This is a genomic window from Actinoplanes subtropicus (assembly GCF_000721705.1).
Classification (GTDB): domain Bacteria; phylum Actinomycetota; class Actinomycetes; order Mycobacteriales; family Micromonosporaceae; genus Actinoplanes; species Actinoplanes subtropicus.
Genome location: NZ_JOJL01000034.1, coordinates 1 through 56,558, shown reverse-complemented (window position 1 = coordinate 56,558; position 56,558 = coordinate 1). Strand labels below are relative to the sequence as shown.

Annotated in this window: 54 protein-coding genes and 4 pseudogenes (1 of these 58 running past the window's edge); 33 read left to right on the top strand and 25 right to left on the bottom strand. The window is 68.2% G+C overall.

The window, feature by feature from the left end:
- The 5 genes in view from IH26_RS0139405 to IH26_RS0139385 are tightly spaced (at most 1 nt apart) and all read right to left on the bottom strand, a layout consistent with a single transcriptional unit that may run on beyond the window.
- Positions 1-1,114, bottom strand: partial view of a sensor histidine kinase gene (locus IH26_RS0139405; protein ID WP_030441397.1) — the 5' portion only. 218 nt of this gene lie to the left of the window's left edge; only the first 1,114 of its 1,332 coding nucleotides appear in the window; the start codon lies at positions 1,112-1,114; the stop codon falls past the left edge of the window.
- A complete protein-coding gene (locus IH26_RS0139400; RefSeq protein WP_030441396.1) occupies positions 1,111-2,124 on the bottom strand; it encodes an ATP-binding protein in 1,014 nt (337 codons plus the stop codon). The genes IH26_RS0139405 and IH26_RS0139400 overlap by 4 nt, the downstream gene beginning before the upstream one ends.
- Entirely contained in the window at positions 2,121-2,522 is a 402-nt protein-coding gene (locus IH26_RS0139395) for an ATP-binding protein (protein ID WP_030441395.1), read from the bottom strand. Before IH26_RS0139395 ends, IH26_RS0139400 begins: the two co-directional genes overlap by 4 nt.
- A complete protein-coding gene (locus IH26_RS0139390; RefSeq protein WP_030441394.1) occupies positions 2,519-2,929 on the bottom strand; it encodes an STAS domain-containing protein in 411 nt (136 codons plus the stop codon). Before IH26_RS0139390 ends, IH26_RS0139395 begins: the two co-directional genes overlap by 4 nt.
- A gap of 1 nt (position 2,930) precedes the next feature.
- On the bottom strand, positions 2,931-3,755 hold the full coding sequence (locus tag IH26_RS0139385) for an STAS domain-containing protein (RefSeq protein WP_030441393.1): 825 nt from the start codon (positions 3,753-3,755) through the stop codon (positions 2,931-2,933).
- Between the two features lie 168 nt (positions 3,756-3,923).
- Here IH26_RS0139385 and IH26_RS0139380 point away from each other — a divergent pair, with 168 nt between their 5' ends.
- The 3 genes from IH26_RS0139380 (at position 3,924) to IH26_RS0139370 (ending at position 5,074) form a co-directional block, all read left to right on the top strand.
- The gene (locus tag IH26_RS0139380) at positions 3,924-4,277 is read left to right on the top strand and encodes an STAS domain-containing protein (RefSeq protein ID WP_030441392.1); all 354 of its coding nucleotides are present in this window, start codon (positions 3,924-3,926) and stop codon (positions 4,275-4,277) included.
- 73 nt (positions 4,278-4,350) lie between these two features.
- Positions 4,351-4,776: a large conductance mechanosensitive channel protein MscL gene (gene mscL / locus IH26_RS0139375; RefSeq protein ID WP_034216943.1), complete on the top strand. Its 426-nt coding sequence runs from the start codon at positions 4,351-4,353 to the stop codon at positions 4,774-4,776.
- 64 nt (positions 4,777-4,840) lie between these two features.
- Positions 4,841-5,074: a hypothetical protein gene (locus IH26_RS0139370; protein WP_030441390.1), complete on the top strand. Its 234-nt coding sequence runs from the start codon at positions 4,841-4,843 to the stop codon at positions 5,072-5,074.
- A gap of 120 nt (positions 5,075-5,194) precedes the next feature.
- Here the strand turns inward: IH26_RS0139370 and IH26_RS0139365 are convergent, their stop codons facing one another.
- From IH26_RS0139365 to IH26_RS0139355, 3 genes are all read right to left on the bottom strand, one after another.
- On the bottom strand, positions 5,195-5,596 hold the full coding sequence (locus IH26_RS0139365; RefSeq protein ID WP_030441389.1) for a YkvA family protein: 402 nt from the start codon (positions 5,594-5,596) through the stop codon (positions 5,195-5,197).
- 61 nt (positions 5,597-5,657) lie between these two features.
- On the bottom strand, positions 5,658-6,431 hold the full coding sequence (locus tag IH26_RS0139360) for a zf-HC2 domain-containing protein (protein WP_084599466.1): 774 nt from the start codon (positions 6,429-6,431) through the stop codon (positions 5,658-5,660).
- Positions 6,432-6,521: 90 nt separating this feature from the next.
- Positions 6,522-7,196: a CGNR zinc finger domain-containing protein gene (locus IH26_RS0139355; RefSeq protein ID WP_051809308.1), complete on the bottom strand. Its 675-nt coding sequence runs from the start codon at positions 7,194-7,196 to the stop codon at positions 6,522-6,524.
- Between the two features lie 170 nt (positions 7,197-7,366).
- On the opposite strand from IH26_RS0139355, the gene IH26_RS0139350 reads away from it, so the two are divergent.
- Positions 7,367-8,200, top strand: coding sequence for a L,D-transpeptidase family protein (locus tag IH26_RS0139350; RefSeq protein ID WP_030441386.1), 834 nt, complete (start codon positions 7,367-7,369; stop codon positions 8,198-8,200).
- Here the strand turns inward: IH26_RS0139350 and sthA are convergent.
- Positions 8,197-9,600 (bottom strand): Si-specific NAD(P)(+) transhydrogenase, encoded by a 1,404-nt coding sequence (gene sthA / locus IH26_RS0139345; protein WP_030441385.1) that lies wholly within the window; start codon positions 9,598-9,600, stop codon positions 8,197-8,199. The two genes, IH26_RS0139350 and sthA, sit on opposite strands and share 4 nt — an antisense overlap.
- Before the next feature lie 191 nt (positions 9,601-9,791).
- Between sthA and IH26_RS0139340 the strand changes: the two genes are divergently transcribed.
- From IH26_RS0139340 to IH26_RS0139325, 4 genes are all read left to right on the top strand, one after another.
- Positions 9,792-10,709, top strand: a complete 918-nt coding sequence (locus IH26_RS0139340) for an acyl-CoA desaturase (RefSeq protein WP_030441384.1) — start codon at positions 9,792-9,794, stop codon at positions 10,707-10,709.
- A gap of 7 nt (positions 10,710-10,716) precedes the next feature.
- Positions 10,717-11,391, top strand: a complete 675-nt coding sequence (locus IH26_RS0139335; protein WP_030441383.1) for an MBL fold metallo-hydrolase — start codon at positions 10,717-10,719, stop codon at positions 11,389-11,391.
- 176 nt (positions 11,392-11,567) lie between these two features.
- A complete protein-coding gene (locus IH26_RS0139330) occupies positions 11,568-12,701 on the top strand; it encodes a glycosyltransferase family 4 protein (protein ID WP_030441382.1) in 1,134 nt (377 codons plus the stop codon).
- Complete coding sequence (locus IH26_RS0139325) at positions 12,668-13,825, top strand: glycosyltransferase (protein WP_169789880.1); 1,158 nt, start codon at positions 12,668-12,670, stop codon at positions 13,823-13,825. The genes IH26_RS0139330 and IH26_RS0139325 overlap by 34 nt, the downstream gene beginning before the upstream one ends.
- Positions 13,826-13,927: 102 nt before the next feature.
- Here the strand turns inward: IH26_RS0139325 and IH26_RS0139320 are convergent, their stop codons facing one another.
- Positions 13,928-15,466, bottom strand: coding sequence for a hypothetical protein (locus IH26_RS0139320; protein WP_030441380.1), 1,539 nt, complete (start codon positions 15,464-15,466; stop codon positions 13,928-13,930).
- A gap of 243 nt (positions 15,467-15,709) precedes the next feature.
- Here IH26_RS0139320 and IH26_RS0139315 point away from each other — a divergent pair, with 243 nt between their 5' ends.
- Entirely contained in the window at positions 15,710-16,120 is a 411-nt protein-coding gene (locus IH26_RS0139315; protein ID WP_030441379.1) for a hypothetical protein, read from the top strand.
- 45 nt (positions 16,121-16,165) lie between these two features.
- Here IH26_RS0139315 and IH26_RS0139310 read toward each other — a convergent pair whose 3' ends face one another.
- Genes IH26_RS0139310 through IH26_RS0139300 form a run of 3 tightly spaced genes read right to left on the bottom strand, consistent with a single transcriptional unit; the run spans position 16,166 to position 19,169 of the window.
- Positions 16,166-16,831 (bottom strand): ABC transporter permease, encoded by a 666-nt coding sequence (locus tag IH26_RS0139310; protein WP_030441378.1) that lies wholly within the window; start codon positions 16,829-16,831, stop codon positions 16,166-16,168.
- On the bottom strand, positions 16,828-18,240 hold the full coding sequence (locus IH26_RS0139305; protein ID WP_030441377.1) for a DUF1349 domain-containing protein: 1,413 nt from the start codon (positions 18,238-18,240) through the stop codon (positions 16,828-16,830). The genes IH26_RS0139310 and IH26_RS0139305 overlap by 4 nt, the downstream gene beginning before the upstream one ends.
- Positions 18,237-19,169 (bottom strand): ATP-binding cassette domain-containing protein, encoded by a 933-nt coding sequence (locus IH26_RS0139300; RefSeq protein ID WP_030441376.1) that lies wholly within the window; start codon positions 19,167-19,169, stop codon positions 18,237-18,239. Before IH26_RS0139300 ends, IH26_RS0139305 begins: the two co-directional genes overlap by 4 nt.
- An 88-nt stretch (positions 19,170-19,257) precedes the next feature.
- Here IH26_RS0139300 and IH26_RS0139295 point away from each other — a divergent pair, with 88 nt between their 5' ends.
- Genes IH26_RS0139295 through IH26_RS0139280 form a run of 4 tightly spaced genes read left to right on the top strand, consistent with a single transcriptional unit; the run spans position 19,258 to position 22,151 of the window.
- Positions 19,258-19,920, top strand: coding sequence for a response regulator transcription factor (locus IH26_RS0139295; RefSeq protein WP_030441375.1), 663 nt, complete (start codon positions 19,258-19,260; stop codon positions 19,918-19,920).
- The gene (locus tag IH26_RS0139290) at positions 19,917-20,951 is read left to right on the top strand and encodes a sensor histidine kinase (protein WP_030441374.1); all 1,035 of its coding nucleotides are present in this window, start codon (positions 19,917-19,919) and stop codon (positions 20,949-20,951) included. The genes IH26_RS0139295 and IH26_RS0139290 overlap by 4 nt, the downstream gene beginning before the upstream one ends.
- Before the next feature lie 49 nt (positions 20,952-21,000).
- Entirely contained in the window at positions 21,001-21,477 is a 477-nt protein-coding gene (locus IH26_RS0139285; protein WP_030441373.1) for a methylated-DNA--[protein]-cysteine S-methyltransferase, read from the top strand.
- 8 nt (positions 21,478-21,485) lie between these two features.
- On the top strand, positions 21,486-22,151 hold the full coding sequence (locus IH26_RS0139280; RefSeq protein WP_245665892.1) for a 2OG-Fe(II) oxygenase: 666 nt from the start codon (positions 21,486-21,488) through the stop codon (positions 22,149-22,151).
- Here the strand turns inward: IH26_RS0139280 and IH26_RS0139275 are convergent.
- The 4 genes from IH26_RS0139275 to IH26_RS0139260 form a co-directional block, all read right to left on the bottom strand.
- The gene (locus IH26_RS0139275) at positions 22,146-23,213 is read right to left on the bottom strand and encodes an AMP-binding protein (protein WP_245665891.1); all 1,068 of its coding nucleotides are present in this window, start codon (positions 23,211-23,213) and stop codon (positions 22,146-22,148) included. The two genes, IH26_RS0139280 and IH26_RS0139275, sit on opposite strands and share 6 nt — an antisense overlap.
- Positions 23,195-23,713 carry a DUF5938 domain-containing protein gene (locus tag IH26_RS54545; protein WP_211268837.1) on the bottom strand — a complete coding sequence of 173 codons (519 nt, stop codon included), beginning with the start codon at positions 23,711-23,713 and terminating at the stop codon, positions 23,195-23,197. The genes IH26_RS0139275 and IH26_RS54545 overlap by 19 nt, the downstream gene beginning before the upstream one ends.
- Positions 23,714-23,952: 239 nt before the next feature.
- Positions 23,953-24,423, bottom strand: a complete 471-nt coding sequence (locus IH26_RS0139265; protein ID WP_245665890.1) for an SDR family NAD(P)-dependent oxidoreductase — start codon at positions 24,421-24,423, stop codon at positions 23,953-23,955.
- A gap of 132 nt (positions 24,424-24,555) precedes the next feature.
- A complete protein-coding gene (locus IH26_RS0139260; protein ID WP_084599464.1) occupies positions 24,556-25,560 on the bottom strand; it encodes an AraC family transcriptional regulator in 1,005 nt (334 codons plus the stop codon).
- 81 nt (positions 25,561-25,641) lie between these two features.
- On the opposite strand from IH26_RS0139260, the gene IH26_RS0139255 reads away from it, so the two are divergent.
- Complete coding sequence (locus tag IH26_RS0139255; RefSeq protein ID WP_034216925.1) at positions 25,642-26,103, top strand: anthrone oxygenase family protein; 462 nt, start codon at positions 25,642-25,644, stop codon at positions 26,101-26,103.
- Positions 26,104-26,278: 175 nt separating this feature from the next.
- Positions 26,279-27,223, top strand: a complete 945-nt coding sequence (locus IH26_RS0139250) for an acyltransferase domain-containing protein (RefSeq protein ID WP_030441367.1) — start codon at positions 26,279-26,281, stop codon at positions 27,221-27,223.
- Positions 27,224-27,289: 66 nt separating this feature from the next.
- Here IH26_RS0139250 and IH26_RS64905 read toward each other — a convergent pair.
- Positions 27,290-27,691: pseudogene (locus IH26_RS64905) on the bottom strand (aldo/keto reductase); the annotation flags it as partial.
- A gap of 71 nt (positions 27,692-27,762) precedes the next feature.
- Positions 27,763-27,885, bottom strand: a pseudogene (locus IH26_RS64900) (aldo/keto reductase); the annotation flags it as partial.
- On the opposite strand from IH26_RS64900, the gene IH26_RS63465 reads away from it, so the two are divergent.
- Entirely contained in the window at positions 27,826-28,551 is a 726-nt protein-coding gene (locus tag IH26_RS63465; protein ID WP_425394439.1) for a type IV toxin-antitoxin system AbiEi family antitoxin domain-containing protein, read from the top strand. The pseudogene IH26_RS64900 and the gene IH26_RS63465 sit on opposite strands and share 60 nt — an antisense overlap.
- A gap of 311 nt (positions 28,552-28,862) precedes the next feature.
- Complete coding sequence (locus IH26_RS0139235; protein WP_157437601.1) at positions 28,863-29,909, top strand: SEC-C domain-containing protein; 1,047 nt, start codon at positions 28,863-28,865, stop codon at positions 29,907-29,909.
- Positions 29,910-30,095: 186 nt separating this feature from the next.
- On the opposite strand, the gene IH26_RS0139230 is transcribed toward IH26_RS0139235, so the two are convergent.
- From IH26_RS0139230 to IH26_RS61615, 3 genes are all read right to left on the bottom strand, one after another.
- Entirely contained in the window at positions 30,096-30,569 is a 474-nt protein-coding gene (locus IH26_RS0139230) for a UPF0158 family protein (RefSeq protein ID WP_030441363.1), read from the bottom strand.
- Between the two features lie 112 nt (positions 30,570-30,681).
- A complete protein-coding gene (locus IH26_RS0139225; protein WP_030441362.1) occupies positions 30,682-31,680 on the bottom strand; it encodes an ERCC4 domain-containing protein in 999 nt (332 codons plus the stop codon).
- A gap of 155 nt (positions 31,681-31,835) precedes the next feature.
- Complete coding sequence (locus tag IH26_RS61615) at positions 31,836-32,090, bottom strand: hypothetical protein (RefSeq protein WP_051809303.1); 255 nt, start codon at positions 32,088-32,090, stop codon at positions 31,836-31,838.
- Between IH26_RS61615 and IH26_RS64315 the strand changes: the two are divergent.
- The 10 genes and pseudogenes from IH26_RS64315 to brxL all read left to right on the top strand — a co-directional run bounded on the left by IH26_RS64315 (position 32,028) and on the right by brxL (position 47,333).
- Positions 32,028-32,902 (top strand): annotated as a pseudogene (locus IH26_RS64315) (phosphorothioated DNA-binding restriction endonuclease). The gene IH26_RS61615 and the pseudogene IH26_RS64315 sit on opposite strands and share 63 nt — an antisense overlap.
- A 423-nt stretch (positions 32,903-33,325) precedes the next feature.
- Positions 33,326-33,901, top strand: coding sequence for a BrxE family protein (locus tag IH26_RS0139210; RefSeq protein ID WP_030441361.1), 576 nt, complete (start codon positions 33,326-33,328; stop codon positions 33,899-33,901).
- Positions 33,902-33,948: 47 nt separating this feature from the next.
- The gene (locus IH26_RS0139205; RefSeq protein WP_211268833.1) at positions 33,949-34,677 is read left to right on the top strand and encodes a BrxA family protein; all 729 of its coding nucleotides are present in this window, start codon (positions 33,949-33,951) and stop codon (positions 34,675-34,677) included.
- Positions 34,674-35,249 (top strand): BREX protein BrxB domain-containing protein, encoded by a 576-nt coding sequence (locus IH26_RS0139200; protein ID WP_030441359.1) that lies wholly within the window; start codon positions 34,674-34,676, stop codon positions 35,247-35,249. Before IH26_RS0139205 ends, IH26_RS0139200 begins: the two co-directional genes overlap by 4 nt.
- 15 nt (positions 35,250-35,264) lie before the next feature.
- A complete protein-coding gene (gene brxC / locus IH26_RS0139195; RefSeq protein ID WP_030441358.1) occupies positions 35,265-38,807 on the top strand; it encodes a BREX system P-loop protein BrxC in 3,543 nt (1,180 codons plus the stop codon).
- A gap of 24 nt (positions 38,808-38,831) precedes the next feature.
- Positions 38,832-39,458: a hypothetical protein gene (locus IH26_RS58765; protein WP_157437600.1), complete on the top strand. Its 627-nt coding sequence runs from the start codon at positions 38,832-38,834 to the stop codon at positions 39,456-39,458.
- Positions 39,459-39,488: 30 nt separating this feature from the next.
- Positions 39,489-40,649, top strand: a complete 1,161-nt coding sequence (locus IH26_RS60365; protein WP_157437599.1) for an Eco57I restriction-modification methylase domain-containing protein — start codon at positions 39,489-39,491, stop codon at positions 40,647-40,649.
- Positions 40,649-42,727 carry a BREX-1 system adenine-specific DNA-methyltransferase PglX gene (locus IH26_RS60360; RefSeq protein WP_157437598.1) on the top strand — a complete coding sequence of 693 codons (2,079 nt, stop codon included), beginning with the start codon at positions 40,649-40,651 and terminating at the stop codon, positions 42,725-42,727. Before IH26_RS60365 ends, IH26_RS60360 begins: the two co-directional genes overlap by 1 nt.
- Positions 42,727-45,264, top strand: coding sequence for a PglZ domain-containing protein (locus IH26_RS0139180; RefSeq protein ID WP_030441356.1), 2,538 nt, complete (start codon positions 42,727-42,729; stop codon positions 45,262-45,264). Before IH26_RS60360 ends, IH26_RS0139180 begins: the two co-directional genes overlap by 1 nt.
- A 26-nt stretch (positions 45,265-45,290) precedes the next feature.
- Positions 45,291-47,333: a protease Lon-related BREX system protein BrxL gene (gene brxL, locus IH26_RS0139175; RefSeq protein ID WP_030441355.1), complete on the top strand. Its 2,043-nt coding sequence runs from the start codon at positions 45,291-45,293 to the stop codon at positions 47,331-47,333.
- A 644-nt stretch (positions 47,334-47,977) separates the two neighbouring features.
- Here the strand turns inward: brxL and IH26_RS60355 are convergent.
- Positions 47,978-48,397, bottom strand: coding sequence for a hypothetical protein (locus tag IH26_RS60355; RefSeq protein WP_157437597.1), 420 nt, complete (start codon positions 48,395-48,397; stop codon positions 47,978-47,980).
- A gap of 279 nt (positions 48,398-48,676) precedes the next feature.
- Between IH26_RS60355 and IH26_RS0139165 the strand changes: the two genes are divergently transcribed.
- The 3 genes from IH26_RS0139165 (at position 48,677) to IH26_RS0139155 (ending at position 51,997) form a co-directional block, all read left to right on the top strand.
- Entirely contained in the window at positions 48,677-48,946 is a 270-nt protein-coding gene (locus IH26_RS0139165) for a hypothetical protein (RefSeq protein WP_030441354.1), read from the top strand.
- Positions 48,939-49,550 (top strand): DUF6879 family protein, encoded by a 612-nt coding sequence (locus tag IH26_RS0139160; RefSeq protein WP_030441353.1) that lies wholly within the window; start codon positions 48,939-48,941, stop codon positions 49,548-49,550. The genes IH26_RS0139165 and IH26_RS0139160 overlap by 8 nt, the downstream gene beginning before the upstream one ends.
- A 65-nt stretch (positions 49,551-49,615) precedes the next feature.
- Complete coding sequence (locus tag IH26_RS0139155) at positions 49,616-51,997, top strand: ATP-binding protein (RefSeq protein WP_211268832.1); 2,382 nt, start codon at positions 49,616-49,618, stop codon at positions 51,995-51,997.
- On the opposite strand, the gene IH26_RS0139150 is transcribed toward IH26_RS0139155, so the two are convergent.
- Positions 51,987-52,853, bottom strand: coding sequence for a methionyl-tRNA formyltransferase (locus IH26_RS0139150; protein ID WP_211268831.1), 867 nt, complete (start codon positions 52,851-52,853; stop codon positions 51,987-51,989). The genes IH26_RS0139155 and IH26_RS0139150 overlap by 11 nt on opposite strands.
- A 348-nt stretch (positions 52,854-53,201) precedes the next feature.
- Between IH26_RS0139150 and IH26_RS64755 the strand changes: the two are divergent.
- The 3 genes and pseudogenes from IH26_RS64755 to IH26_RS0139140 all read left to right on the top strand — a co-directional run.
- A pseudogene (locus IH26_RS64755) lies at positions 53,202-53,672 on the top strand (site-specific integrase); the annotation flags it as partial.
- Positions 53,673-54,442: 770 nt separating this feature from the next.
- Positions 54,443-54,952, top strand: a complete 510-nt coding sequence (locus tag IH26_RS63445) for a tyrosine-type recombinase/integrase (protein WP_342668339.1) — start codon at positions 54,443-54,445, stop codon at positions 54,950-54,952.
- Positions 54,949-55,569, top strand: a complete 621-nt coding sequence (locus IH26_RS0139140) for a histidine phosphatase family protein (RefSeq protein ID WP_245665887.1) — start codon at positions 54,949-54,951, stop codon at positions 55,567-55,569. The genes IH26_RS63445 and IH26_RS0139140 overlap by 4 nt, the downstream gene beginning before the upstream one ends.
- A gap of 104 nt (positions 55,570-55,673) precedes the next feature.
- Here IH26_RS0139140 and IH26_RS0139135 read toward each other — a convergent pair whose 3' ends face one another.
- Positions 55,674-56,297, bottom strand: a complete 624-nt coding sequence (locus tag IH26_RS0139135) for a DNA topoisomerase IV subunit B family protein (RefSeq protein WP_030441349.1) — start codon at positions 56,295-56,297, stop codon at positions 55,674-55,676.
- Positions 56,298-56,558 lie beyond the last annotated feature (261 nt).

Sequence of the window (56,558 nt, the reverse complement as noted above, 5' to 3'; positions counted from 1 at the left end):
CGTCGTCCACCGCCCGCGCCGCCAGGGTCACCGAGCCGTCGGCGGTGAACTTGACCGCGTTGGTCAGCAGGTTGCGCAGCACCCGGGCGAGCAGCACCTCGTCGCTGCGCAGGCTCGGCACCGCCGGCTCCTCGACCACGAAGTCGACCTCGGGCCGGGTGGCCAGCGGCCGCAGCGTGCCGCGCAGCTGGCCGAAGAGCGCCCGCAGATCCACCTCGGAGCACTGCGGCTCGACCCGGCCGGCCTCCGCCTTGGCCAGGTCCAGCAGATCGTTGACCAGGGTCAGCAGGTCACCGGCCGAGCCACCGATCAGGTCGACCTGGCGGCGCTGCTCGGAGCTCAGCGGGTCGGACGCCGGGTCGAGCAGCAGCCGGGTCAGCCCGATCACCGCGGTCACCGGGGCGCGCAGCTCGTGGCTGACGTTCGCCAGGAACCGGCTCTTCGCCTCGCTCGCCGCGCGCAGCTGCAGCGACCGCTCGTCCAGCTCGGCGTAGAGCGCCACCACCCCGCGGTTGGTCTCCTCCAGCTCGTCGGAGAGCTGGTGGTAGAGCGCCATCACGCCGTGGTTCGTCTCCGCCAGCTCGGCGTTCAGCCGGGCCAGGTCGTCGCGCTGGGCGCGCACCTCATCGAGCGCGGCGATCAGTTGCTGATTCTGCGCGCTCAACTCGTCCAGCGGGGTGCCCGGCACATGCCGCACCAGCCCGGCTCGTATGTCCTCCATGCGTTCCGGGGTCAGCCGCGGGGCGCTCGCCGGCAGCCGCCGAGCCATCCGGACCACCGTGCCGCTCTCGCCATCACCGACCTCCAACGTGTCGACCAGCCGGCCGACCTGTACGAGCTGCGCGCCGATCTCGGCCACGCCGCCGGGCCGCGGGTTGCCCACCGCCACGCGCAACGTGGGTACCCCGTTCGGCTCCGCGATGAACTCCACATCGCCGTCCGGTCCGGCGGCCAGCATGACCCGGGCCACCTCGCTCAGCGCGGTGGCCAGCCGGGTCTGATCCTGCTGCTCGAGGCCGACCGCGCGGGCCACCTCGCGGCCGAGCTGGCGCACCGCGAACACGTCCTGCTCGACCCGCAGGCGCATGCGGATCAGCGACTCGGCCCCGGTCATCGTGACCGGGCCACCAGCACGCCGGCGTCGTCGCGCCGCACCCCCGCGTCGCGCAGAACGGTCGCCGCGATCAGGGCGGGCGAGTGGGACAGCAGGCCCGGGTAGTCGGCCGGATTCCAGCGGTCGACCACGCCGTCGCTGTGCATCAGCACGATCGCCTCCGGCGTGATCGGGTAGTCGTACTGCCGGATCTGGCGGCGCTGGTGGCCGGCGATCCCGGGCAGCGAGATCATGCCGCGGCGGCCGGCCGAGCCGATCACCGTGCCGGAGATGTTGCCCAGCCCCGCATAGCGGACCAGGCCGGCCTCCGCATCGAGCTCGGCGACGGCGACCGCGGCGCCGCGGGTGTGGCCGAGCCGGCGATGCAGCGTCTCCACCATGGCGGCCGGGGGCTGCGCCGGGGACTCGGCGAACGCCCGTACCGCCTCCTGCGCGGCCGCGGCGGCGAGACCGCCGTGCCCCAGCCCGTCGCACATCAGCGCCTGGCGGTGGCCCTCCAGCTCGCGGATGGCGAACGCGTCGCCGCTCACCGGCTCCCCGGTGAGCGGGCGGGTCAACCCCGCGGCCCAGGTGGGTTCCGGTGGGCCGGCCGGCCAGACCTGGGCGACCAGCACGGTTCCCTTGCCGGGTACGGAATGCAGGTCCGACCAGGAGGCCTGCCGCTCGATGGCGCCCAGCCCGATGCCGAGAGTGCCCGCCGTGGAGTGCCCGTCGCCCACCGACAGCGCCAGGTCGGCCATCCCCGGCCCGTGGTCGATCGCGATGATCTCGACGCCCGCCTGCTGCTCGGTACGCACCGCGCGGACCAGCAGCGTGCCCTGGTCGGCGTGCTTGACCAGGTTTCCGGCCGCCTCCGCGGTCACGATCGACAGGTCGGCGGTGCGCCGCTCGGAGAGCCCGACCTGGACGGCCAGCCGCTCGGCGGCCCGGCGGGCGGCCGAGGCGCTGGCCGCGGCCTCCACCCGGAACCAGGCGCCCCCGTCCAGCAGCTGCTCGAGCCCTCCGGTCATCGGCACCACTTGGTGACGGTAACCGTCGTTCCCCGGCCGATCGAGGTGTCGATGAGGAACTCGTCGACCAGCCGCCGGGCGCCGCTCAACCCCAGCCCCAGGCCACCTCCGGTGGTGTAGCCGTCGGTGAGCGCCAGCTCGAGGTCGGCGATGCCCGGGCCCTGGTCGGCGAAGACGATCTGGATGCCCCGCCGTCGGCCGTTGTCCACCCGGGCCACCTCGACCGTGCCGCCCCCGCCGTAGACCAGGGTGTTGCGGGCGAGCTCGCTCGCGGCGGTGACCAGCTTGGTCTGGTCGACCAGGGAGAGCTTGACCGACACCGCGACCGTACGCACGAGCTGGCGCACCCGGACGACATCCTGGTCGGTGCCGACCTCGATCCGCTCGCCGTCGCTCACGGCTCGTCGACCGCCTCGTCGACCGCCATGGATGCGGCGTCCTCGAAGTCGAAGGAAGCGTCGCGGGCCAGCAGCTCCATGCCGAGCTCGACGTTGAGCGCGGTGCGGATGCCCGGCAGCGACAGCCCCAGTTCGACCAGGGTGATCGCGACGGCCGGGCGCATGCCGACCACCACGGTCTCGGCGTCCAGCACCCGGGAGATCGAGGCGATGGTGGCGAGCGTACGGCCGACGAACGAGTCGACGATGTCCAGCGCGCTGATGTCGATGAGCACTCCGTGGCAGCGGGTCGCCACGATCCGCTCGGCGAGGTCCTCCTGCAGCTGCAGGGCGACCTGATCCTCCATGTCGATCTGAATGGAGACCAGCAGGATCTCCCCGAGCTTGAGGATCGGCACCCGCTCCACGTCAGCGCCCGGTCTTCTTGAGGACGAAGCGGAGCGCGTCGGCCAGCGACGCCTTGGTGGCGATGTCGCCGAACTCGATGCCGAGCGCCACGATCGTCTGGGCGATCTGCGGCCGGATGCCGGAGATGATGCAGTCCGCGCCCATCAGCCGGGCGGCCACCACGGTCTTGAGGATGTGCTGCGCCACCTGGGTGTCGACGGCGGGCACGCCGGTGATGTCGATGATCGCGTGCGGCGAGCCGGTCTCCACCAGCGTCTCCAGCAGCCGCTCCATCACCACCTGGGCGCGGGCCGAGTCGAGCGTGCCGACCAGCGGGACGGCCACCACGCCCTCCCACAGCTTCACCACCGGCGTGGACAGCTCGAGCAACTGCTCGGCCTGGTCGGCGATGAGCCCCTCCCGGATCTGCACATAGCTGTCGAAGGTGAACAGCGCGGCCTGGTCGACGAAGCCGGAGAAGGCGACGTAGTCCCGCAGGTTGGAGGCGTCGCTGCCGTCCAGCACGGTGAGCACCGCATCCTTGAGGGCGAAGACGCTGACCGCGGTCTCGGTCGCGGAGAAGCCCTGCCGCGCCCGGCTGCTGGACAGCTCGGTGAGCTGCGCGCGCAGCTCGTCGGCCGGTTCCTGGCCCAGCTCGGCGGCGCCGCCGGCCAGCGCGGCGTGGAAGCCCTTGCGCAGCTCGCCGGTCTGCCGCTCGAGCTCGGTACGGCTCAACCGGCCGCGCAGGCTCTGCGCCACCCGGTCGGTCCAGGCGCCGACCAGCTCCTCCTGGCGCTCCTCCAACAGGGCGGCGAAGCGATTCGCCTCTTCCGGACCCAGCGCCACCGCTGCCTCCTGATCACCTCATAGGTACGCGCAACGGGCGGACTGTATCACCGGAGCGTCTAATAGTTGCCGTGAGCCAACTAAGACGGCAAGGTCACGAACGGACGCCCCGTCCTGCCGATCAGACCCCGTCTGGAGTACCGTTCTGCACATACCTGGAGGTCCTGAATGTCCCTGACGGTACAAACGGAACAGCGCGCCGGCATGGTCGTCGTGTCGGTGGCCGGTGAGCTGGACATGGCCACCGCGCCCCAACTGCAGGACCAGATCAGCGACCTGCTCGAGAAGGGGCGCACCCGGCTGGTCTTCGACCTGGCCGACGTCTCGTTCTGCGATTCCACCGGGCTCTCGGTCTTCGTCCGGGCCAAGAACAGCACCGACGACGCCGGCGGCACCGTCCGGCTCGCCGCCCCGCAGCGCGGCGTGCTGCGCATCCTCGAGGTGAGCGGGCTGGTCGAGGTGCTGCGCACCTACCCCACGGTCGACGAGGCGGTCACCGCTCAGGAACCGGCGCTCGACTGACTTCCCCCGACTGACCCGATCGGCGTAGTTTGTCGCCGTGAACAAGGTCTTCCAGGGCTTCAAAGACTTCATCATGCGCGGCAACGTCGTCGACCTGGCGGTCGGCATCGTGATCGGCGCCGCCTTCACCGCGGTCGTCACCGCGTTCACCAACGGCTTCCTCAAGCCCCTGATCCAGCTGATGGGCGGCAGCACCGGGACCAACGCCGGCAAATGGGTACCCAAGAAGGGCATCGAGTTCGACTACGCCACGTTCATCAACGCGATCATCACGTTCCTGATCACGGCGGCCGTCCTCTACTTCCTGGTGGTCATGCCGCTCAACCTGCTGGCCGAGCGTCGCCGGCGCGGCGAGGAGCCGCCGCCGAAGGCGCCGAGCGAGGACATCGTGCTGCTCACCCAGATCCGCGACCTGCTGGCCCAGAACGCCACGGCCTCGGGCGCCCGCGGCAGCGCGATCGAGGACATCCTGCGCCGTGACCAGGAGCCACCGCGCTGACACACTGCGAAAAAGATCAACCAGACCGGGTACGATTCGAACAGATGTTCTATACAGTAGCCGGATGGAGCAGCGGAAACACTGGTGGAACGGTAAGTGGGGCCGCATCGCCCGCAAGGATGTCTTCCTGCGGGTGAGCGGTGACCAGTGGTATGTCGAGTCCCGCGACGGCGGTGCCGACGGCGTCTCACACTTCTACGAGTGCGCCAGCGAAGACGCCGCGCTCGACAAGGTGCGCGCGCTGCTCTCCGGCCCGGACGAGTGGCGCGAGCTCTCCGTCCGACCCCCGGCGCGCTGACGCCGGGCGTTTCCCTTCCGCTGCTTCGACCGTACGAGTCAGCCAGGTCCCCGATGTGCCCGGGCCGCCAGTTGCAACACCCGCCCCGACCCCGGCCGCCGGGCGGGCCCGGCCCAAGACCTACACGCCGGTGAGGCGACACACGGCGGCGAAGCCCTCGTCGGTGCCGGGCCAGTGGGCGCGAACGGCGTCCAGCCCGGCACGGCGTACCACCGAACGCAGCACGGCCGTCACGATGATCGCGTCATCCGCGTAGCCGAGAACGGGGATGAAATCCGGGATCAGATCGATCGGCACGGCGAGGTAGACCAGCAGAAACATCAGCCGGATCCGCACACCGCGGGGCAGGCCGCGGTCGCCGGCCAGCCGGCGGAGCAGCCGCAGCACGTCGGGCAGCAGCCGTAGCGCCTCGCGGAGCAGCCCCTTGTCGGGCTTGGCGATCAGCAGCGCGACGACCAGCGCCAGCCAGGCGATCAGCAGAGCCGCGGCGAGGCTGACGAGTAGCTGCGCCCACCAGGGCATCACCGCTCCGGCCCAGTCACCCGCCCGACGTTACCGGACGGTCCCCCTCCGTAGGCCCCCCTCAGGCGGCCGGGCGATCCCGGTGCTCGGCGGTCATCGGGCCGGGCGGCACCAGACGCAGGCCCGGACGGCGGAGCCCGTCGAGATCGCCGGTCGATTCCTCGTCGTCGGCGAACCGGGCCCGCCAGCCCGACCAGGACGTGGAGCGGGCGCCCGGCGGCTGCGCGAAGCCGCCCGGTATCCGGGTGAGCGCCACCACCAGCAGGTATCCGAGGATCACGAAGCCGTGGCTGACCAGCCGGGTGGAGTCGACCCGGTCGCCGGTGAGGTCGTTGACCGAGAGCAACAGCAGCATGCCGACGAACGCGGTGAGCATCGGCACCAGGCCGGACGGGCGGCTCCGGCGCAGCGCGATGAACATGTACCCGGCGCCGACCGCGACGTTCCAGGCGGCCGACTCGTGCCACAGGTGGCCGGAGGTCGCATCCACGCCGGTGTGCACATGGGCGCCGACCACACCGCCGCCGATCTGGTCGAGACCCAGAATGAGCTGCACCGCGCCGACCCCGGCGAGCGCGATGTAGAGGGCCGTGGCGAGCGGAAAGCGGCGTCTCGGCGGCGTCTGCTCCGCGGCGGCCAGGATGCTCGCGCTGAGATCCGGGGCGACCCCCACGCCGATCCGGGTCAGCCGGTTGACCGTGGCCGCGCCGTCCAGCCACTCCCGGCAACCGGCACACCCGGCCAGATGCTCGTCGACCAGCGGCCGGTCGGCCGGGTCGTCCTCGCCGTCCAGCTGTGCGGACAGCATCTCGCGCCACCGCTCACAAGAAGCCATGTCCCCATAGTCGCCCGGCGCGCCCGCGAAGTTCCCACCGCAGGTGGGCGCGTCCCCGCGCCGTCAAAAGGGGCCGCGCCGTCAAAGGGGTCAGCGCAGGCCGGAGGGGCCGGACAGTGGGGGCGGACCGCTGCCCAGCTGCGGCGGCCCGGGCAGCTGCGGCCGCCCGATCTGGCCATCGCTGCCGCCGAGCAGGCGCTTGCGTTCCCGGAAGGCCCGCAGGTTCGCCGTGTTTCCGCAGGTGGAGACGTCGTGCCAGACGCCCGAGTTGTTCCGCGAGGTGTCGAAGAAGGCGGCCCGACAGTCGACGTTGTGGCACAGCTTCAGCCGCGGCCAGAGCCCGGCCTGCTGGGCGAGCAGCGCCTCGGCCCAGAGCGCGGAGGCCAGCCACCGGGTGCCGCGGCCGGTCGGGACCATGCGCACCCAGCCATCCGCATCGGGCACCAGGCTGACCGGCACGTCGGCCGGCGGCAGCGCGCCGTCCATCCGGTTACCGGCGGCGAGAATCACGTTTTCGAAGGTGGTGCGCAGCCGGCGCAGCGACCGCATGTCGTTCGAGGAAATCAGCAGCGTGGGGGCGGGCAGGCCGGACACCCGCGACCAGGTGGCCAGCGCCTCGGTCAGCCAGCGCTGCCCGTCGTCGGCATGCAGCAGCAGGTCAGCGCCGTAGTGCATGGTGGCCCGCGTATTCAGCAGCTCCTGCACGAGGGCGAGCCCGCCGGGGGCCTCGCGTACGCCGTGCCGGGCGCTGGCCATCCATGACATAGGTGAAGAGTACTTGACTCTTTTTCACGACGGGTCCACCACTCGTTCGATCCGGGTGAGTACTTGCCCCGGCGGGTCACGATGTGATTCGCGAAACAATCTCATTCGGCAACGGGTGGGCATCGTGAGACTTTTTCGGCAATGATCCTCTGGTGGGACGGGAGGAACGCATGGTGCGGAAGGCTCTGACGATCGCGGTGGCGGTCGCGCTGGTTGCCGGGTGCGGTTCACACAGCACGCCGCAGACCGGGGCGCAGGCTCCCACCACCCTGCCGTCGGCCGCCACGCTTCCCTCCACGGGGCCGGAGCCCAGCGCATCCAGTGCGTCCAGCGCGAGCCCGACGCCGTCCGCGACATCCACCACTCACACCCCGACCCCGACGGCCACCGCGAAGCCGCAGAAGCTCAAGGTCGGCTCGACCGGCCCGGCCGTGCTCGCGCTGCAGCAGCGGCTGACCGAGCTCGGTTACTGGAACGGCACGGCCGACGGCAACTTCGGCGGCACCACCCAGCAGGCCGTCTTCGCGCTGCAGAAGGCGGCCGGCATCGGGCGGGACGGCTCGGTCGGCCCGAAGACCCAGAAGGCCCTGGACGCCGGGGTGCGCCCGACGGCCAGGTCGAAGGCGGGCAGCGGCTACCTCGTCGAGATCAACCTGACGAAGCAGCTGCTCATGTTCGTCAAGGACGGCGAGGTGATCGCCACGCTCAACACCTCGACCGGGTCCAACGAGCACTACGTGTACCAGGGGCAGACCTACCTCGCCGACACCCCGACCGGCCACTTCAAGGTCGGCCGGCAGATCGACGGCGTGCGGCACGGCCCCCTCGGTGACCTGTTCCGCCCGAAGTACTTCAACGGCGGCATCGCGGTGCACGGCTCGCCCAGCATCCCGCCCTACCCGGCCTCGCACGGCTGCGCCCGAGTCTCGAACGCGGCGATCAACTGGATCTGGTCGACCGGCAAGCTCCCGCTGCAGACCAAGGTCTGGGTTTACAACTCCTAGCCGTCGATGCGGGTGATGTTGCGCATCTTGTTGGCGGCGTCCAGCGCCGCCACCTTGTACGCCTCGGACAGCGTCGGGTAGTTGAAGACCGCGTCGACCAGGAAGTCGACCGTGCCGCCGCAACCCATCACGGCCTGCCCGATGTGCACGATCTCGGTGGCGCCGGTGCCGAAGACGTGCACGCCGAGCAGCCTGCCGTCCTCCGGGGCGACCAACAGCTTGAGCATGCCGTACGAGTCGCCGACGATCTGCCCGCGGGCGAGCTCGCGATACCGCGCGATGCCCACCTCGAACGGCGTCGACGAGTCGGTCAGCTCGTCCTCGGTCTTACCGACGAAGCTGATCTCGGGAATCGTGTAGATGCCGATCGGCTGCAACTGGCCCATCTCGCGCGCCGGCTCGCCGCACGCGTGGTGGGCGGCCAGCCGGCCCTGCTCCATCGAGGTGGAGGCGAGCGCGGGAAAACCGATCACGTCGCCGACGGCGTAGACGTTGTCGACCGCCGTACGGTAATTGGCGTCGACCTCGATGCGGCCGCGACGGTCGGCAGCCAGCCCGGCCGCCTCGAGGTTGAGGTCGTCCGTCTGGCCCTGCCGCCCGGCCGAGTACATCACCGTGTCGGCGACGATCTTCTTGCCGCTCTTGAGAATGCAGAGCGCCGCGCTCTCGTGCTTCTCGACCGCGGCCACCTCCTCGCCGAAGCGGAACGCGACGTTCAGGTCGCGCAGGTGGTACTTGAGCGACTCGACGATCTCGTCGTCGCAGAAATCGAGCATCTTCTCCCGGCGCTCGACCACGGTGACCTTGGTACCCAGGGCGGCGAACAGCGACGCGTACTCCATGCCGATCACGCCGGCGCCGACCACCACCATGCTGCGCGGCACGGCCTGCAGGTTGATCACGCCGTCCGAGTCGACGATCGTCCGCTCGTCGAAGTCGACGCTCTCCGGCCGGGCCGGTCGCGTTCCCGCGGCAATGATGATCTTGTCGGCGGTGACCTTGGTATCCCGGCCGTCGCCGCCGTCCACCCAGAGCGAGTGCGCATCGGCGAACCGCCCGGTGCCGGTGATCATCGCAACGTGGTTGCGGGACAGCTGGTTGCGGATGACATCGGTCTGCCGGCTGATCACGTGCTGGGTGCGGGCGGCCAGGTCGGCGACGGTGATGTCGTCCTTGACCCGGTAGCTCGAGCCGTACAGGTCGCGCTGGCTGAGCCCGGTCAGGTAGAGAACCGCCTCGCGCAGCGTCTTCGACGGCACCGTGCCGGTGTTGATGCAGACGCCGCCGATCATGTCCCGGCGGTCGATGATCCCCACCCGGCGGCCGAGCTTCGACGCGGCGATCGCGGCCTTCTGCCCGCTGGGCCCGGAGCCCAGCACCAACAGGTCGTAGTCATACACACGCCTAGCCTCGCAGTCCGCGCGCGAACTGGTCTACGAAAGCCATCAGCTTTTTTCGCGCTGTTCGCGCGGAGATCGAACAGGACGCGAAGACCGCCGCCGCGGAAGCTTGCGCAACGATTCATGGGATGGCTCGCGCGGGTTCGCCGGTTGGCGGCCCGGCATCCGCCCGGGTCGCCTAGCTTTCCGCCATGGCCTCGAAGAGCATGCTGACCGGCAAGCGGCCGCTGCCCGCGCACATCACCGTCTACCTCTTCGTGATCATCCCGTTCCTGGCGCTGCTCGTCGCCGCGCCGCTGGCCTGGGGCTGGGGTCTGAGCTGGCTCGACCTGGCGCTCGCGGCCGGCTTCTACGTGCTCACCTGCCTGGGCACCACGGTCGGCTTCCACCGGTACTTCACGCACGGCTCGTTCAAGGCCCGGCGCCCGCTGCGGCTGGCCCTCGCGGTGGCCGGCAGCCTGGCCGTGCAGGGGCCGATCCTGCACTGGGTGGCCGATCACCGGCGGCACCACGCGTACTCCGACAAGGAGGGCGACCCGCATTCGCCGTGGCTGTTCGGCACCTCGCCGGGCGCGCTGGCCCGCGGTTTCTGGCACGCCCACCTGGGCTGGATCCTCGACCGGGACCTGACCAACCAGGAGCGGTTCGCGCCCGACCTGCTGGCCGACCGGGACATGCGGGTGGTGCACCGGCTGTTCGGGCCGCTGACCATCGTGACCCTGCTCGGGCCGGGCCTGCTCGGCGGGCTGATCACCTGGTCCTGGGCGGGCGCGCTGACCGCGTTCTTCTGGGCCGGGCTGGTCCGCATCACGTTCCTGCACCACGTGACCTGGTCGGTCAACTCGGTGTGCCACATGATCGGGGAGCGGCCGTTCGCGGCCCGCGACCGGTCGGCGAACTTCTGGCCGCTGGCGATCCTGAGCATGGGCGAGTCCTGGCACAACCTGCACCACGCCGACCCGACCCAGGCCCGGCACGGGGTGCGGCCCGGCCAGATCGACATCTCGGCCCGGGTGATCTGGATCTTCGAGCGGCTGGGCTGGGCGCACGACGTGCACTGGCCGACGCCGGAACGCCTGGCCAAGATCGCCCGAGCCGGCACAGCATAATGACCTCGTGCGGGAAGTCATCGACGGCGTCTTCGAGCTCAGCCTGGGTTTCGTCAATGTGCACCTGGTAGTGACCGACGACGGCGTGGTGCTGGTGGACACCGGCCTGCCCCGGCGCTCCAAGCAGATCGAGAAGGCGCTGCTCGGTATCCGGAAGTCGATCGGCGAGGTGCGTTCGATCCTGCTCACCCACCACCACTTCGACCACACCGGCAACGTCGCCGACCTGCGCACCCGCTCGGGCGCCCGGGTCTTCGCGCACGCCGCCGACGCCCCGGTGATCAGCGGCGCGACCCGGCCCGAGACCACCCGCCCGCTGGTCAAGCTGGTGTCGCGGTTCATGGCGGCCGAGCCCACCAAGATCGATCAGGTGATCTCCGTGGACGGCTCCGAGCCGCTGCCCGGCTTCACCGCCCTGCACACCCCGGGGCACACCCGCGGCCACGTCTCCTACCTGCTCGACCGCGCCGACGGCCTGCTGTTCGCCGGGGACGCCGCGGCCGGCCGCAAGGGCGGGGTGAGCAGCGCGCCGCGGGCGGCCGCCGTCGATCTGGCCGAGCTCGACCGCAGCGTCGCGAAGCTGGCCTCGTACGACTTCGAGCACGCCGTCTTCGGCCACGGCCGCGCGGTGAGCGGCGGCGCGGTCGAGAAGTTCCGCGGTTATGCGGCGACCCTTTCCTAGATGACCTGGCCCGCGGCCGAAGCCGGCGCCAGCACCATGCAATAACGCGAGAGTCGCATTGCGGCCGTAACCGCACGTTCAGGTCGCGGGGAAGAGGCGGGACTTGGCAAAACCCGTACTTTAAAAAGCTGTTTGAAGTTTGCGGGTCGGACATCGACGGCACTCATCGTGAGCCTATGCGAGTCGCTCTGGTCACGGAGTCCTTCCTGCCGGATGTCAACGGGGTCGCGCACTCGGTGGTGCGGGCGGCCGAACATCTGATGCGTCGCGGGCACCAGCCGATGGTGATCGCCCCGCAGCCGCCGCCGGCGGTACGTGATGTCCGAGTCGAGGTGCCCTATCCCGTGGTGCGGATCGCCTCGTTGCCGATGCCGGGCTATCCGCAGATCCGGCTCGGGCTGCCCACCCCCACGGTCACCGGCGCGCTGCGCGAGCACGGCGCCGAGCTCGTGCACCTGGCCAGCCCGTTCGTGCTCGGCGCGTGGGGCATGTCCGGCGCCAAGTCGCTCGAGCTGCCCGCGGTCGCGGTCTATCAGACGGACATCGCCGCCTACGCCCGCGCCTACAAGGTGGGGATGACCGAGGGCGCGGCCTGGCGCTGGATCCGCCGGCTGCACAACGCGGCCGCGCGCACGCTGGTGCCGTCCACGGAGTCGGGCGCGGCGCTGCGCGCGCACGGCGTCGAGCGCATCCACCTGTGGCGGCGCGGCGTCGACGACGTGCAGTTCCACCCGGGCCGGCGCAGCGCGGCCATGCGCCGGCTGCTGGCGCCGAACGACGAGGTGGTGGTCGGCTTCGTCGGCCGGCTGGCGGTGGAGAAGCAGATCGACCTGCTCGCCGACGTGAGCCGCCTGCCCGGCGTGCGGCTGGTGATCGTGGGCGACGGGCCGGCCGGTCCGGCGCTCGCCAAGGCGCTGCCGCGGGCCACCTTCCTGGGCGTGCGCAAGGGCCTGGAGTTGGCCACCATCTACGCGAGCTTCGACATCTTCGCGCACACCGGGCCGTACGAGACGTTCGGCCAGGCGGTGCAGGAGGCGATGGCGAGCGGGCTGCCGGTGGTGGCGCCGCGGGCGGGTGGCCCGATGGATCTCGTGCAGGACGGCCGGACCGGCTATCTGGTGCCGCCGTTCGAGGCCGCCGGGTTCACCGCGGCCGTCGCCGAGCTCGCCGCCGATCCGGCGACGCGGGCCGTTTTCGGCGCGGCCGGGCGAAAAGCGATCGAGGGTCGCAGCTGGTCGGCGGTGGGGGACGAACTCATCGGGCATTATCGGACCGTGTGCGGTTCCGGCGTGATGGCGGTGGCGGCGTGAGAATTGTCCGGGTTGCTAACTTTGTGGCGCCGCGGTCGGGTGGGTTGAAGACGGCTCTGCGGCATCTGGGCGCCGGTTACGAGGCGGCCGGCCATGAGGCTGTGCTCATCGTTCCCGGGTCGGATTTTTCCGATTCATCCACGGAACAGGGGCGAGTCATCACGCTGCCGGGGCCGCTGGTGCCGTTTGTGGGTGGCTATCGGGTGCTGCTGGATCGGCGCAGCGTTTCGGCCACCTTGAAGCGGATAAAGCCGGATCGGGTGGAAATTTCGGACCGGACCACGCTGCGCTGGCTGGGCCGCTGGGCGCGCCGCGCGGGCGTGCCGTCCATGATGGTCTCGCACGAGAGCCTGGACGGCCTGCTTCGACTGTTCGGCCCGGCCTCCGGCCGGCGCATCGGCGACGTGCTCAACCGCCGCACCGCGCAGGATCACGACAAGATCGTCTGCACCACGCAGTGGGCGGCCAACGAGTTCGAGCGCATCGGCATGCCGAACGTGACCCGCGTGCCGCTCGGGGTCGATCTCGAGCGCTTCTCGCCGGCCCGGCACGATCCGGCGATGCGCGCCCGCTGGGCCTCCCCCGACGACGTGCTGCTGCTGCACTGCGGCCGGCTTTCGCCGGAGAAGAAACCCCGACGTTCGCTCGCGGCCGTCGAGGGCTTGCGTGCCTTGGGCGTACGGGCGGTGCTGGTCGTCGCCGGTGCCGGCCCGCTGCGCAACGCCCTGCAGGAGGAGGCCGCCGACCGTGGCCTGCCGGTCCGTTTCCTGGGCCACGTCAGCGACCCGGTCGAGCTGGCCACGCTGCAGGCCAGTGTGGACGTGGCGATCGCGCCCGGCCCGGTCGAGACGTTCGGCCTGGCCGCCCTGGAGACCCTGGCCAGCGGCACGCCGGTGGTGGTCAGCTCGCAGAGCGCGCTGCCCGAGGTGGTCGGCTCGGCCGGTCTCGCGGCCGGCGGCGACGGACCGGCCTACGCGGCGGCGATCCAGGAGATCCTGCAGCGCCCGGCGGCCGAGCGCCGCGCGGCGGCGCGTGCGCAGGCGGAGCGATTCCCCTGGTCGGCGTCGGTTGCGGGGTTCCTCGCCGCGCACGAGGTCACGACGACCACGCCGGCCGTTCCGTAGCCCGCGACGGCCGGTGGGCCACCAGGCCGGAAAAGCGACCAGCAACAGCGAAGAGGCCGGGACAACCGTCCCGGCCTCTTCCGGTTACGTCTGCCCGAAACGTCAGGCCTCGAAGCGGGTCCGCCGGCGGCGGCTCACCACGAAGAACGCGACGCCGCCCGCGAGCAGGGCCGCGCCCGCCGCGCCGACCAGGGCGGTCTGCGGGCCGGTGATCGGCAGGCCGGCATCGCCGTGGCCGCTGCCCGGGTTGGTGGCCGCGGCCGCGTTGAGCACGATCTCTGCCGTGTCGTTGGCCTTGTTGCCGTCGTGGTAGAGGTCGCACTCGCACTTCGGGTTGAGCACGATGCTGCCGGTCGCGTTCGTCAGGGCCTTGTCGAGCTTCACGCCGAACTTCCAGATCACCGACTTGCCGGCCGCGAGCACCGGGTCGGTGAAGCAGGCGTACTGCACCTTGCTCGAGTCGCCCTCGAGAATGCCGTCCGCGGTGTTGAGCTCGCAGCCCTCCGGAACCGTGGTGACCGTCGCGCCGGTCGGCATCGTGACCAGCGCGGCCGCCGCCGCCGGGCCGTTGTGTCCCCAGTCCAGGTCGGCCGGGCCGTTGTTCTTCACGCCGACCGGGACGGTCACGGTCGCGCCGATCGCGCCGCTCACCGACGCGCCGATCGCGGCGAGGTCCGACTTCTGCGTGCCGGTCACGTTGACCTGCTGTTCCTGCCAGTTGTTCGCCGGGTTCGGGTCGGTCTGCTTGAGCGACTGGCTCGACACCAGCTGCTTCAGGGTGAGCTTGTCGCCGGTGCCCGGGGCGCCCGGGTCGCCGAGGCCGCTGTCCTTGAGGAACTTGATCAGGTCGTCCCAGTCGCCGGCGGTCAGCCACTCGAACTGGCCGCTCACCTCCGACGGCGCGGCGGTGTCCTTGCGCAGCTGGAACGGCATGGTCAGCTGGTAGGTCGCGCCAGGCTCGAGTTCCTCGTCGAACGTGCAGGCGGTCACCTGTCCGTCGCCGTAGAAGCAGTTGGAGAACTGCTTCGTGGTCGCGTACGCGAAATCGGTGTCGAAGATGACCGACACGCCGTGCACGACCGAGTCGCTGTTGTTGTGCACCTGCAGGTCGGTACCGAAGTCGGCGCCCGGCTTGACGGAGATCTCGCTGTTCTTGCCGGCCGCGAGGTCGGCGGCCTCGGCCACGTTCACGTCGACGGTCTTCTTGACCGGGTCGATCCCGTCGGCGGACAGCGTGACGGTCAGCTTGCCGGTCTCGCCGAGGGCGGCCTTGGTGGCGGCGAGTTCGGCCGCGAAGTCACCGATCGACCCGTCCGGTCCCACGTCCAGCCCGGACGTCAGGGCGCAGGTGACACTGGTCGGGCTGTTCTGAGTGCAACCCGGGACCGGGGCGGGCGCCTTGAGGGTCACGCCGGCGAGCCCGGCGCCCAGCTCGAAGGTCATCTTTGAGTGGGCCAGCGTGGCCTGCTGGTCGGCGAACAGGAACGGCACGACGACGGTGCTGCCGCCGGCGGCGACGGTCGAGTCCGGGAGCAGGATGACGACCTGCGGTGCGGCCGCGTAGGCGGGCGTGGCGACCGCGACAGCGGCGGTCGCCGCCGCGGCGGCTCCGAGCAGGCGACGACGGACGGTGCGGTGCATGAGGTGGTTCCTCCGCGCTTCGAGGGGGGCCGAGCCGAAGGATCATAAGAGCTGACGTGCGAACGGCACCGTCCCGTCGCCTCGGTTTTATACATAGCGACATCGCAACTCGTCCACTCGGCCCCCACGCCCACCACCCGATCGACCATTGACGCGGCCATGCCCTCGATGTCCGCGAACGGGTCAGGGCGCGTGTCAGCGCCGTGGCGGAGCGGTGTCAGGCGCGGCCGTGAAGGTAGCCGCATGACCAACGACATCACCCTTTCCGACCAGGCCAAGTCCACCATCCGCATCGCCGCGTACGGCGCGATCACCCTGCTCGCCGCCGCCGGCGCGGTCGGCGGCTCGCCACACAGGATCTCGACCCGGGGCAGCATCGCGCTCGGCTCGGCCACCGGCCCGGTCGGGCACGTGCTCGCCGACTACCCCAAGCACAAGGAGCTGAACGGCAAGTCCGTCGCCGAGATCGCCGACCGCGTGCTGCCGGCCCTCACCGAGGCGATTGGCCTGCTCAAGGCCGAGGCGCCGGCGGAGGCCGACAACTTCCGCGGCACCGTGCTGCTCGCGGTCGAGGCCGCCACCGACGGCGGCAAGCCCAACCTGGTGATCGCCGACATGATCCGCAAAATCACCAACGCCCTCGACGCCGCCTGACCATCCGCACGCGCCACCGGGTCCGCTGGATCCGGTGGCGCGGCCTCAGACATCGCGTGAACGGAACAGAAGCACTCCAAAAACCAAAAAACCACCAGACCATGCGGTGAGTACGCCGAGGCCACCGCTGATCGGTGCGGCCCGCTCGAGCAGCCGGTGCAGGCCCGGATCGGTAACCATCGCGGTGAGGATCGGCGGAAGGTAGAGCAGCCCGAGAACAGCCCCGATCGCGGCGGCCGAGTCCCGCACGACGACGGCCACCCCGAGGCTGAGCAGAGCGACCAGCACCAGATAGACGGCAGAGCCGGCCCCGGCGCGCAGGACCGGTTCGCCGGCCACGGAGAGCCCGACCTGACTCGCGACCAGCACCGAGACCAGTAGAGCCAGGCTCGCCACGACGGCCACCTCGACCGCGATCACCACTGCCTTGGCCGCCAGCACGACCGAGCGGCCGGGCATGGCGGCCACGGTCACGCGGATCAGCCCGCTGCTGTATTCGCCGCTGGCCGCCAGCACGCCCAGCACCGCGACCGGCGCCTGGCCCAGGTAGACGCCGCTGAGCGCCAGCCGCACGGTGTCGTACTGGTCGGTGGCGACGGCGCAGACGGCCGCGCCGAGCCCGACCGTCGACGCCACGGTGATCAGGAGCAGCCACCCGGCGCCGGGCGTGGTGCGCTGTTTCGTCCACTCCGCGATCAGCGCGCTCCTCATGCGTCCCGCCGGCGCAGCACGATCAGGGCCACGGCCAGGGCGAGCGCGGTGTAGCCGCACAGCACGGCGAAACCGGCCCACGGCGCCAGCGGGTAGTAGCCGTCGGCCGGGGTGTAGACGCTGTCGACCTGCGGATACCGGATCAGGGTCTGCTGCACCGCGAGGCCCGCGACCGGCGTGAACCGGGTCAGCCACTGCGCCATCGGCGGCGGCAGGAACGGGACCAGCGCGAGCAGGTACGGCAGCACGGTGGTCGCGACGACGGCGGTGACCGCGGTGGCGCTGCGCCGCAGCACGGTGCCGAGGGCCAGGGCAAAGACGGCGACGGCGGCGAGCACGGCGGCGGTGCCGACCTCGGCGCGCAGCAGCACGCCCGGCGGCGCGGGGAACACGAAGATGCCGAGGCCCCGGATCAGCCGCAGCCACAGCGGCAGCGCGACGACCGTGGCGCCCAGGCCGGCGGCGAACGTGACGCCGGCCAGCACGGTGGCCTTGGCGGCGAGCACCCGGCCCCGGCGCGGGCGGGCGCTCAGCGTGCCGCGGATCAGCCCGTACCGGTACTCGGTGGTGATCGTCAGGGTGGCCACGACGACCACCACGATCAGCGCCAGGAACGTGCCGAGGAGCAGGTCGCCGGCGGCCGCCGCGACCGGCACGTCGCCGCGGGTGGCCGGGGCGAGGTCGCCGGCGCCGGACACGGTGAACCCGTTCGCCGACGGCGTGAAGCCGCCCCGGGCCCCGTACGCCCCCACCTGCCCACCCGCCCAGGCGGCCGGGGACCAGTCGCCCATGACTCGCGGAGTGCCGAACTCGGCGGTCGCCGTGTCGCTGGCCGTGCCGATCCCCTGCACCCGATCCGGGCAGGTCACGAACAGGCCGGCCCGGACGGTGGTGGCCAGCCCCGGCAGCCGGACCGTGTCGATCCGGCTCCACGACTGCCCGTCCGCCGAGGCCTCGCCGATGATCGTGTCGGCGCGGCGGGTGAGCCGCAGCCAGCGCGCCGCCGCGTCGGAGCTGGCGCGGTCGTACCGGTAGTCGTGCTGCATCCGGACGCCGTGCCCGGCGGTGACCAGGACCGCGGCGTACCGGGCCCCGGGCTCCGGCCCGGCCGAGATGATCAGGCCGGCCTTGGCCCACGGCGTGCCCCGCTCCGACGCCAGCCCCTTGACCTCGACCGTGATCTGGCCGTCCCCGGCGAGTACCCGATGGACGAAGAAGTACGAGTCGCTGACCGGCTCGCCGTCCGGCCCGAGCGTGGCCGCCGACGCCTGCTTGTCGCCGCCCCCGCCGGCCAGCCCGACGACCGGGAACAGCAGCATCAGCAGAGCCGCGACGGCAATCCCGCCGGCCCAGCCGCGTACCGACCGGAACTTGGTCCATTCCGCTTGCAGCAGGCGCGGCCAGGTCACGGCGTCACCTCCGTCGGGGCGGCGCGGTACTCGACGGCGTCGCCGGTCAAATCGAAGTACGCTTCCTCGAGCGTCGCCCGGTGCGGCGCGAGCTCGGAGAACGGCACCCCGCCGGCCGCCAGCACCTCGGCGATCCGTTCGGCCGCCATTGCCCGTACGCCCAACCGGTTTTGACTTGCCGGGGTGACCTCCGCACCCGCCGCGACCAGCGCCGCGGCGGCCTCCCGTGGCGCGCCGGTACGCACCAGCACCCGATCGCCCGAGGCGGCCGCGATCAGGTCGGCGACGCTGCTGTCGGCGATCACCCGGCCGCGACCGACCACCACCACGTGGTCGGCCATCCCCTGCAACTCGCTCATCAGATGGCTGGACACCAGCACGGCCCGCCGCTCGCCGGCCAGCGCGCGCAGGAACCCGCGCAGCCACACGATGCCTTCCGGGTCCATGCCGTTGAACGGCTCGTCCAGCATGATCGCCGGTGGATCGCCCAGCAGCGCGGCCGCGATGCCGAGCCGCTGGCGCATGCCCAGCGAATACCCGCCGGCGGCGCGCCGACCCGCCGCGGCCAGCCCCACCAGCTCGATCACCTCGTCGACCCGGCGGCGGCCCAGCCCTTGCGACTGCGCCAGCCACAGCAGGTGGTTGCGCCCGCTGCGCGCCGGGTGCAGCGCGGACGCGTCCAGCAGCGCGCCCAGCGAACGCAACGGGTAGCGCAGCGACCGGTAGGGCCGGCCGCCGATCCGGGCCTGCCCCGCGTCGGCGGAGTGCAATCCCAGGATGATCCGCATGGTGGTGGACTTGCCGGCGCCGTTGGGCCCGACGAAACCGGTCACCCGGCCGGGCACGGCGTCGAACGTCATCCCGTCCAGCGCCGTCGTCGAGCCGTACCGCTTCCGCAGGCCGGCGACCTCGATCGTGGCATCACTCATGACCGTGTTTGGTACGCCGAGACCGGTGACAGCCCGGTGCGTGCCGCTGTCACGACGCTGTCACCTGCCGCCTGCCATCGTGTAGCCCATGAGGGTGCTCGTGGTCGAAGATCATCGGACGCTGAACGCGCTGCTCACCACCGGCCTGCGGCGCGAGGCGATGGCCGTGGACACCGCCCTCGACGGGCACGCCGCGCTGGAGCAGCTGGCCGCCACCCGCTACGACGTCGTGGTCCTCGACCGTGACCTGCCCGGCGTGCACGGCGACGAGGTGTGCCGCCGGATCGTCGCCGGCGGGGCGGACACCCGGGTGCTGATGCTGACCGCGGCCGGCACCGTCCGCGACCGGGTCGAGGGCCTGGGCCTCGGCGCCGACGACTACCTGCCCAAACCGTTCGACTTCGCCGAGCTGGTGGCGCGGGTGCGGGCGCTGGCCCGGCGCAGCACCCCGGCGCTGCCCCCGATCCTCGACAACGGCGACCTGACGGTGGACCCGAACCTGCGGGTAGCCTCGCGCGCCGGCCGGCGGCTCGACCTCAGCCCGAAGGAGTTCGCGGTCCTGGAGTATCTGCTCGCCGCCGCCGGTCGGGTGGTCTCCGCCGAGGAGCTGCTGGAGCGGGTCTGGGACGACGCTGCCGACCCGTTCACCACCACGGTGAAGACCACGATCGGCCGGCTGCGCACCAAGCTCGGCCAACCGCCGGCCATCCACACCGTCCGCGAGGGCGGCTACCGGATCGAGGCGCGGTGACCCGCCCCCGGCTGCGTAACCGGCTCGCGCTGCTGCACGCCGGGCTCGCCTTCGCCGGTGGCACGGTGCTGGTGGCCGTGGTCGCGCTCGGAGCGTTCAGCGGCGGCGACAACACCCGCCGGCCGGCCCCGACCAGCAACCTCGGCGCGGTGCTCGAGTTCTCCGCGGTCGCCCTGGTCGTGGTGGCCGTCGCCTCGATCGCGCTCGGCCGGCTGATCGCGAGCCGGGCGCTGCGGCCGCTCCGGGCGATCACCCACTCCGCCCGCTCGATGTCGGCGAACACCTTGGACGGCCGGCTGCGCGTGCCGGCCGCGTACGAGGAGTTCGCCGAGCTCGCCGACAGCCTGGACGGCCTGGCGTACCGGCTGCACCAGGCGTTCACCGCGCAGCGGCAGTTCATCGCGAACGCCTCGCACGAGCTGCGCACCCCGCTGACCGTGCAGCGAGCCCTGTTGCAGCTCACCCTGGCCGACCCGGACGCCACCGCCGGCACGCTCCGGGCGGCCGGCCGCGAACTGCTCGACCTCGGCCGGCAGCAGGAGCACCTGATCGACGCGCTGCTCACGCTGGCCAACGGACACCAGGGGGTCGACCGCTGGACGGAGTTCGACCTGGCCGAGCTCACCGCCAAGGTGGTGCTCGATCAGCCGCGCCACGGCATCCGGGTCGACACCCAGCTCGCCCCGGCGACCGTCACCGGCGATCCGGCGCTGGCCGCGAGCCTGATCACGAACCTGGTCGTCAACGCCGTACGGCACAACGTCCCCGGCGGAAGCGTCGAGATCGCCACGACCGCCGCCGGCCGGCTCACGGTCGCCAACACCGGCCCGGAGATCCCGGCGGCCGAAATCGACCGCCTGCTCCAGCCGTTCCAGCGCCTCGGCACCGACCGGACGGACCAGACCGACGGGCACGGCCTCGGCCTCGCCATCGTCGCCGCGATCGCCCACGCCCACCGCGCCCCACTCTCCGTTAGCCCTGGCCCGGACGGCGGCCTGCACATCACGGTCGACTTCCCGCGCGCAGCGTGATGTCCGAATCCCGCCAGCTTTTGCCTCGCACGCGCCGCACAGTTGAGGCATGACTTCGTACACCACGATCGCGAGCCCGCTCGGCGACCTGCTGCTGGTGGGTGACGGAACCGTTCTCACCTCGCTGTCCATGCCCGGCCGGACGAAGGCACCGGCCGCCGGCGACCCCGGGCCGTTCGCCGAGGTCATCCGGCAGCTGGACGCGTACTTCGCCGGCGTGCTCACCGAGTTCGACATCCCGTTCGCCGAGAGCGGCACGGACTTCCAGCGGCGGGTCTGGCACGAGCTGGACCAGATCCCGTACGGCACGACCACCACGTACGGCGCCCTCGCCGCGCAACTCGGCCTGCCCCGCGACCGCATCCAGGCCCTCGGCGCGGCGATCGGCGCGAACCCGCTGCTGCTGGTGCGCCCGTGTCACCGCGTCATCGGCGCCGACGGGTCGATGCGCGGCTACGCGGGCGGTGTCGAGCGCAAGATGTGGCTGCTCGCCCACGAGGGCGCCATGCAGCCCGCTCTCTTCTGAGGATGGCCATGATCGATGACCTCGACGAGTACGGCTGTGCGCTGGCCGGCCGGGTGCTCACCCGCGAGCAGTGCCGGGAGATCGCCGCGCTCTACGACGAGGCGGACCGCTTCCGCACGACCGTGGACATGGCCCGCTTCCGCTTCGGTTCCGGCGAGTACCGCTACTTCACCCACGACCTGCCCGATCTCGTACGGGATCTGCGGTCGGCCTTTTATCCGCGTTTGCTGCCGATCGCGCGGGACTGGGCGGCCAAACTCGGCCGCCCGGCCCCGTGGCCGGACACCCTGGACGAATGGCTCGAGCTGTGTCACGAGGCCGGCCAGGACAAGTCGGCGCAGATCCTGCTGCGCTACGGCCCCGGCGGCTGGAACGCCCTGCATCGGGACGTCTTCGGCGAGATGCTCTTCCCGTTGCAGGTCGTGGTCGGCCTGGACGAGCCGGGCGTGGACTTCACCGGCGGCGAGTTCCTGATGGTCGAGCAGCGGCCGCGGGCACAGTCCCGCGGCCACTCGACCACGCTGCCGCAGGGTCACGCCCTGGTCTTCACCACCCGGGACCGGCCGGTGGCGACGAAGCGGGGGTGGTCGAACGCCCCGATGCGGCACGGCGTGAGCACCGTCCGTTCGGGCCGCCGGCACACCCTCGGCCTCGTCTTCCACGACGCGTCATGATCCCGACAGGCGGGCGCGCAAATCGGACTTAAGAACCTTGCCCACCTTCGAGCGCGGCAGGTCGTCCCGGATCTCGATCTGCTTCGGGGTCTTCACGCTGCCGATCCGCTCCTTGACGAACGCGGTGACCTCCGCCTTGTCCACCGTCGCGCCCGCGCGCAGTTGAAGGATCGCGGTCACCCGCTCGCCCCACTTGTCGTCGGGCAGGCCGATCACCGCGCAGTCCTGCACCGCCGGGTGCTGCATGAGCGCCTGCTCGACCTCGGTGGAGTAGACGTTGAAGCCACCGGTGATCACCATGTCCTTGGCCCGATCCACGATGAACAGGTAGTTGTCGTCGTCGAGGTAGCCGATGTCGCCGGTATGGTGCCAGCCGTGCGCCGAGGCGGCCGAGGTCGCCGCCGGATCGCGGTGGTAGCCACGCATCACCAAAGAACCCCGCACCACGATCTCGCCGGTGGCGCCGCGCGGCAGCAACTCGCCGTCCGAGCCCATGATGGCCACGGTGACCAGCGGCGACGGCCGCCCGGCCGAGGAGAGACGATGATCCGCGACGCTGCCGTCGGGCAGGTAGTGGTCGGCCGGCGCCATCGTCGAGATCATCATCGGCGCCTCGGTCTGACCGAAGAGCTGCGCCATCGGCCCGATCCGGCGCAGTGCCTCGGCGAGCCGGGCCGCCGACATCGGCGCCGCCCCGTACCAGAAGCATTGCAGTGAAGAGAGATCGGTGTCGTCCAGCGCGGGATGCGCGAGGACCATGTAGATGAGCGTCGGCGGCAGGAAGGTGTGCGTCACCCGGTGCCGCTCGACGAGCCCGAGGAACGCGCCGACGTCGGGCGTGCGCATGATGACGATCTCGCCGCCCTTGGCCAGTACGGGGAAGCACAGCACGCCGGCGGCGTGGGTGAGCGGGGCCAGCGCCAGATAGACCGGCCGGTCCGGCCACGGGTAGCTCATCAGCGTGATCGCGGTCATCGCCTCGAGGTTGGCCCCGGTGAGCTCGACGCCCTTGGGCCGCCCGGTGGTCCCGCCGGTCCCGACGATCATGGCCAGGTCGTCCACGTGACCGAGGGCTCGCGGACCAGGCCGAAGCTCTCCAGCACGCCGAGCAGTTCGCGGTGCCCGAAGGCCTGGCAACCGGAGGCGAAGCCGACCCGTCGCGGCGGGCGCTGCAGCAGGTGGTACGCGGCGTACGCCTGCAGCAGTCCGGTTTGCTTGTAGTTCGAGTTGCCGTAGATGACGCAGTGCGCGCGCCCGAGCGGCCCGGAGGCGTGCACCGAGTCGACCGACTTGTTCAGGCGCGGATTCTCCCGGGGCGGCATCACGTTCATCACCTGTGCGGCCGTGGCGGTGAGCGCCGCGTACCTCTCATCGGGGTGCATGTCCTTGGTCGCCTCGACGGCGGCCGCCACGATCTGCGGTACGCCGTTCATCAGCGCCCGGTTGAAGACGCCGCCGAGCACCTTGACGTTGGCGACCCGCGGGTCGGTGCGGTACCAGACCGGGTGCGAGGTGCCGCCCCACGGCAGCGCCAGCGCGAGCTCGTGCTGACCCGGCAGCACCAGCTGATAGAGGCCGGCCTCGGGGTCCCACGCCTCGTAGCTTGGTGTCGTGCCCGACCTCGACGATCTCGTAGTCGGCGGTCTCGATGCCGGCGACGTTCTCCCGCATGGACGCCCGCAGCTTGTCGCCGTCGCGTCCGGCCGCGATGAACGGCACGTTGTACTCGCGCAGGTACTCGCAGATCAGCCGGCCGGTGTAGCCGGACGCGCCGTACACGACGACGGGCTTGGCGGCCATGTCACATCCCCATTCCGCCGTCGACCGGCAGGCCGCAACCGTTGATGAAGCGGGCGGCGTCGGACGCCAGGAACACCACGGCGTCGGCCATGTCGCCCACCTCGCCCAACCGCCCGGACGGCGTGAGCTCGACGACGGCGCCGACGGCCTCCTCGGGCGAGCCGAAAAGTCCGATCCTGGCGCAATCGTTGGCGAGTCCGATCCCCATCGCGGTGGGGACAAGACCGGGATAAATGCAATTCACCCGTACGCCGTAGCCCAGCTTGCCGGACTCCATCGCCGCGACCCGGGTGAGCCGGTCGACGCCCGACTTGGTCGCCGAGTAGACCGAGATCGCCGGGAACGCGATGGTCGCGGCGACCGAGGCGACGTTGATGACCACCCCACCGGCGCCGGCCGCTCCGCCGGGCCGCATGGCGCGGAAGGCGTGCTTGAGGCCGAGCGCGGTGCCGAGCAGGTTGACGTCGAGCATCTTGCGTACGGCGGCCGGCTCGAGGCCATGATCTGGCGGGTGATCGATCGGTACGCCACCCTCGCCGGGGGTCGGCCCTCGGTGTCGCCGGCCGCGGCGTACGGCATGCTCGATGGTCTTTTCCAGCGGGCGCTACTCGCCTACACCGCGCACGGCGAGCGAGTCCTGGACGGACTGGCCGACGAGGTACGCACCGTCCTGCCGCTGATGGTGCACTGACCGCAGTTCCCGCGGCGACACCCCACGCACTCGTTTGAAGGCGGCGCTGAGCGCGAACGGGCTGGCGTAACCGACGGCCCGCGCGATCGTCTCCAAGGTCGCGTCGCTGCGCAGCAGCATGTCGGCCGCGCAGGCGAGCCGCCACTCGGTCAGATAGGTCATCGGCGGCACGCCCACCAGCTCGGTGAACCGCCGGGCCAGGGCCGCGCGCGAGCAGCGGGCCTCGCCGGCCAGCGTGGCCACCGTCCAGGCCCGCTCCGGCCGGGCGTGGATGCGGGTCAGGGCGGCGCCCACGATCGGATCCTGCTGCGCGGTGTACCAGCGCGGCGGACGCGCCTCCGGCCGGGCCAGCCAGGTGCGTACGGCAGTGATCAGGATCAGGTCGAGCAGCCGGTCCAGCACCACCTCCTGGCCCGGAGCGTCCCGGTCGACCTCGTGGATGACATGCCGGACCAGCCCGGAATCCCACTCGCCCGGCCGCAGCACCACCAGCTCGGGCAACGCCGACAGCAGGGACCGGCTGATCTCGGCCGGCGAGTGGTAGGTGCCGGTCAGCAGCATCGTGCCGCCCGCCGGGTCGTTACCCCACGACCGCAGCCCGAGCGGACCCATCGGGCGCGCGCCGGCCACGCCGTCGATCGGCCGGCAGACCTGGTTCGGCCCGATCGCGACCTGCGGCGCGGTGGCGGCGGAATCGGCCACCCGGTACGGCCGCGGACCGCGCACGACCGCCACGTCGCCCGGCACGATCTCGGTCGCCGCCGTGCCCGCCTCGATCCACGCCGACCCCCGCACGACCGCCACCAGACTCAGCGGCGCCTCGTCCTCGATCCGCAGCGACCACGGCGCGGACATCAGCGAGCGGAGGATGAACGCGCCCCGCGCCCGCGGGTCGAGCAGGCCGCCCACCGGGTCCATACGCCCGAGCGTAGACGCTCGCGTATGGAATCGGGTGCCCGCCGCATGGATCGGCTCATCGACCTGCGGTGACATGGACTCATGACTCGTGCCTGGGATGTCCTCGCCGCCGCCACCATCGTCGGCAGTGGCCTGTTCGCCGGCGTGTTCTTCGCCTTCTCCTCGTTCGTGATGAACGGCCTGGAGCGGCTGCCCGAGCCGGCCGGCGCGGCCGCGATGCGCTCGATGAACGTCACCGCCGAGCGCCCGCCGCTCATGCTCGCCCTGTCCGCCGTCTCGGTGCTGTGCGTCGCGATGATCGTTCGAGCCCTGACCACCTGGTCGCAGCCCGGCGCCGCGTGGCTGCTGATCGGCGCGGCCCTGACCCTCATCGGAGCGCTGGGCGTCACCGCGGTGATCAATGTTCCGCTGAACAACCGCCTGAACGCGGACGCGATCACCTGGGCGCGATACCTGGCCGCCTGGAATCCGGCCAACCACGCCCGCACCATCCTCTGCCTGGCCGGCGCCGCCGTCCTCCTGATCGGCACGATCCGCCGGTAGCGCCTGTGTCGAAGCGGGAGCCGGAGCGAGGCGAGGTCCAGGCGTCGTCTGGGTACGCGCCGCGGGCGCCCGAATACCGGGGTTGTATTCGGGTGTTCACGGCGTGCGCCCAGACGACGCCTGGGCGACGCCGCAGCCCGTCTCCCGCTTCGACACAGGCGCTAAGGTCGCGCGTGTGGATCTGGATGACACCGCTGCCCGGCTCGGGGCGCCGGTCGAGGAGGTCGAGCGGGTGCACCGGCTCGCCGGCGACCGGCCGTCGGCTCCGCTGCCCGCCAAGGCCGACGCGCCCGCGCTCCTCGACCGCCTCGCGGTCCGGCCGGAGGATGCCGCCGAGATCCTGGCGGGCTGGCCCGACCCGGATTCTCCCTTGTGGACGCCCGAGCTCCGCTGGCTGCTCGACCGCTCGATCGCCCTGGTCCGCGCCGATCTCGGGGGCCACGACTGGCTGTCGCCCGGCCCGTCGCTGCCGCGCGAGCGTGGCCTCGCTTGGCGCCATCTTTACGGGTACGCGTACCTCGCCCTGGTCGACGTCGTCCGCGACTACCACCGGGAGCACGGCATCGCCGACGCCGTCTCCTGGGCGACCCTCGCCGACCTGGGCCGCAACCTGGCGATCGACCGGCGGATGCACCGCGAGGGCTGGCCGGTCATGCAGGGCTGGCTGACCCTGCACGCGCGCGGCGGCCTCTACGAGCTGGGCCGGCTGCAGCACGAGCGCGGCGGCACCGCCATCGGATTGCACATCCCCGAGGCGGGCCCGCTGAGCCCGTCGACGATCGAGGCGTCGCTCGACGAGGCCCGCGCGTTCTTCCCGCGCCACTTCCCCGACGAGCACTACACGGCCTTCTCCTGCGGCTCGTGGCTCCTCGACCCGCAACTGCGGGAATACCTGCCGGAAGACTCCAACATCGTACGGTTCCAGCGGAGGTTCACGCTGGAACCGTACGAGGAGGGGGACGGGCCGGACGCCGACGTCGAGGTGCGGCGATTCGTGTTCCGTACCCTGACCACGCCGCTCGACGAACTGCCGCGCCGGACGGTGCTCGAGCGCGCCGTCGTGGACCACCTGCGGTCGGGCCGCCACTGGCACTGGCGCCGCGGCCGCTTCCCGATCTGACCGCTCGGGCTCCAGCGTCAGCCGAGTCGTCCGCCCCGGGCACCGTCCCGGGGCGATCTCGGCGATCCGGGCGAGGTCGTCGGCGGTCAGGGTGAGCTCGGCCGCGGCGATGTTGTCCGCGACGCGACCGGGGTTGCGGGAACCGGGGATCGGGACGATGTAGTCCTTCTTCGCCAGCAGCCAAGCCAGCGCGAGTTGCGCCAAGCTGACGCCCTTGCTCGCGGCCAGCTTGGTCAGCTCGTCGGCGATGGCGACGTTCGCGTCGAAGTTCTCCGGCCGCCACCACGGCAGGCGCTGCGGGAGGTCGCCGGCGTCGAGGTGCGCGCGGGACACGACCGAACCGCTGAGGAATCCGCGGGCCAGCGGCGAGTGCGCGACGAAGCCGATGCCGAGCTCCTCGAGCACCGGGAACAGCGACTCGGCCTCGTGCGGCGCGAAGATCGAGTATTCGTGCTGCAGCGCGGCGATCGGTGCACGGCATGCGCCCGGCGAATGACGTCGGGGTCGGCATTGGACAAGCCGAGGAACCGGACCTTACCGGCGTCGACGAACTCGGCCATCACGCCGACCACGTCCCCGATCGGCACGGCCGGGCCCGGGATGTGCTGGTAGAGCAGGTCGATCGGGTCGATGCCGAGGTTGCGCAGGCTGTTGTCGACCACCTCACGGATGTGGCCGGGCCGCGAGTCGCGCTCGAAGCCGAGCAACTTCTCACTCGCATCGCCAAGGCCGCGAAGACCAGCAAGGAGCGGGTGAGACTTCCACCGACCTTCACAACGGGACAGGCGCGGGCCGCTGGGGTGCACCCACGCGACCTGTACGCGGCTCGCGACGGTGGCGAACTCGTCGAGCTGTCCCGAGGGGTTTTTCGTCGGACGGATGCGCCGGCGGCCACGTACCCGGACCTGCTGGCAATTTCGCAGCGGGCTCCGCGGGCAGTGGTGTGCCTGCTGTCGGCCGCGGCAGTGCATGATCTGACCGACGAGATCCCCATGGCCGTTCAGATCGCCGTGCCGCGCCGGACCTGGCCGCCGAAGCTCGACCACCCACCGGTCGAGGTGTTCCTCTGGGACCCGACGACGTTCGAGCTGGGTCTGGACACGGTCGAGGTGGCGCCGGGGGAGCGGGCGAGGATCTACTCGCCGGGCCGGACCGTCGTCGACCTGGTGCGCATGCGGCACAAGCTCGGAGAATCGGTCGCGCACGTCGCCATGCGCCGCTACCTGTCCCGACGTGACGCCCGGATCGCCGACCTCATGGCGTACGCGAAGGCGCTTGATGTGCTCGGACCGGTCCGAGCCGTGGTCGATGTCCTGTCCGCATCGTGAAGTGAACGTCGTGACCCGCCCCACCCGCGCCGACGCCGCCGGCCGCGCAAAACCCGGTCCGAACCCTGGGCACGACGCCGCCACGTCGTAGGGCGAGGCGAGGACTGATTTCCCGCGCTCCATCGGGCGGGTATGCCCAGTGCTGAAGGCGGTAGCGATCGTGCTCCTCGCCGGTGGGGCCGTTGCCTCCGCATACCTGACGTGGGCGGCGATGCGCGACGACACCCGTACAGGCGATGACAGGTGAACTCTTGCTGTCCCGAGCCCACCCACCAACCGCCTGCGCCCGAGTCGCCCGGTAGGTTGCCGGCGTGAGTAGTCCTTCGGCACGTCATTTCGCACGCACCGCGTACGAGGCTTTCCTCGCCGATCTGCGGCGTGAGCCTTCCGCGGCCGAGTGTGAACAGTGGGCCACTGATCATGCGGGTGATCCCGATGAGCCGCGGGCGTTGGTGGATGCCGGGTGGTCGATTGCCCGCAGCGGCGGTGACATCGAGCAGGCGCTGGAACTGTTCCTCCGGGCCGCGGGTTTCGGGGGCGAGTCCGGCCGGGACGCCCAGGTCGGCATCGCGGAGCAGCTCTACGCGCTGCGTCGTGACCAGGAAGCGGACGAGGTCCAGCGTGCTCTCCGGGCGGAACTGGACGACCAGCCCGGTGGTCTTGGCGCCGTGCGGATCTTCGACGACATGACGGAAATGCTGTCCGACGCCGGTCAAGATCAGTTGGCCCTCGAATGGTGCCAGGCCGGATTGGACCGGGCCGCCGAAGCCGGCGACGACCCCGAGGCGGAAGAGCTCCGGCGCGGGCTCCTCATCAGCCGCTGCTACCTACGGGAGAAGCTGGGCATAGAGCTCGACAAGGAGGATCTCGCAGCGTACGCGGAGGCCGACTCGTCGGTTGCGGAGCTCACGGCGATGATGCGCGAGCGGCTGGGTCCTCTCCGGCCGGACAGTGATGTCGACGCATCCCACGGTGACGGGGCGTTCGACGCGATCGTCCTGCGGTGGACTCGAGAGGACTTCCGCGCGGTCCTTTCCCGCTGGCCCGAATCGAGGGCCCGCTACGGCGACGATTACGAGACGTACGCAGGGCGGATCCAGCGGGAGGCCCGCGTGTACGAAGAGTCGGGCGCGACTCGGGTTCGTCTGGTCACCGGCAGCCTTACCGACTACGAGGCGTACGCGAAGGCGCAGCAACGCGATCCGGCCGCCCCGTCGACCCGCCGAGACTATGGCGAATGGTGCACCACGGCACGGCCCAATCGGGTACGGCTCTGGCCGCCCGAGCGTAACGGTGCGTGCTGGTGCGATTCGGGACGCAAGTACAAGAAATGTTGCGGGGCACCGGCCCGCAACTGACCGCGCTGTTCGGCAGCGCTCAAAAGCGTACGCAAGTAGCCCGGTTGGGGTTCGCCGCCAACAACGAACAGGTCGACTACGACGCCTCCGGACAAGCCGATCCCCGAGCGCGGCGAAAGCACGCTCAAGTTCGGCGCGGCAAACAAGCCCGTCGTCACTCATGCGGTCTGCCGGTGGCGCCGGCCGTCACGGCACGGGCGGATCCGGGTGCGCAGCCCGGAAGCGGTCCGCATCGTCCTGGCTGATCAGGGAGGCGTCGAGCAGCCAGTCGACCGCTCGGCGGGCGGCTCGGGTGTCCCGGAACGCATACCAGACGGGTAGTAGGTGCGGATACTCCTCGTGCAGTTCGTCCTTGAACCGGCGGAACGCGCCCCGGCCGTTGATCGCGCGGGCAAGCCGACGGGCGGCGTGGTCGTCGCTGACCAGTTCGGCAAAGTCGGCCATGTCCTCGTACCAGACGTACGAAGGCAGCGGATCGATCGCCACCAGATCCAGATCGTCGAGGTCGACCGGCGTCTTTCCATCGACACCGCCGTCCCGGGTCCACAGCACGATCTCCCCGGTCGCTGGATCAACCAGGTGCAGGTGCTCGTCGTACACGTTCTGATCCGACAGCGCGAACGCTATCTCCTCGAGATCAAACTGATCGATCTCCAACACGAACCCACCCCAATTCGTACGGCCAACGCCGACCGTAACCACAACCCGGCCGAGCCACCGCCCCGAGCGGTCTTGTCGTCCGGCCGCGTGGCGCTCCGGTCGTCACGCCGAGTCACGAAGCCGGGGTGGCGCCCTCGGGCTCTGGCGGGTGCGCGGCATGCCAGGCATCGACGATCTCAGGCCGGAGCCGGCCGCGATCGGGGACGGGGTGGCCGTGCTCGCGAGCCCAGGCGCGGATCTCGGCCGTGGATGGCGCGGGCGCAGCCGGGGCCCGGCCGAGGTCGGTGACCTGCGGGCCGATCCGGGTCACGGCGGCGTCCTCGTCGGCGGCCCAGGCGTGCGCGGCGGCGAGGTACCGGTAGGTCCACTCCTCGGCCAGCGGCCGCGTCTCGGCGTACACGATCGGGACGTTCGGCCAGCGCACCTGCAGTTCGGCCAGGCCGTCGGCCACCACCGCGGGGCGGACCCGCTGCTGGGTGAAGATCTGCGAGTAACGGTCCTCCACCACCAGCGCGGCGCGGGGCAACGCCGCCAGCTCGGCCAGCGCGTACCGCAGCTTGCCGCCGGTCAAGCTGGCCACCAGATCCACCATCGACTTACGCTCAACCGCGGCGACCAGCCGCCCGTTCAGGGTCAGGCCGTAGTCGCCACACGGCAGAGCCCGGCGCACGGTACGGACCTGCTGGCCCGTGAACCGGTACGGGTACTGCTCGTGCGAGTCGACCACGATCTCCAACTCGGCGATGCCGGCCGCCCGCGCGGTCGGTGTCCGCACGTTCGGTCGCGCCTGCTTGCGAGTGCGCGCCGATTGCCAGAACACCGCCTCACGCCCCCGCGCGGTGGTGAACACCAACTGCGAACGATTCTCCCGAGCCCGGTCCAGCACCAGGTCGATGGCCGCGCCGCGGCGCGCACACGAGCGCACCGGCACCTGCTCCACGATCTCCGGATGCGCAGGCCACTCGCTGTCGGGTACCGGGTAGCAGTACAACGCGTTGGTCCGCGGCCAAGTCCCCGCGGTCCGGAACACCAAACCGGCGCCGAGCGGCACCCGCAACAGATAGGGCAGCCGGGACTCCGGATCCGGATTCCGCGCGATCAACAACTGCACCGCACCAGTGTCACCCACACCAGGCCAGCAACAACATCAACGGCAAGGCATGTCGCCGTACGAGGAGGCCGCTCACCCGCCCGCGCCACTTCCACACCGGCCACTACACAGCGGCTCGGAGCCCAGTGACCACCGTGACGGCGGCCCGCGACGGTTCAGGAGCGCAGGAACGCCGTAGCCGCGATGATGACGACCCACGCGCCGAGCATGCCGCCGAAGCAGATCAACCCACCCAGCCGAACCGAGTGATCCACCTGCCCCAACGACTGCACCTTCGCCCGCCCGAAGATCGAGATGACCAGGTAGCCGGCGAAGAACGCCATCGCCGGCAGCCCGAACGTCGACCACTGCGACAGCCCGATCGACGCGCTGCCCGACCGCGAGCCGAACGAGTACAGCCCGCACGACACGAGTGTCCGCAGCCCCCTTTACTGACGGATTCCAGTGCTCTGCCCTGGAGCCAGAGTCAGGCCCAGCTCGGTGATGTGCTCGCGGAGTTCGGGCCGGCGTCGCGGACCAGCCGCAGCCAGAGCGCGGCGTACCCGTTCACCCGGCTACGGTAGGACTTCATCTGGGTGCTGGACCGCGACGTCCCGATGGACAAAGTCGGCCCACTGACGTCCGGGCAAGTGACGGGCAGCTTCACCTCGCAGATGGAAAAGATCCTCGCCGAGGACCCCGGGCTGCTCGCCTCCGCGGCGCGGGCGCTGGTGGACAGCCACTTTCCGGACACCGTCGCACCCGACGTCCTGACCGCGGTGGGCCTGGACCCCGAGACCGTCCTGCATGTCATTGATACGGTGCCCGACCCCACCGGCATCAGCCAGCGGCGCCGCGATCCCCTCTGGCGTGAGGCGATCATCCAGGTGTGGGACCGGCAGTGCGCGTTCTGCGGGTTCGACGGCCAGATCCTGGGCGCGACGGTCGGCATCGACGTCGCGCACGTACGCGGTTCGCGCTCGACGGCCCGGACGAGCCGGACAACGGGCTGGCGCTATGCACCCTGCACCACAAGCTGTTCGACCGGGGCGCACTCGGCCTGGACCTGAACCTGCGGATCCTGGTGTCCGCCACCTACACCGCGCGCACCACGGCCGGTCGGGCGCTCTACGACCTCCACGGCGGCACCGTACGCGGCCGCCCCGGCACGGTCATGCCGGCCGAACAGCATCTGGACTGGCACCGCCGTTGGGTGTTCAAAGGGCATCCCTTGGCCGCCTGACCGCAGGGCGGGCGTCGGAAACCTGCTGGGAGTGCCCATCCATGGTCACGAAATGCCGCTTATGTGATCCAACGCCCGAATCGCGGCTATGTCCCATCGACTCGAACCAGCCCTATCCGGCGAACGCTGCGGGCGGGCGATAGCTGGTCTACCTATGAAGGGGCGAATCGTGCTCAATGCCCGGCCGCGGCAGCCAACCCGTCGTGGGTTGTCGCCGGGTCCTCGGTCAGTCGCCAGCCTCGTCGAAGGCGTTCGTCGGCGGACGCGTTGGAACGCGCTATGAGTGCACCCGCGTCTCTTGGGGGCATTGCGATTTCCAAGCTCTCTGCAGACCGCGACACGACCATCAGTACGTGTCTTGGGGCGGAAGCGTCTGGACTAGTGTCATGAAGATGATGGTGGGCCGAGGATCAAGGATGCAGCGTGACAACGACGTCAAACATTGATCTGGACCTGCTTCTGAAGCGCCGACTTATCGTTGCCCGGTTCGGTGAGATGGATCTTGGCCGGTGGTGGAACACCACCCAGCTCGGCTCCGACGGTGCGCAGGTACTGAAGCGGGGGTTCCCCCGCACTCACTTCTTCGCCCAGGCCCGGTCGGTCTTCGCCGTCGCCTCGCACCGCACGAGCGAGCGCCTCGATCCACTGGGCGACGTCGCGGCAACGAGCGTAACGCTGTGGCGACTCCCCGCTGAGATTGAAGAACAGTTTGACGCTCGATGGGAGGACTGGCTCGACAACGCAGGGAACTGGAGTGATCTGTTCCTTCGATTGCAGAGGCCACAAGGTGATCTCGTTAGCGTGCTCCTGAGTGAAGGTGCGGTCTCCGAGGCGGACCTGGAGGCTCACTCACGCTTGGAGCGTCGCGTCGACGGTCCCCGCGTACGTGTCGCCACGGCGTTCGCGGGCTCAGTCTCTGAGGTCGCACAGCTCGCGCTCGGCTTCGCGCACGGCGCGCCCGGGGAGCTGGTGGCTCCGTATGCCGGGTTGCCGAAATGACCGAGAGAGCGAGCGTGGCATCGTCGTTCACGGTCGTGAAGGGGACCATGATCGACGAGACTTATGCGGTCTTGGCGGGCTGGGACTTCGAGATGTCGAAGAAGGCCAACCTTGATCGGCTACGCGCCGAAAACTTCATCGGCGCCAAGAGCGTGACCTGGCTGCGTGATGTGGCCAAGGTGATCAACAGGCGTTTCGACCCTGCCGGCCGCGACCGGCCACTCGTGCATCTCGCGAAGAGTGGCTGTGATCTCGCCGAGTGGAAGCCGATCCTGCTCTGGCACATGACCCGCGACGAGTTCCTCGTCCGAGACTTTCTGCAGAACTGGCTCTACCCGGCCTACGAAGACGGTGCCTTCCGGATCCGACCGGACGATGTGCTTTCCTACTTGGCGGAGATCGACAAACGCGGCGCCCAGATGGAGCACGCCTGGACCGAGGCGACGACCAAGCGTGTCGCAAGTGGGCTGTTGCGGATCGCGGCAGACTTCGGCCTAGTGCGCGGTGGTGGGATCAAGGAGTTCGCTTCCTACCATCTGCCGGAGCGCAGCTTCCTATATCTCCTTCATGCGTTGCGCGACCAACGCATCACACCTGCCAAGATCACAAGCGCGTCGGACTGGCGGCTGTTCTTAATGGTGCCGTCAGATGTTGAGCAGGAGATCTACCGTCTGCATCAGTTCAAGAAGCTGGACTACCAGGTCGCGGGTAGTATCGTCCATCTCTCTCTTCCCTGCGAGAGTTCGGCCGGATACGCCGAAAGGATGGTGGCGTGAGCACGCTCGACGAGCGCCTGCGGAAGTCGATTGAACCTATCCTTGAACAGAATGACCCAGCTGCGGCGGGGTTAAGCGCCTATAGCGATATGCCCTGCGCGCTGTTCGTCTACGACCCCGAGGAAGAGTTTCGCCTGCGTGTGCAAGTCGCGATGCTCGAGACCAGGTTGTCCCAGAAGGGCAAACGCGTCCGGCGTATCTCTCTCGCCGAGTGCTTGGACGAGGCCATGCGCTCCCAGCGCCCCCTTGACCAATGGTTCGAAGCGGAACGCGCGGCTGGCGCCGAGACGGTGGTCGAGACAGTCCATGCCGTTCTCTGGGAGTACTCGCCCCTTGTCGACCACGTGGCGGCCAGGATGCCAGAGAACCCGGACCCGACCCGCGATATCGTCCTGATCCTGCGTGCCGGTGCGCTGTTCCCGATGTACCGGACCTCGGCGTTGCTCGAACAGCTCAAGGGCCACGTCCACGTGCCGACGGTGCTGTTCTATCCGGGCCGTCTCGACGGCACCTCACTGTCTTTCATGGGCGTTCTTGACCCCGAACGCAACTACCGACTCAAGGTCTTCTGATGGGGGCGATGCCTTGTGACGATTAGGACCCTGTTCGCGGGGGACATCGACCGGAAGATCGAAGAGGTCATCAAGGTCGACCAAACCAACGAACAGATCATCCGCGACGAACTCAACGAGTACGTCGTCACGGACGTGATCCGTGGGCACTACACGGAGATCCTCGACACCTACCAGGAGACGCCGAACAAGCCGCATGAGGGGATCGCTGTCTGGGTCTCGGGGTTCTTCGGCTCGGGCAAGTCGAGCTTCGCGAAGATCCTCGGTCTGTCCATCGAGAACCGAATGATCGACGGCAAGGGCGCCGCGGAGCGGTTCGCCGACCGAGCCGGCGGGGACAACCGGTTGCGGGTGTTGTTGTCCACCATCAGCGAGCGGATTCCCACACACACCGTGATCTTCGATGTCTCCACGGATCGAGGCATCCGCAGCGGTAACCAGTCCATCACCGAGATCATGTACCGGCAGCTTCTGCATAGCCTCGGCTACGCCACCGACCTCGATCTTGCGGAGCTGGAGATCACGCTGGAAGAGAAGGACGAACTCCCGAGATTCGAGGCGGAGTACGCCCGAATCTTCGGCAAAGACTGGAACGAAGAGAAGGGAAAGGTGGCCTTCTCGGCCAGCGAGGCCAGCCAGGTCATGCACAGCCTGCAGCCTCAAACCTTCCCGATAGCGGACTCATGGGTCCGCGCGGCCAAGAACCGAGCCGACATCACACCGGGCAAGCTCGCCGATCGTGCAACCGAGCTGATGAGACGTCGACGGCCGGGATACACACTCCTGTTCGTCATCGACGAAGTCGGCCAATTCGTCGCCCGCGATGTCCAAAAAATGCTCGACCTTCAAGCGGTGGTCCAACAGATCGGCGTCAAGGGCCGCGGCAAACATTGGATCGTCGTCACGTCCCAGGAGAAGCTCGACGACCTCGTGAGCGGCCTGGAGGGAACAAGGATCGAGCTCGCCCGCCTCAGAGACCGGTTCCCGCTGCAGGTGCACCTTGAGCCGTCCGACATCTCGGAGGTAACCAGCAAGCGCGTGCTAACCAAGAACGCCGCAGCCGAGACAAGCCTGGGCAAGCTCTTCGACGAGCACCGCGCCCGGCTCACCCAAAACACCCGGCTCACCGCCGAGATCCGACTGCCGGAACTGACCCGGGACTCATTCACGAACCTCTACCCGTTGGTCCCGTACCAGGTCGACCTCATCATCCAGATCGTGTCCGGCTTACGCACCCAAGGCGGGGCGAATCGGAGCGTCGGCGGTGCCAACCGAACCATCATCAAGCTCGCGCAACAGCTGCTCATCCACCCTGCCGTCAACATCGCCGACCAACCGGTGGGGAGCCTGGTACGCCTCGACCAGATCTACGACCTTGTCGAAAACAACATCGGGTCCGAGATTCGGGCAAAGATCGCCGCGATCCCGCGCGAACTGACCCACCCTTACGCCCACGCAGTTGCCAAGGCGATCTGCCTGCTGCAGTACGTACGCAGTGTGCACCGAAGCCCGGAGAACATCGCCGCAGCGTTGGTGAGCAGGGTCACCGGCGACTCGCCGCTCGCCGACGTGCGGGAGGCGCTTGAGGAGCTGGAGCGGACTCACAAGGTCCGCCGCGGCGATGACGGCTACCGCATTCCGACCCCGGCTGAGGATGACTGGGAGCGCGTCCGTAACCGCATCGCACCCCAGCCAGGCGACGCACATCGCCTCTACGTCGAGCTCCTGCAGGAGTTCTGGAAGCCGCAGCCGACCTTCACCCTTGCCGACGCGAAGATCTTCAAGGCCGGCCTGGCCATTCATGGTCGCGAAGCCAGGGGTGGTGACCTCGTCTTCTCGCTTCAGCTCGCCGACGAAGGCGCAGAGTTCGAGTCGTTAGCCTACGAGTTGCGATCCCGCAGCAGGCAGCAGACCGAGAACGTCTTCTGGGCGGTGCCCTTGAGCAGGGCGATCGACCACGAGATGGTCGAGCTATTCCGATCCCGCAGGATGCTCGAACACAAGGAGCGCGAGACCAAGGGCGAAGACACGCCGGCGCTCATGGCCGAGGAGCGCTCACGACTCCGCACGCACCAGAACGAGTTACGCCGCCTGCTCAGGACCGCATGCCTCAGCGGCCGAGCCTACTTCCGAGGGAACGACCGAGGGCCGAGCGATGGCGTCGCCGACGTCGGCAAGGCCGCCACGGAGATCCTCGGTGCCGTGCTCCCGGATGTGTACCACCGATTCAGTGAGGCCGCAGCCAAGGCGACGGACGCCCGCAAGGGCGCCGATGCCCTGTTGACCGCCCACAACCTCCAGGGACTGCCCGCGGTGTTCAGGGACCTCGGCCTGGTCCGCACCGACGGCGGGACGACCACCTTCATTGTCGATGGTGGACCACTACATGAGATCCTCCAGCGCATCGAAGACCGTGCAGAGTATGGCGACAATGCCAACGGACGCTACCTCGAGGCTGAGCTGAGGAAGGAACCCTACGGCTGGGACTTCGAAGTCGTCCGACTGCTCGTCCTCGCGTTGATGCGAGACGAGCGGATCGAGGCAACCAGCAAGGGTCACGTCCTCGATCCGCTCCCGAGCCCGGAGTCCAAGGACGCCCTCAGCAACAACAACCAGTTCCGGCAAGCATCCTTCAGGCCCCGCCGTGGCATTGAGACCAAGGACAAGCTCCGCGCCGCCGAGGCATTCCAGGACACGTTCGGCCGCGAGGTGACTGACATAACCTCGTCAACGGCCATCGTCGATGAGATCCGTCGTCAGATCGACGACCATCAGGATTCGGTTAGCGAAGCGCGAGACCTCCTACTCCGCCATCGCCTTCCCGGTGAAGGTCCGCTCGAAAAGGCACTCGGCGAGATGAAGGTCATCAAGTCTGGCACCACCGACAGCGCGATCCTGGCCTTCAACGCCAGCCACCGCGTCATCAAGGAGGCGATCCAGCGCGCCGGCGAACTGCGCAGTGCGCTGACGGAACTCCGCCTTCACGATCTTGCCCGAGCCCGTCGTGCCATTCGTAACATGTGGCCAGTACTGCGCAGCGAGCCGACCCTCAAGGAAAATCTGGAGGACCGAGCCGCCGAGCTCACGGATCTCCTCGAACGGGAGTCGTTCTTCCGAAGCCTGCCCGAGATCGATCAGCACGCCCAGGCCATCGAGGCCGAGTACCAACGGCTCTTCGAGGAGGCCCAGCGGGAGCGTATTAACGCCTACGCGGCCGCGTACAAGGAGCTGACCGACGAACCCGGCTGGCACGACCTGCCCGAGGAGACGCGGCAAGACCTCGCCGGGCCCCTGCTCGCAGGACGACTACCCCAACCGGCAGACGCTCCGATCTCGCTGCTCCGTTCCGAACGCGACGCCAGTGAAGCCAGGCTGCGCGCTGCAATCTACCGCATGCAGCAGATTCTCGAAGGCGAGCGGCTCGTCTCTCTCGACATCCGCCCCTTCTTCACCGGCGGGATCGAGACGGAAGAGCAGTTGAAGGCGGCGCTGGACGGACTACGCGAGGAAATCCTGGGCATGATCGGCACCGGCAAGAAGGTCGTGATTTCCTCATGATCCGGACAGCGGTCAGGTGTCGACGTGGATAGAGCTGCACGTGGTCTCATCGAGTCCGCAACGCAACGAGCACGACGGCTGCTAGGGGAGGACTTCGCCGCCCAGCTCGAGGGGGAGTTCGACGTCCTCGTGAACGCGGGGAACTTGCGCAGCGGCGGCGGACACTTGAGCCCGGCTCAACGTCGGCTGCGCGAACGGATCGTCGCCGCCATCGAGCACAAGCAAGCCGCCGGCCTGGCCGCAACCGATGCCATAGCCGACTACGTGCGGGACGCCGCATTCACAACCTTGAACCGGTTCGTAGCGCTGAAGATGCTCGAGGTGCGGGGTCTGGTCCAGCCGTGTGTCAGCAAGGGCGAGTCTTCATCGGGCTACGCCGAGTTCACGATGCTGGCCACAGGCCTGGCAACACTGCCCAACGGCTACCGCATCTACCTCGAGTCCGTCTTCGACGAGCTGTCCACAGAAGTGAAGGTGCTGTTCGATCGCCGCGACCCGGCATCCGCGCTGTGGCCTAGGCGGCCGGCGCTACTGCAGCTCCTGGAGATCCTCAACGACGGTGAGCTCGCGGGCGTCTGGGCCGAAGACGAGACCATCGGCTGGGTCTACCAGTATTTTAACGGCGCCGAGGAACGCCAGGCCATGCGCTAGCAGAGCCAGGCGCCACGCAACAGCCGCGAATTGGCCATACGCAACCAGTTCTTCACTCCTCGCTACGTGGTCCAGTTCCTAACGGATAACACCCTGGGGCGCATCTGGTACGAAATGCGAGGCGGTGACACTGCACTCAAGGATCGCTGCGAGTACCTGGTCCACCGCTCCGACGAACAGCTTCCCCACCGGCCGAAGAAGGACCCGCGCGACATCCGAATCCTTGACCCGGCGTGCGGCAGCGGCCACTTCCTCCTCTACTCATTCGATCTGCTAGCTGCAGTTTACGAGGAGGCCTACGCCGACCCCGACAGCCCACGATGCCAGGCAACGGGCCGCAACATCGCACAGGACTACCCCGATCCGGATTCGCTACGCGCCGCGATACCCGCATTGATCTTAGCGCACAACCTGCATGGCGTGGACATCGATCCTCGCTGCGCACAAATCGCCCAACTTGCGCTCTGGATGCGAGCTCAGCGGGCCTATCAAGATGCCGGCTTACCGCGCGGGGCTCGTCCCGAAATCCGCCGCTCAAATGTGGTTGTCGCTGAACCACTTATTGTTGACCATGCCCTCGCCAACGAATTTGAGAAGACCCTAACGAACGATGACCTGCGCAACGCATTTCGCGAACTCGTAAACGCTATGAGCCTCGCGGGCGAACTCGGTCTACTCTCGCGCGTCGAGTCCCTCCGGGCGACGCCACTTAAGGACGGGTATGCAGGTGACCTCTTCGTCTCCTCGCAAGATCGACTCCAGGAGGCACTTCATCGCTACGCCGACGCCGACATGACACGCATCAACACACGTCGGCGACTCTTCGCCGACGATTCAGCTCAGGGTCTTGGCCTAATCGCCATCGCGACGGCAAAGTACGACACCATCCTCATGAACCCGCCATTCGGCGCCTGCACCAAACGCGCGAGGCCAGAATTCGAGAAGGCTTATCCCCGCGCAAAGAATGACATCTATGCGGCCTTCGTTGAGCGCGCCATCGAGTTGCTGGCGCCTCGCGGGAGGCTCGGTGCCATTACCTCCCGGACCGCATTCTTCCTCTCAAGTTTCCGGGTGTGGCGGGAGGAGATCCTCCTACGAAAGTCACCTCCGGTGGTTTTCGCGGACCTGGGCCGCGGCGTTCTGGATGGTGCGATGGTCGAAACCGCTGCCTACTGCCTGGAGGCGCGCTGATGACCATCTTCGTGAGACTCCTCGATGCGCCAGTACCGGAAAAAGCGCGAATCCTGGCTGAAGCGATTGGGCGGCGCCGTGAGCCTGATCGCGATACGGATGGTGCGAGCCGCCGCACTTTCATCCTGGACTCAGATGAATTTTATAGCATGCCTGGAAGTCCTTTTGCATATTGGGTCAGCGATGGCATACGGAAGTCCTTTTCGAAGCACCCTCGCTTGGCTTCCGGTGGGCGGGTCGCGCAAAGGACAAATTCGGTTGACGACAACTTTCGATTCGCGCGCCTGCATTGGGAGATTGGTTCGGATGGATCCGGCCTTATGTGGTTCCCCTGGTACAAAGGCGGCTCATATTCTCCCTACTACTATGACCCGGATACCGTGATCTGCTGGGACCAGTCGCGTGGAACGTATCCTGGGTTCATCGGTACGCCGAGCCGACCGCTCGAACGACCTGCGAGTGCAGATCTGTTCTTTCGGCCTGCACTGACGTGGCCCTTGAGGACGAACGGACTCAGTTTTCGTGTACTCCCGCGCGGTGGCATATTCGGTGCTAAGGGATCCGCGATGTGCCTGGAGGGCGACAGCCCTGAGGATCTATTCGTTCTTCTCGCTATTGTCAACTCATCCGCCTTTCGCTATCTTGTCTCGGTTCAGACGGCGAGGACCGAACTCGCCCAGTCGTACGAAGTCGGTCTTATTCAACAAACGCCGGTACCAGTGGCGCCGCAGGGGACGGCAACAAGGTTGTCCACACTCGCGCGACGTGCATGGTCATTGGCAAGGGCGCTCGACACCGTAAACGAGACCTCGCGCGCGTTCGTCTTGCCCGCCACGCTGATCAGTCGGTCGCTGCCATTCGACAGGGAACGGATCCAGAGCGAACTCTTGAGCATTCAGGCCGAAATCGACCACCAAGTCCTTGCCCTCTACGGGTTTGGTCCTGCGGAGCAAGGCGAGATAGCTGCATTCGGCGTTGGAGCCATGACGAATGGTGGCTCCGCTGACGCAGTCGAAGAGGACGGAGACGACGATAGGCGCGACAATGCGCAGAACTCCACATCGGCACTGCTGTCCTGGCTCGTGGGTGTCGTATTCGGGCGGTTCGACGCCAGATTGGCGACCGGGGAGCGGATCCTGCCCCCTGAGCCGGAACCGTTCGATCCGTTGCTGACCGCGTCGCCGGGCATGTGGCGTGACGGCGATCCGCAACTGGTTCGGTCACCGGACATCTTAGTCGACGATGAAGGACACCAACACGACGTCGCCGCGCTCGTTGCGGGAGCTGCCGACGGCGTTGGTGTGACGGCTCCCGAGACTTCTCAGTTGCGGCGCTGGCTGGCGCGGGACTTCTTTACCCTCCACATTCGGGCGTACTCGCGGAGCAGACGGAAGGCTCCGATCTACTGGCAACTGGCCACCCGCTCCGCGAGCTACTCGGTTTGGGTGTACATCCATGCCTTCTCCTCAGACACGATGTTCCGGATACAGGACGATTACATAGTGCCGAAGCTCCGGCTAGAGGAGCAGCGTCTCGGACGGCTGCGTGCGGAGGCCGGCGAAGGCGCATCCGCTGCTCAGCGACGTGCGATCGCCGAAAGGGAGGCCTTCGTCGATGAGCTACGCGCTCTGCTCGCCGAGGTGCGACGAGTCGCTCCGCTGTGGAGCCCAAGCCTCGACGACGGCGTCATCATCAATTTCGCGCTGCTCTGGCGGCTCGTGCCGCACCACAAGCAATGGCAGAGGGAACTCAAAGCGACCTGGGACGCGCTGTGCGACGGCAAATACGACTGGGCACACCTCGCGATGCGCTTCTGGCCTGATCGGGTCGTTCCCAAGTGCGTGGTAGACCGTAGTGTCGCCGTAGCTCATGGCCTCGAGAATGTCTTCTGGGAACAGGATCGCGACGGCAAATGGAGCCAGCGCAAGGAACCCATCCATGACGTCGATGATCTCGTCCGTGAACGGACATCGAACGCTGTCAGGGCGGCCTTGCATGATTTGCTTAATGCCCCTGCGGGCGTTAGTCGAGGAACGGTCGGCCGGCGTGCCACAGGAAGAACCCGCGGAGGTCGCTGATGCACCCGCTTTACGAGTATCTCGCTGGGCAACTGAGTAGCCAGGTACGCGCGCGCCGGGTGGTGGTCTGGTACGACCACCGCCGCGAGTTCATCGGGTTCGTCAACGAGCTCCGCGGCGGTGAGCGCGTTGACGAGCGAGCGGTCACAGTCAAGCTGAATGGCGCGGACATTCAGCTCATTGAATCAGCCAGCTCGATGTTTGAGGTGCGCTTCGCGGTGGAGCCGCTAGTCAGAGGTGACACGCCTGAGCCCGTCGTGATTTACCTGCCCGGGGTAACTAAGGAACCTACATCCGTGCTGATGGAGCTGGAGAAGGGCGGCATCTCCTGGACTCCTGCGCTGAGGCACCTCGCGCGGAATCTGCTGCTGAAGACGCAGACAGTCGGGACTGTTGATAGCTTGCTGGCAGAGGACCGGAAGCTGACCTACGCTGATCTTTCCAGCATCGCGGCGGACCAGGGTTCGTCCGGGCCTTCACTACTGCGCACCATCGTTCAAATACGGGATGACGATAATCTGATTGCCGAGTGGCTGGCCTCGGAGACCTATGACGAGGAGATTGCCGACAAGGCCGCGGTCGGTGAGCTGGTCGCGCTCATAGGGTCATCTCTTGGTCTGGGCCTTCCTGAGGATGCGGAGCTCGCACGTCTGCGCGCGCACACCCTTCGCTACGTCCTTGGCAGCGAGTTCCGTCGTGATCTCTCCTGTCCCCCGCCTGCGACTCTCGATGGTGTACCGGTGCCGGCGACGCAGCGCGAGGTCGACGCCGTACGCCGGATCGCGCAACGGCTCCGAATGAAGCACCGCGAGGCGTACCCGTCGCTTGCCGACCGGGTTGAGGACGAGTTGGGTCTGCGCAATGCCCCGCTTCCGCCAGAGGCGCTTGGCTCTATCGACACCTTCCGTTTTGAGGAGCAGGTGCTTCTGCGCCACTGTCACGATCTTGTTTGTGCGGGCAGCCTCGAGGATGCGCTCGCGACCGCTGAGCCGAGGGAGAACAGCTTCTGGCTCGATCGCGACGGGGAGCGCAAGGCGCAGTGGCGGGCGGTCGTGTACATGGCAGACCTCGGGCTTCAAGCGGCGCGTGTCCGGGCCGAGCTCCCTTTAAGCAGCGGGGACGCCAGGGTTTGGGTCGACCGCTATATCGCCGATGATGGCTGGTACCGCCTTGACCAAGCTCAACGCCGGATGGAGGCGTGGCTGACGGAGCTTGACGAGGTGCCGGAGCGACCGGTCGGCATCGTTAGGCAGGCGTACGACGAGACCTGCCGGGCGATGGCGGAGGGTTTCGTTCGCGCGCTCGTCGCATCGGGGTGGACGGTGAGCGGGACGCTGCATCAGACCAAGGTGTTCAGCGAGATTTTGGCCCGGCAGCCTCGTCCCGTCGCCTACATCTTCGTCGATGCGATGCGCTTCGAGATGGGCGCCGAACTCAAGGAGCGGCTTCCGAATACGTCCGAAGTATCCCTGCGGGCCGCAATCGCCGCACTTCCCAGTATCACGCCCGTGGGAATGGCGGCCCTGCATCCGGGAGCCGAAACGAGCTTCTCGGTGGTCGAGCGCAACGGTCGACTGGGCGCACAAATCGGCGACGTATTCCTACCGGATCTACCCGCCCGCCAGAAGTTCGCCGCATCACGGATTGCCGGGCTCGTCGACCTCAGCATGGATGAGCTGCTCGCCATGGCGCCGTCGAAGCTGCAGCAGACGGTGAAGGCGGCGCAAGTGGTCATCGTTCGATCGCAAGAGATCGACCATGCCGGCGAAGCTGGTTTCTCCTTCACAGCACGCAGGATCATGGACACAGTGATCGGCAACATTGCCCTGGCCGTCCGGCGACTGGCAAACGCCGGCATCGCCCAAGCCGTAATCAGTGCGGACCACGGGCACCTGTACTCCGCATCCGACCGGGACGAGTCAATGCGGGCGGACAAGCCCGGCGGCCAGGAGGTCGACCTGCATCGGCGCTGCTGGATCGGTCGAGGCGGAACCAACCCGCCAGGCAGCGTGCGCGTGAGCGGCTCAGATCTCGGCTACACCAGCGATCTCGACCTCATCTTTCCCCCAGGCGTGAGCGTGTTTCGGGCAGGCGGAGACCTGGCATTCCACCACGGCGGTCCAACACTGCAGGAGCTGGTCATCCCAGTACTAACCGTCCGTACCGCCACGACCGCATCGGCACCGCAAGCGCAGGCCGCAATGACGGTCGACGGCGTCCCGGCGACAATCACCAGCCGCATCTTCTCGGTATCGGTCTCGCTTGGCGGCGGACAGCTCGACCTGCTCGCGGAGACGCGGCTCGTGCGACCAGTGCTGCTGGCCAGCGGCCAGCAAGTCGGTGCCGTCAAGATGGCCGATGGCGGCGACCTCGACGAAGCCACCGGTAACGTACGTGTGAAACCCGAACGCCCGGTTAGCGTGTGGTTCATGCTCAGCGCTGATGTCACGGCGCTACGCCTCGTGGTGCTGGACCCGGCCACCGACGCCGAGCTATACCGGTCACCGGCAGACATCCCGGTGAGCCTGCTGATCTAACGCGAACTGGTAAAGCTTGGAGAACGATGGGCAACCCGCAGACCCTTACGCGCGAGGTGCTTGGGCAGAAGGTCAACCGGTACTTCGCCGGCAAGGTTGTGCGCAAGGACCTCGTCCGCAAGGTCAAGGTCGGCGCCAACGTGCCGGTCTTCGTCCTCGAGTACCTGCTCGGGAAGTACTGCTCCTCAACAGATGAGATGGCCATCCGGATGGGTCTGCAGGTTGTCGAGGAAACGCTCGCCAGCAACTACATCCGAGCTGATGAGTCGATGAAGGCGCAGGCGACGGTCAAGGACCGAGGCCGCCATACGTTCATCGACAAGGTCAAGGTTCGCCTCGTTGACTCAGACTATTGGGCCGAGGTCACCAACTTCGGCCACAAGAACGTCCACGTCCCGGAGCACTACGTCCGGGAGTACGAGCGCCTGGTTATGGGAGGTGTCTGGGCCCAAGTCGACATGCGCTTCGAGTACGACGAGGAGTCGAGGGGAAAAAACCCCTTCTGGATCGAGAGACTTACCCCGATTCAGATCGCCACCTTCGACCTCGCCGAGTACCGGGAGGCCCGGGCCCAGTTCACCACCGATGAGTGGCTCGACCTCATGATCCGCAGCATGGGCTACGAGCCCGATGCGATGTCCCGCCGGTTGAAGATGCTCTTCCTGGTCCGGCTCATCCCGCTCGCCGAACGCAACTACAACCTCGTCGAACTCGGCCCGCGCGGCACCGGCAAGTCCTACGTGGTGCAAGAGATTTCGCCGTACTCGGCTCTGCTTACGGGGGGCACCACCGTGGCGAACCTATTCGGCCACATGACTGGTCGGCAGAAGGGCATGGTCCAGATCTGGGACGTCGTTGGCTTCGACGAGGTCGCGGACCTGCAGAAGATGCCCAAAGAGGTCGTCACCACAATGAAGACCTACTGCGAGTCCGGCACGTACCAGCGGGGCCAAGAGGCCGTCTCCGGCGATGCCAGCATCGCCATGTTCGGCAACACCAATCAGCCCGTCGACGTCATGGTGCAGACCGGTCACCTCTTCGCGCCCATGCCTGACATCATCCGCGACGACATGGCCTTCATCGACCGGTTGCATTTCTACCTGCCAGGCTGGGAAATCCCGAAGATGCGCAATGAGCTCTTCACCGACGGCTACGGCTTCGTAGTCGACTACCTGGCTGAGGCTCTGCGCGACCTGCGTAAGCACAACTACACCGAGATCGTCGACCGGTACTTCTCGGTCGGCACACACCTCAACGCCCGCGACCGTAAAGCCGTACGCAAGACAGTCTCCGGCATGGTGAAGATCCTCTACCCGCATGGGGAAGTCCCCCGGGACGATCTCGCCGAGATCGTCGAACTCGCCCTCGAAGGGCGGCGGCGAGTCAAAGAACAACTCAAGAAGATGGGTTCGTTTGAGTACTACCAGACGTCATTCAGCTACACGGACAACGAGACCGGCGAAGAGCACTTCGTTGGTGTACCGGAGCAGGGTGGCCGCGACCTCATTTCTGCCGACCCGCTCTCGCCGGGTACGGCATACAGTGCCGGGGTGACCTCGGATGGGACTGTTGGGCTTTACCGCGTCGAGGTCTCGATTTCCGCCGGCGCTGGGAAGCTCAAGCTCGCCGGAGGTGTCACGGGCCCCATGAAGGAGGCCGTTCAGCGGGCCTTCAGCTACTTGCAGACCCACAAGAGCGAGATCGGGATCGCACGGGACTTCGACACATCTGACATCCACGTCGAGGTCATCGACCTACTCAACAATAAAGTCGCCGCCGAGCTAGGGGTCGCCTTCTTTATTGCGGCCTACTCTGCCATACGACGAGGACCGATCAGCCCCGCGCTGCTTATCTTGGGTGACATGAGCGTGCAGGGTAACATTAAGCCCCTGCGCTCGTTGGTCGAGCCGCTGCAGGTCGCGATGGATAACGGCGCGAAGCGTGCGCTTATCCCGATCGAGAACAAGCGCAACTTCCTCGATGTCAGCGCCGACATCATGGAGCACGTCGATCCCATCTTCTATGGCGACCCAAGGACTGCGGCAATCAAAGTGCTCGGCGGCCCTTGATTGCCTACGGGTCAGAAGGTCTAAAGTCGACTCCACGCTGGCCATCGGTCGCTCGACCCATGGAGCACACATCGAGCGAATCCGCGGCAACCGCAGCGCTCGTGATGGGTGTTTCCGTAGGTAGTTCGCGTGGATTGGAGAACGCGTCCACATTAGGAAACCGATGCTCACCCGGGCCCACCATCGGGGAACTGTTCGCGGTCGCGCAGGCGCCGCTGTCGGAGGAGGAGCCGCTCGAGACCGGCACCTGGCTGAACCGCAGTTGATCGCTGCAGCCAGGTCCCGGTCCGGATGAACCGCGACTCGGTTCCGGTGCGACTGGTTGGTCGGTAGGTCCGGGTCCATCTGCACGTCTCTCACCTGGTCATCCATGAAGGCCGGGTCGAGGTCGCCCGGCACGGCCGATGATGACCAAGGGCGGCGTCCGGCCTCGATCTGGACCACCTGGAAGCGCTGGTCGGCAAGCCCGGTGCGCTGCCCGGCTCGACCGCGCTTGAGCAGGGCCGAGCCGCCGGGAAGTTCTCCCCTGGTCCACGACGTCTGGTGGAAAGCCGTCCGCAAGGCCCACGGCGACGCTGCCGGTCAGAAACGCCCGATTTATTGCTTTCAGGGTGGTTGAGGTTAGCCTGAGGTTCGCTGGGCGGTCAGGGCCTTGGCCCGGGGTCGTGTGGGCTAGCGCCTCCGAACGAGATGCCACCTTGGATGTCGCGGGCCTGAACCACATTGCCCCCGACCGGGCCGGAGAGGTTGTTCACGACACCCCCCGGGCCTGCCTCCAGGTGAAGAACGAGGTCTTGCCAGAGTCGCCGGAGTTCATGATCAAACGCCGGGTCCTCGGCTGCCGCCTGCGCAAGCTCTTCGCGAAGTGACTCGAGGCGAGTGCCATCTGCCGGATCGGCCTCGGCCTCAGTGAGAGCCGCCTGCGCCGACCCGCTCCCTTGGAAGCGGCGCTTCACTAGCCGTGCCAGCGCGGTGAACGCGGCCCGGCCGGCCTCGGACAAGCCATCGGTCGCCTTCGTTGCCACCATCAGCGCAATCGATGCGAGAACATCCTCACCGGCCATCGTGACTCCCGCCTCTCCGGCAGCCCGGACATATGCAAGCGTAGATGCATACTCCGGCCGATCGGGTGCTCGGGTCAGCATCCCGACGCCAGGCGAACTCGCCACGTCTCGGACCTGGGGTCGGTTGATCGCAATAGTTACTCTGTGTGCGGATCGATTTGGTCGACGAAGCGAGTCTTATTCGAGGGATCGCGCCGCCGTCAGCACGTTTGACCCTCATTAATCGGTCATGATAAGGTTACTGAGAGTAATACTGCTGCTTGGGCGGTGAGGGGAAGCATGACTGGAAAATGGAAAGCTGATTCCTCGGCGTCATTCTTGCGACGGTTGGGAAAGTCGTCGCACGAGCTCGGGCAGACATCTGGCGACGGCAGCTGCCCGGATATCTGGGAGCTCGACAATGGCGACGTCGTGGTTATCGGGGCGGACCTGACTGCATCGTATGCGGCGCGACTGCCGGAGGGCGTCAGCGTCGATCCTGGTGAGCGTCTGGTCGTGATCCCCCGCGCGACGATCCTCGCCGCCAAGGCGGACATTCCGGATGCATGATCTTTTTGGCGGCGCGAGGGGCGAGCGGCTGGAGCTGGACGCCTACTACGCCGACTTCGATGAGAAGCTCTGGTCGACCTTGGCTCCTGGCTTCTGGAAACTGGAACGTCAGCAGTTCTTCAAGGAGCCCGGAAACGCAAGCTGGGAAGCCTTCGCGAAAGGCGACTGGCAGGAGTCGATGCGCATTATCGAGGCCGAGCGACCGGGCATGATCGACTACTATCGGAAGATTGAAGAGCGCGGTTTCGTCAATCGGCGGGTCCGCGTGGTGGAGCAACCCATCATTCCCTACCTTCAGTGGGAATTGCATGTCTTGCGAATGCGCGATCAGTACGGCGGAAAGGTTCGGATCGTCACCGGTGAGCAGGTCGCGGACTTTGAACGCGACGCCCCGCTACCGGAGATCTACACCCACGGGACCATGGTGATGTACCAGGCCGTCTACGACGACGACGGAGTTCTGGAGTCCGCGCGCCGATTCGTCGATCGTGACCTCGTGGTGCGCTGCCAGAGGTTCATCCAGGACTTGTACGAGATCGGCCAGCCGCTGGAGCCGTACTTCAACGAGCATGTCGCGGTCCTCCCGCCGCCGCGGCAGCCGTAGCCGTCGTTCCCCTTGATCGGAACGCAGTGATGTCCACGGACGAGCCCACCGACCAGGACGGCACGGTGTGGCACGGCAATCGCCTGGCGGCGTCCGGCGCCGCGGGCGACGTCGTGCAGGCTCGTGATGTGCACGGAGGTGTGCATTTCCATCGGCCAGGACCGGGGGCCGAAGCCCCGTTCGCGGTGAGGCCGTCGCAGTTGCCGGGCGATGTCCGGGGTTTCGTCAACCGGCACACGGAGCTGGCTGACCTCACCGGCGCGCTGACCGGTGACCCTGAGGAGCCCTTGGCTGCCGCGGTCATGGTGATCACCGGCACGGCTGGGGTCGGAAAGACCTCCCTGGCTCTGCACTGGGCGCACAGCGTCCGCCAGCAGTTCCCGGATGGCCAGTTGTATGTCAACCTGCGCGGCTACGACCCGGGAACGCCAGCGGTGCCCGACCAGGTGCTGGACCGCTTCCTGCGCGACCTCGGCGTCCCGGCCACGGCCATTCCGGTCTACCTGGAGGACCGCGCGTCGCTGTACCGCTCGCTGCTGGCCGACCACCGGATGCTGGTGATCCTCGATAACGCCGCGACCGCCGAGCAGGTCCGGCCACTGTTACCCGGGACGCCCAACTCCCTGGCGTTGGTGACCAGCCGCAGCCGACTCTCCGGGCTGATCGCCCGGCACGGCGCCCTCCGGGTCGGGGTGGACATCCTGCCGGAGGACGACGCCGTTGCTTTACTGGGAAACGTGACCGCACGGTACCGAGCCGACGACCAACGCCACGAGCTGGTGGAGTTGGCGCGGCTCTGCGCCCGGTTGCCGCTGGCGTTGCGGATCGCCGCCGAACGCGCCGCCAGCCGACCCATGATGCGCCTCGACGAGCTCATCGCCGACCTGCGCGACGAGTCGGGACTCTGGGACGCGCTGACCGCCGAAGGCGACGACGACACCGACGCCGTCCGTACGGTGTTCGCCTGGTCCTATCGAGCCCTGCCGGAGCCCGCCGCGCAGCTGTTTCGCCTCCTCGGCCTGCACCCCGGCAACGACTTCGGCCTCCCCGCCGCGGCAGCCCTGGCCGGCATCGACACCAAACCGGTCCGCCAGCAACTCGACGTGCTGATCGGCGCGCACCTGCTCGAACAGCCCGCGCCCGGCCGGTATCAGTTCCACGACCTGCTGCGCGCCTACGCACTGGATCAGGTCCGCCTCCTCGAAACCCCGCACGCCCAAACCGAGGCGTTGCGTCGAGTGATCGGCTGGTATCTGCACACCGCCGACGGCGCCCAGTCCCGCATCGCCCCCTTCGACCGATACCACCTGACCGAACCCGTACCTGCGGAAGTCCACCCGCTGACCTTCGACAGCTACGCGACCGCGCTGCACTGGTACCAGACCGAGGCCACCAACCTCGTCGGCGCGACGCGGGCCGCCGCCGAGGCAGGCCAGCACACGCTCGCCTGGCAGCTCGCTGCGGTTTTGCGCGCGATCTACATCCACCAGAACGCCTTCGACGACTGGCTGACCACCAGCCGTATCGGTGTCGACTCGGCCGCCCGCGCCGGCGACCGTGCCGGCCAAGCCGAAGCCTGGGAAAGCCTCGGCAAGGCATACTTCCAGTCCCGCCGCCTCGACGAAGCCGAAACCAGCCACCGCGCTGCGCTGGATATCCGCCGGGAAATTGGAGACCGGTTCGGGGAAGCCAAGTCCATCAACGCGCTGGGCCTGATCGGTCTGCGCCTCCGCCGGCTCGCGGACGCCCGGTCGTTCTTCGATCAGAGTCGGGCGATCTTCCACGACCTCGGCGAACGCCGCTGGATGGCGCTCATGCAGAGCAACCTTGCCGAGACGCTCTGCGAGCTACAGCAGCCGCAGGCCGCCGCCGAGATCCTTGATGAGGCGCTGACGGTGTTTCGCGAACTCGGTGACCACTTCGGCATAGGTAACGCGTTGTTCCTGCTCAGCTGGGCACAAAGAGATCTCGGTGACATCGCCGGCGCGCGCGTCGCCGTGGATCAGGCCCTCACCGTCGCCGAGGATGACGAAAACCAGGTATGGCAGGCGCACTGGCTGGTCGAACTGGGAAAGGTCCAGCGAGCCGCCGACCAGCCCGCCGACGCGCTGGTCTCCTATCAGCGGGCGGCAACGATCCAGCGCCGGCTCGGCGACCGCAGCCGCGAGGCCTTCGCGATCGAGGGGGCGGGCCAGGCGTACGAGCAGATGGGCCGCGTCGCCGAGGCGACGGACTTCTACCGGGTAGCCGCGGACACTTACCGCGAACTCGACGACCGGTGGAGCCTGGCCCGGTGCCTGCACCACCTCGCGAGGGCCCTCGACCGGCATGGCTCCCGGGAGCAAGCCAGATCCTCTTGGGAGCAGGCACTTCCCCTCCTCGCGGACTTCGATGACCCCGAGGCCAGCGCGCTACGCGAGCGCATTACCCGAGCACTCAGCAACTGATAGCGGGCGGCTGCGCGGGTGCCGACTCCACGATCCAGATCGGCGCATCAGCACACTGCACCCGGATGCCGTCCGCCGATTCCAGCCGGGTCCGCAGCACCTTCAGCCACCGACCGCCGACCTCGGCAACAGGAGCATGATCCGGCCCCATGAAGCCGAACATCCGCACCTGGTTGTGCACCTGCACAGCGGTCCGCGACCAATCCACCACCGAGAACTCGGGCTCCACGAACCCCGCGTAGGACGCGCCGGCCTCATCCTGCGGAACCCCGGTAAGACCCTTCGCTACCTGGTCCAACGCGGCCGTGAGCACCTTGTTGAGGACAGGCCTGACTCGCTGCCACAACCGCTGCGGAGTGACGTCCTCCTCCAGCGCGATCCCACCCCGCTGAGCAAGGATCGGACCGGTGTCGAACTGCTCGTCCATCCGATGGACCGTCAACCCGATCTCCGTGTCACCGTTCCGGATCGCCCACAACACCGGCGCCGGCCCCCGGTACCTGGGCAACAGCGACGAATGAACATTGATCACACCCAACCGAGGTGTACGCAACACGGACACAGGCAGCTTCCAGTTGAAGCCATAGACCACCAGCAGATCCAGCCGATATCCGACCAAGCCGTCGGCCAACCCTTCAGCAGTACCGGGCAGCAGCAGATCCATGCCCGGCGGCAGCGCCTCCATCACACGACCGGCGACCGCCGCCGCGCGAGCGTCCGTCCGGCCTTTCGGCTTCATCGAGCGGCAATAGACGTACGCGACGGGCTGGTGGCCCGCCCCAACACAAGTGCTGTGGAGCGCTGCGAACTCATCGATGCCGAAAGTCGCAAGGGCAACACGCATCGGAGCGGCCACGCGTGTGACACTACCCGCTCGCAAAGCAGTGCCTCAGCGCCGGAACTCGAGTCACAGCGAACGATGGACGAATTCGACAGGGATGATCTGGATGACTTGTCGCCGTGAGTTGGTCCGACGTCGCGCCCGCGAGCGTACGAGACGCCGCGCGCCCGGCACCTTAGCCTGGCTCACTCGCCCATGACTATCAGCGCGGCGCTCGGACTGGTGTTGTCACTCGTTTGAGCAGCAGGTACGGATGTACCTTCTCGTGTCCTTGCTGCCCTTCTACCCTTTTAGGGTGATTGGATGGTCTTCTAGGTGGAGCCCAATCGCGCGGCTTAGGCGCCTACCCGGGAGTAATTTCTCATGTCACGGGGATTGCCGTTCAAGAGTTGCTCTTGTCGTGATGAGAACAGGAACAAGATCGGCGCTGCATGTCCGCGGCTGCGACGTGCCGGTGGTGCGTGGAGCGCCGCCCACGGCACGTGGGGCTACCGGATTGAGCTGCCGGTGCAGCCCGAGGGTAAACGGTGGCAGTTGCGACGTTTTGGTTTCGCTACCCGTGAAGCGGCGCTCGTTGACCGTAGCCGCGCACAGTCGCTGCTCGAACTCGCTGGTGACGACAACGCAGTCGGCAACGAGATCGCGCGCATGCTCAGGGACACCAAGAGCGGTCGGTCGTTTCCCGATCGGGATGTTGTAGCCCGCCGCGTCCGCGCGGGGCTCGTGGCATCTGCGGCGATGACTGTGGGTGACTACCTCTGGCAGTGGCATGCCAGTCGTCGCAAGATCCAAGCCACCACGTTGGTCAGTTACGAGAGCCATATCCGTGTTCATCTCGTGCCGCACCTTGGTCACATCCCGATCGATCGGCTCCGAGTCGGTCATCTCCAGTCGATGTTCGACAGCATCAGCGACCGCAACCTCCAGATCGACATCGCCCGCTGCAGCGATGACGTCCAGGTCCGGGAGTCGGTCAAAGGTGTCCGTAGGACGGGCCCGGCAACGATGCAACGTATCCGTGCGACCGTGCGCAAGGCCCTCAACGATGCGATACGCACCCATCGACTCATCGAGTTCAACCCCGCCGCGTACGTCGAGTTGCCGTCGGTTCAAGCACCGAGGGCGAGGGTGTGGACCGCCGCCGCCGTACAGCAGTGGAAGGAGACGGGACTACGGCCCAGCAGCGTCATGGTGTGGACACCCGAGCAAGCCGGCGCGTTCCTCGATCATGTCGAGGACCATGACGCCTTTGTCTACCCGATCGTCGTTCTCATCCTGCACCGGGGCCTGCGTCGCGGCGAGGCGCTCGGCCTGCGCGAAAACGACGTCGACCTGGCGGGTAGGACCGCCACGATCGCTCAGCAGCTCACGACCGTCGGCTATGAACCTGTGATCAAGGTCGTCAAGAGTTACGCCGGTAACCGCATCATCGCGCTCGACGCCTCCACGACCACGGCGTTACGCATCTACCAGCAGCGGCGGGAACACCGGCGGGCCGACGCTGCCTGGCCGAAGACCGAGTTGTTCTTCGTGCGACCTGACGGTCGCCAATGGCATCCTGAACAGGTCAGCGATCGCTTCGAGCGACTCGTCGCAGATGCGGGCTGCCGCCGATCCGGCTGCACGACCTACGGCACTGCGCCGCGACGTTCCTCAAGGCGTCCGGATCCGACCTCAAGGACATCCAGGAGGTACTCGGTCTCTCGAGTATCACCGTCGCGGCGAACACCTACACCTCGGTCGTGCACGAACTCGAGTCCGAACGCGCCAAGGCCGAAGCCGCCTCTGCCTTGGTACCACGCCGATCAAGTGCCGCAGCCGGCACACGTGCGAGCCAGCCGCACGAGAACGACCCAGGTGGGCCGGAGGCAACACCATGCGAACCGACCGTCGACCATCGCCGGCGACCCGATCTCGTTGAGTCCACGCACTTCGCGGCGGGAATGAGCCCTTCGTTGACGCCGACCCTCCCGCGTCGGGCTTGGCCGGTCACGGCCCACGTGGCGAGCGCGTCGGCCCATCCGTACGTCGGCATGTACGGCAGCTCTTGGTGCACTCGGTGGGCTGAGGAGTCGAGTGCACATTGGCCGGAGCGAGTGATCCATGCGTCGTGATCTATCGTGCTGGCCATCCATCAGCGATCGGAGGGCAAGCTTTGACTGTCCGCACACGGCTGTATCTCGTCCGCCACGGCGAGCAGGACCCGGCCACCGGCCACAGCCGGAACGGAGGTCTATCGCGGCTCGGCCGCGATCAGGCCGACCGGCTTGGCCGGCGGCTTCGCACGGTGCCCTTCTCCGCGGTCCACCACAGCCCGCTGACCCGGGCGGCTCAGACCGCCGACATCGTCGCCGGCCATCTCCCGGACGTCGCACGCCACGAGTGCGATTTCGTGAGGGACCGCACCCCGGTGCCCTCCGCGGGACAGCGGGACAGCTATCCGGACCGGTGGCTCGACTGGCTCGACGGCGTACCCGACGACGAACGCGATGAGGACGCCATCGCCTTGCGAGCAGCGGTCGACCATTTCGGCGTCATCGGCGAGGAAGACCGACACGAACTGCTGATCACCCACAACTTCGTGATCGGCTGGTTCGTGCGCCACGTCCTGGACGCCCCCGACTGGCGTTGGATCGGCCTCAACCAGGCCAACTGCGCCATCACCACCGTGCAATGGGACTCCGACCGGCCACCGACCTTACTCAGCTTCAACGACACCGGACACCTGTAATGCGACGGCGTCCGCGTGTTCGCCACCGAGCGCCAAGACAACACGGACAGTGACTGCAAGTAGTCAGGCTCGCGCACCATTCGCGGCGGACCCGGACGTTCGGATCAAACGTACCGGTGTTCAGCTGACCGAATGCCGTTCCGATGGTCTCGGACCACTACCTCGCCGGGCCCGACCGCATCAGCGCAGTACGGGCCGTGCACGTCGAGCGCCGCGATGTCGTTGGTGATGACGGCCGGCCCGAAGAAGGCCGGATCCAAGACGTACGCCACCCGGGTGCCGGCGCCCGCGGGAGCCAGGAACCGCGCCGGAGGTTCGGATGGCTGCAAACCGGCAAGCGCCTGCCGGAAGCCTTGGCCATCTCGCCAGACCTCGACATGGGTCTGCGAACTCACCGCCGCGGCGGCAGCGCTCAGCCAACGATCGGCAGTCAACAGGCTGTTCTCGTAACCGAGCCTCGGCACGTCCTGGCCCGTCAGGGTTTCCGCCTGGTCGTCGGTGACCGAGAAGACGAGATCAGCGGTGATATCGACGACGACATGCGGCACATGGCTGCCGGCCACCCGCGCCGCCGGATGGAACGCGTGGCAGGCGACCGCGCACACCACCTTCGTCGCCAGCCGCCGATCACCCGGACCCACCCCGAAGTACATGCCAGGCCGCTTACGCACACCATCTTCCATCGACAGGACCGTGAGATCTGCCGCGGTGTAGCCGAGTTCCGCCACCCGTCGACGCTATCCGAGCCGACCCGAGATCAACAGCTACCCGAGGAAGCGCTGACGAACGGCGGCATCCGAAGCACGCGAACCCGACCAAAGACCTGAACGCAACGTGACAGACGCACCCAGCGTCGCCCTCGATCGGCGGGAAATGAGGAAGGCATCCGAGCACGGCCGTTTCAAGATCATGAGTTTGGTGTGAGTGCCGCGTCGCGGTCTGGCCACAGTGGCGTGTCGCGGGGCGTGATGGGAACGAAGCTCCGGTAG

What these genes read in the sequence shown, in the direction of transcription:
- IH26_RS0139400 (WP_030441396.1), bottom strand. Translation starts at nt 2,124, where the DNA reads ATGACCGGAGGGCTCGAGCAGCTGCTGGACGGGGGCGCCTGGTTCCGG.
- IH26_RS0139380 (WP_030441392.1), top strand. Translation starts at nt 3,924, where the DNA reads ATGTCCCTGACGGTACAAACGGAACAGCGCGCCGGCATGGTCGTCGTG.
- mscL (WP_034216943.1), top strand. Translation starts at nt 4,351, where the DNA reads ATGCGCGGCAACGTCGTCGACCTGGCGGTCGGCATCGTGATCGGCGCC.
- IH26_RS0139370 (WP_030441390.1), top strand. Translation starts at nt 4,841, where the DNA reads ATGGAGCAGCGGAAACACTGGTGGAACGGTAAGTGGGGCCGCATCGCC.
- IH26_RS0139365 (WP_030441389.1), bottom strand. Translation starts at nt 5,596, where the DNA reads ATGCCCTGGTGGGCGCAGCTACTCGTCAGCCTCGCCGCGGCTCTGCTG.
- IH26_RS0139360 (WP_084599466.1), bottom strand. Translation starts at nt 6,431, where the DNA reads ATGGCTTCTTGTGAGCGGTGGCGCGAGATGCTGTCCGCACAGCTGGAC.
- IH26_RS0139355 (WP_051809308.1), bottom strand. Translation starts at nt 7,196, where the DNA reads ATGTCATGGATGGCCAGCGCCCGGCACGGCGTACGCGAGGCCCCCGGC.
- IH26_RS0139350 (WP_030441386.1), top strand. Translation starts at nt 7,367, where the DNA reads ATGGTGCGGAAGGCTCTGACGATCGCGGTGGCGGTCGCGCTGGTTGCC.
- IH26_RS0139340 (WP_030441384.1), top strand. Translation starts at nt 9,792, where the DNA reads ATGGCCTCGAAGAGCATGCTGACCGGCAAGCGGCCGCTGCCCGCGCAC.
- IH26_RS0139330 (WP_030441382.1), top strand. Translation starts at nt 11,568, where the DNA reads ATGCGAGTCGCTCTGGTCACGGAGTCCTTCCTGCCGGATGTCAACGGG.
- IH26_RS0139320 (WP_030441380.1), bottom strand. Translation starts at nt 15,466, where the DNA reads ATGCACCGCACCGTCCGTCGTCGCCTGCTCGGAGCCGCCGCGGCGGCG.
- IH26_RS0139315 (WP_030441379.1), top strand. Translation starts at nt 15,710, where the DNA reads ATGACCAACGACATCACCCTTTCCGACCAGGCCAAGTCCACCATCCGC.
- IH26_RS0139310 (WP_030441378.1), bottom strand. Translation starts at nt 16,831, where the DNA reads ATGAGGAGCGCGCTGATCGCGGAGTGGACGAAACAGCGCACCACGCCC.
- IH26_RS0139300 (WP_030441376.1), bottom strand. Translation starts at nt 19,169, where the DNA reads ATGAGTGATGCCACGATCGAGGTCGCCGGCCTGCGGAAGCGGTACGGC.
- IH26_RS0139295 (WP_030441375.1), top strand. Translation starts at nt 19,258, where the DNA reads ATGAGGGTGCTCGTGGTCGAAGATCATCGGACGCTGAACGCGCTGCTC.
- IH26_RS0139285 (WP_030441373.1), top strand. Translation starts at nt 21,001, where the DNA reads ATGACTTCGTACACCACGATCGCGAGCCCGCTCGGCGACCTGCTGCTG.
- IH26_RS0139280 (WP_245665892.1), top strand. Translation starts at nt 21,486, where the DNA reads ATGATCGATGACCTCGACGAGTACGGCTGTGCGCTGGCCGGCCGGGTG.
- IH26_RS0139265 (WP_245665890.1), bottom strand. Translation starts at nt 24,423, where the DNA reads ATGCTCGACGTCAACCTGCTCGGCACCGCGCTCGGCCTCAAGCACGCC.
- IH26_RS0139260 (WP_084599464.1), bottom strand. Translation starts at nt 25,560, where the DNA reads ATGGACCCGGTGGGCGGCCTGCTCGACCCGCGGGCGCGGGGCGCGTTC.
- IH26_RS0139255 (WP_034216925.1), top strand. Translation starts at nt 25,642, where the DNA reads ATGACTCGTGCCTGGGATGTCCTCGCCGCCGCCACCATCGTCGGCAGT.
- IH26_RS0139205 (WP_211268833.1), top strand. Translation starts at nt 33,949, where the DNA reads ATGATCGACGAGACTTATGCGGTCTTGGCGGGCTGGGACTTCGAGATG.
- IH26_RS60360 (WP_157437598.1), top strand. Translation starts at nt 40,649, where the DNA reads ATGACCATCTTCGTGAGACTCCTCGATGCGCCAGTACCGGAAAAAGCG.
- IH26_RS0139180 (WP_030441356.1), top strand. Translation starts at nt 42,727, where the DNA reads ATGCACCCGCTTTACGAGTATCTCGCTGGGCAACTGAGTAGCCAGGTA.
- brxL (WP_030441355.1), top strand. Translation starts at nt 45,291, where the DNA reads ATGGGCAACCCGCAGACCCTTACGCGCGAGGTGCTTGGGCAGAAGGTC.
- IH26_RS60355 (WP_157437597.1), bottom strand. Translation starts at nt 48,397, where the DNA reads ATGGCCGGTGAGGATGTTCTCGCATCGATTGCGCTGATGGTGGCAACG.
- IH26_RS0139165 (WP_030441354.1), top strand. Translation starts at nt 48,677, where the DNA reads ATGACTGGAAAATGGAAAGCTGATTCCTCGGCGTCATTCTTGCGACGG.
- IH26_RS0139160 (WP_030441353.1), top strand. Translation starts at nt 48,939, where the DNA reads ATGCATGATCTTTTTGGCGGCGCGAGGGGCGAGCGGCTGGAGCTGGAC.